At 36.9% G+C, this 57,671-nt stretch carries 47 protein-coding genes, 3 tRNA genes and 1 rRNA gene (1 of these 51 running past the window's edge); 33 read left to right on the top strand and 18 right to left on the bottom strand.

All coding sequences use genetic code 11. The features are described from left to right. Together BHE19_RS10930 and BHE19_RS10940 are read right to left on the bottom strand one after the other, a co-directional pair. Nucleotides 1-197: ribosomal RNA gene (locus tag BHE19_RS10930) — 16S ribosomal RNA — on the bottom strand; the annotation flags it as partial. Nucleotides 198-1,241: 1,044 nt separating this feature from the next. Next, nucleotides 1,242-2,261 carry a hypothetical protein gene (locus BHE19_RS10940; RefSeq protein WP_070907158.1) on the bottom strand — a complete coding sequence of 340 codons (1,020 nt, stop codon included), beginning with the start codon at nt 2,259-2,261 and terminating at the stop codon, nt 1,242-1,244. Nucleotides 2,262-2,461: 200 nt separating this feature from the next. Between BHE19_RS10940 and BHE19_RS10945 the strand changes: the two genes are divergently transcribed. The 9 genes from BHE19_RS10945 (at nt 2,462) to BHE19_RS10985 (ending at nt 10,738) form a co-directional block, all read left to right on the top strand. Continuing rightward, nucleotides 2,462-2,977: an RNA polymerase sigma factor gene (locus tag BHE19_RS10945; RefSeq protein ID WP_070907159.1), complete on the top strand. Its 516-nt coding sequence runs from the start codon at nt 2,462-2,464 to the stop codon at nt 2,975-2,977. 50 nt (nt 2,978-3,027) lie between these two features. After that, nucleotides 3,028-3,927, top strand: coding sequence for a FecR family protein (locus BHE19_RS10950; RefSeq protein ID WP_070907160.1), 900 nt, complete (start codon nt 3,028-3,030; stop codon nt 3,925-3,927). An 84-nt stretch (nt 3,928-4,011) separates the two neighbouring features. Then, nucleotides 4,012-6,462, top strand: a complete 2,451-nt coding sequence (locus BHE19_RS10955) for a TonB-dependent receptor (protein ID WP_233431373.1) — start codon at nt 4,012-4,014, stop codon at nt 6,460-6,462. A gap of 311 nt (nt 6,463-6,773) precedes the next feature. Then, complete coding sequence (locus BHE19_RS10960; protein WP_070907162.1) at nt 6,774-7,649, top strand: COG4315 family predicted lipoprotein; 876 nt, start codon at nt 6,774-6,776, stop codon at nt 7,647-7,649. Nucleotides 7,650-7,923: 274 nt separating this feature from the next. Further along, nucleotides 7,924-8,316 (top strand): OB-fold protein, encoded by a 393-nt coding sequence (locus BHE19_RS10965; protein WP_070907163.1) that lies wholly within the window; start codon nt 7,924-7,926, stop codon nt 8,314-8,316. Between the two features lie 23 nt (nt 8,317-8,339). Then, nucleotides 8,340-9,182 carry a DUF5777 family beta-barrel protein gene (locus BHE19_RS10970; RefSeq protein WP_070907164.1) on the top strand — a complete coding sequence of 281 codons (843 nt, stop codon included), beginning with the start codon at nt 8,340-8,342 and terminating at the stop codon, nt 9,180-9,182. A 20-nt stretch (nt 9,183-9,202) separates the two neighbouring features. Next, the gene (locus BHE19_RS10975; protein WP_070907165.1) at nt 9,203-9,598 is read left to right on the top strand and encodes a c-type cytochrome; all 396 of its coding nucleotides are present in this window, start codon (nt 9,203-9,205) and stop codon (nt 9,596-9,598) included. A gap of 5 nt (nt 9,599-9,603) precedes the next feature. Beyond that, nucleotides 9,604-10,158 carry a YceI family protein gene (locus tag BHE19_RS10980; protein WP_070907538.1) on the top strand — a complete coding sequence of 185 codons (555 nt, stop codon included), beginning with the start codon at nt 9,604-9,606 and terminating at the stop codon, nt 10,156-10,158. A gap of 163 nt (nt 10,159-10,321) precedes the next feature. After that, on the top strand, nt 10,322-10,738 hold the full coding sequence (locus BHE19_RS10985) for a hypothetical protein (protein WP_070907166.1): 417 nt from the start codon (nt 10,322-10,324) through the stop codon (nt 10,736-10,738). An 85-nt stretch (nt 10,739-10,823) separates the two neighbouring features. Here the strand turns inward: BHE19_RS10985 and BHE19_RS10990 are convergent, their stop codons facing one another. From BHE19_RS10990 to BHE19_RS11005, 4 genes are all read right to left on the bottom strand, one after another. After that, entirely contained in the window at nt 10,824-11,264 is a 441-nt protein-coding gene (locus BHE19_RS10990) for a DUF3592 domain-containing protein (protein WP_070907167.1), read from the bottom strand. A gap of 370 nt (nt 11,265-11,634) precedes the next feature. Further along, nucleotides 11,635-11,708, bottom strand: a tRNA-Arg gene (locus BHE19_RS10995). 30 nt (nt 11,709-11,738) lie between these two features. Continuing rightward, a tRNA-Pro gene (locus BHE19_RS11000) sits at nt 11,739-11,813 on the bottom strand. Between the two features lie 14 nt (nt 11,814-11,827). After that, nucleotides 11,828-11,911: transfer RNA gene (locus tag BHE19_RS11005), tRNA-Ser, on the bottom strand. Between the two features lie 239 nt (nt 11,912-12,150). Between BHE19_RS11005 and BHE19_RS11010 the strand changes: the two genes are divergently transcribed. The 4 genes from BHE19_RS11010 to BHE19_RS11025 all read left to right on the top strand — a co-directional run bounded on the left by BHE19_RS11010 (nt 12,151) and on the right by BHE19_RS11025 (nt 15,220). Further along, the gene (locus BHE19_RS11010) at nt 12,151-13,329 is read left to right on the top strand and encodes an acetyl-CoA C-acyltransferase (protein WP_070907168.1); all 1,179 of its coding nucleotides are present in this window, start codon (nt 12,151-12,153) and stop codon (nt 13,327-13,329) included. Between the two features lie 68 nt (nt 13,330-13,397). Beyond that, nucleotides 13,398-14,159 (top strand): C40 family peptidase, encoded by a 762-nt coding sequence (locus BHE19_RS11015; protein ID WP_017495963.1) that lies wholly within the window; start codon nt 13,398-13,400, stop codon nt 14,157-14,159. A 90-nt stretch (nt 14,160-14,249) separates the two neighbouring features. Next, nucleotides 14,250-14,750, top strand: a complete 501-nt coding sequence (parS, locus tag BHE19_RS11020) for a type II RES/Xre toxin-antitoxin system antitoxin (RefSeq protein ID WP_017495965.1) — start codon at nt 14,250-14,252, stop codon at nt 14,748-14,750. Further along, nucleotides 14,750-15,220, top strand: coding sequence for an RES family NAD+ phosphorylase (locus tag BHE19_RS11025; RefSeq protein WP_070907169.1), 471 nt, complete (start codon nt 14,750-14,752; stop codon nt 15,218-15,220). The genes parS and BHE19_RS11025 overlap by 1 nt, the downstream gene beginning before the upstream one ends. Nucleotides 15,221-15,402: 182 nt before the next feature. Here BHE19_RS11025 and BHE19_RS11030 read toward each other — a convergent pair whose 3' ends face one another. Then, on the bottom strand, nt 15,403-16,248 hold the full coding sequence (locus BHE19_RS11030) for an AraC family transcriptional regulator (protein ID WP_017495967.1): 846 nt from the start codon (nt 16,246-16,248) through the stop codon (nt 15,403-15,405). 188 nt (nt 16,249-16,436) lie between these two features. Between BHE19_RS11030 and BHE19_RS11035 the strand changes: the two genes are divergently transcribed. The 3 genes from BHE19_RS11035 to BHE19_RS11045 are packed head-to-tail and all read left to right on the top strand — an operon-like array spanning nt 16,437 to nt 18,316. Next, on the top strand, nt 16,437-17,042 hold the full coding sequence (locus BHE19_RS11035; protein WP_017495968.1) for an NAD(P)H-dependent oxidoreductase: 606 nt from the start codon (nt 16,437-16,439) through the stop codon (nt 17,040-17,042). Nucleotides 17,043-17,044: 2 nt separating this feature from the next. After that, entirely contained in the window at nt 17,045-17,323 is a 279-nt protein-coding gene (locus BHE19_RS11040; RefSeq protein WP_017495969.1) for a putative quinol monooxygenase, read from the top strand. A gap of 12 nt (nt 17,324-17,335) precedes the next feature. Continuing rightward, complete coding sequence (locus BHE19_RS11045) at nt 17,336-18,316, top strand: zinc-dependent alcohol dehydrogenase family protein (protein WP_070907170.1); 981 nt, start codon at nt 17,336-17,338, stop codon at nt 18,314-18,316. Between the two features lie 112 nt (nt 18,317-18,428). Here the strand turns inward: BHE19_RS11045 and BHE19_RS11050 are convergent, their stop codons facing one another. Beyond that, complete coding sequence (locus BHE19_RS11050; protein ID WP_123923542.1) at nt 18,429-22,112, bottom strand: PKD domain-containing protein; 3,684 nt, start codon at nt 22,110-22,112, stop codon at nt 18,429-18,431. A gap of 551 nt (nt 22,113-22,663) precedes the next feature. Here BHE19_RS11050 and BHE19_RS11055 point away from each other — a divergent pair. Continuing rightward, complete coding sequence (locus BHE19_RS11055; RefSeq protein WP_017495971.1) at nt 22,664-23,944, top strand: DUF2130 domain-containing protein; 1,281 nt, start codon at nt 22,664-22,666, stop codon at nt 23,942-23,944. Between the two features lie 268 nt (nt 23,945-24,212). Here the strand turns inward: BHE19_RS11055 and BHE19_RS11060 are convergent, their stop codons facing one another. Then, the gene (locus BHE19_RS11060) at nt 24,213-24,974 is read right to left on the bottom strand and encodes an META domain-containing protein (protein WP_070907539.1); all 762 of its coding nucleotides are present in this window, start codon (nt 24,972-24,974) and stop codon (nt 24,213-24,215) included. 266 nt (nt 24,975-25,240) lie between these two features. Between BHE19_RS11060 and BHE19_RS11065 the strand changes: the two genes are divergently transcribed. The 5 genes from BHE19_RS11065 to BHE19_RS11085 all read left to right on the top strand — a co-directional run bounded on the left by BHE19_RS11065 (nt 25,241) and on the right by BHE19_RS11085 (nt 29,260). Then, nucleotides 25,241-25,825, top strand: coding sequence for a DUF4202 domain-containing protein (locus BHE19_RS11065; RefSeq protein ID WP_070907172.1), 585 nt, complete (start codon nt 25,241-25,243; stop codon nt 25,823-25,825). A 127-nt stretch (nt 25,826-25,952) separates the two neighbouring features. Further along, on the top strand, nt 25,953-26,612 hold the full coding sequence (locus tag BHE19_RS11070) for a response regulator transcription factor (protein ID WP_070907173.1): 660 nt from the start codon (nt 25,953-25,955) through the stop codon (nt 26,610-26,612). Nucleotides 26,613-26,774: 162 nt separating this feature from the next. Continuing rightward, nucleotides 26,775-27,488: an exonuclease/endonuclease/phosphatase family protein gene (locus tag BHE19_RS11075; RefSeq protein ID WP_070907540.1), complete on the top strand. Its 714-nt coding sequence runs from the start codon at nt 26,775-26,777 to the stop codon at nt 27,486-27,488. Between the two features lie 3 nt (nt 27,489-27,491). After that, nucleotides 27,492-28,115: a class I SAM-dependent methyltransferase gene (locus BHE19_RS11080; RefSeq protein ID WP_070907174.1), complete on the top strand. Its 624-nt coding sequence runs from the start codon at nt 27,492-27,494 to the stop codon at nt 28,113-28,115. Between the two features lie 467 nt (nt 28,116-28,582). After that, nucleotides 28,583-29,260 carry a hypothetical protein gene (locus BHE19_RS11085; RefSeq protein ID WP_070907175.1) on the top strand — a complete coding sequence of 226 codons (678 nt, stop codon included), beginning with the start codon at nt 28,583-28,585 and terminating at the stop codon, nt 29,258-29,260. 141 nt (nt 29,261-29,401) lie between these two features. Here BHE19_RS11085 and moaA read toward each other — a convergent pair whose 3' ends face one another. From moaA to BHE19_RS11125, 8 genes are all read right to left on the bottom strand, one after another. Further along, nucleotides 29,402-30,409, bottom strand: a complete 1,008-nt coding sequence (gene moaA / locus BHE19_RS11090) for a GTP 3',8-cyclase MoaA (protein ID WP_070907176.1) — start codon at nt 30,407-30,409, stop codon at nt 29,402-29,404. After that, a complete protein-coding gene (moaCB, locus tag BHE19_RS11095) occupies nt 30,396-31,310 on the bottom strand; it encodes a bifunctional molybdenum cofactor biosynthesis protein MoaC/MoaB (RefSeq protein ID WP_070907177.1) in 915 nt (304 codons plus the stop codon). Before moaCB ends, moaA begins: the two co-directional genes overlap by 14 nt. Nucleotides 31,311-31,319: 9 nt before the next feature. Next, entirely contained in the window at nt 31,320-31,751 is a 432-nt protein-coding gene (locus BHE19_RS11100; RefSeq protein ID WP_070907178.1) for a molybdenum cofactor biosynthesis protein MoaE, read from the bottom strand. 144 nt (nt 31,752-31,895) lie between these two features. Continuing rightward, nucleotides 31,896-32,132, bottom strand: coding sequence for a MoaD/ThiS family protein (locus BHE19_RS11105; RefSeq protein ID WP_070907179.1), 237 nt, complete (start codon nt 32,130-32,132; stop codon nt 31,896-31,898). A 1-nt stretch (nt 32,133) separates the two neighbouring features. After that, entirely contained in the window at nt 32,134-32,922 is a 789-nt protein-coding gene (gene cobA / locus BHE19_RS11110; RefSeq protein WP_070907180.1) for a uroporphyrinogen-III C-methyltransferase, read from the bottom strand. A 6-nt stretch (nt 32,923-32,928) separates the two neighbouring features. Continuing rightward, the gene (locus BHE19_RS11115) at nt 32,929-33,501 is read right to left on the bottom strand and encodes a molybdenum cofactor guanylyltransferase (protein ID WP_070907181.1); all 573 of its coding nucleotides are present in this window, start codon (nt 33,499-33,501) and stop codon (nt 32,929-32,931) included. Between the two features lie 167 nt (nt 33,502-33,668). Continuing rightward, on the bottom strand, nt 33,669-34,415 hold the full coding sequence (locus BHE19_RS11120) for a sulfite exporter TauE/SafE family protein (RefSeq protein ID WP_070907182.1): 747 nt from the start codon (nt 34,413-34,415) through the stop codon (nt 33,669-33,671). 153 nt (nt 34,416-34,568) lie between these two features. Further along, the gene (locus BHE19_RS11125) at nt 34,569-35,741 is read right to left on the bottom strand and encodes a molybdopterin molybdotransferase MoeA (RefSeq protein ID WP_070907183.1); all 1,173 of its coding nucleotides are present in this window, start codon (nt 35,739-35,741) and stop codon (nt 34,569-34,571) included. 1,131 nt (nt 35,742-36,872) lie between these two features. Between BHE19_RS11125 and BHE19_RS11135 the strand changes: the two genes are divergently transcribed. The 11 genes from BHE19_RS11135 (at nt 36,873) to BHE19_RS11185 (ending at nt 56,958) form a co-directional block, all read left to right on the top strand. Then, nucleotides 36,873-40,004, top strand: a complete 3,132-nt coding sequence (locus BHE19_RS11135; protein WP_070907541.1) for a SusC/RagA family TonB-linked outer membrane protein — start codon at nt 36,873-36,875, stop codon at nt 40,002-40,004. A 15-nt stretch (nt 40,005-40,019) separates the two neighbouring features. Continuing rightward, entirely contained in the window at nt 40,020-41,492 is a 1,473-nt protein-coding gene (locus BHE19_RS11140; RefSeq protein WP_070907185.1) for a RagB/SusD family nutrient uptake outer membrane protein, read from the top strand. Between the two features lie 28 nt (nt 41,493-41,520). After that, nucleotides 41,521-43,440 (top strand): arylsulfatase, encoded by a 1,920-nt coding sequence (locus tag BHE19_RS11145; RefSeq protein ID WP_070907186.1) that lies wholly within the window; start codon nt 41,521-41,523, stop codon nt 43,438-43,440. 195 nt (nt 43,441-43,635) lie between these two features. Next, a complete protein-coding gene (locus BHE19_RS11150) occupies nt 43,636-44,706 on the top strand; it encodes a sterol desaturase family protein (RefSeq protein ID WP_070907187.1) in 1,071 nt (356 codons plus the stop codon). Between the two features lie 5 nt (nt 44,707-44,711). Further along, nucleotides 44,712-45,431 (top strand): thioredoxin domain-containing protein, encoded by a 720-nt coding sequence (locus BHE19_RS11155; protein ID WP_070907188.1) that lies wholly within the window; start codon nt 44,712-44,714, stop codon nt 45,429-45,431. Between the two features lie 80 nt (nt 45,432-45,511). Then, complete coding sequence (locus BHE19_RS11160) at nt 45,512-46,774, top strand: YeiH family protein (RefSeq protein ID WP_070907189.1); 1,263 nt, start codon at nt 45,512-45,514, stop codon at nt 46,772-46,774. A 191-nt stretch (nt 46,775-46,965) separates the two neighbouring features. Further along, on the top strand, nt 46,966-48,621 hold the full coding sequence (locus tag BHE19_RS11165) for an arylsulfatase (protein ID WP_070907190.1): 1,656 nt from the start codon (nt 46,966-46,968) through the stop codon (nt 48,619-48,621). A gap of 683 nt (nt 48,622-49,304) precedes the next feature. Then, nucleotides 49,305-50,225, top strand: a complete 921-nt coding sequence (locus tag BHE19_RS11170) for a family 2A encapsulin nanocompartment shell protein (protein ID WP_017496006.1) — start codon at nt 49,305-49,307, stop codon at nt 50,223-50,225. Further along, entirely contained in the window at nt 50,209-52,146 is a 1,938-nt protein-coding gene (locus BHE19_RS11175; protein ID WP_070907191.1) for a family 2A encapsulin nanocompartment cargo protein cysteine desulfurase, read from the top strand. The genes BHE19_RS11170 and BHE19_RS11175 overlap by 17 nt, the downstream gene beginning before the upstream one ends. Before the next feature lie 395 nt (nt 52,147-52,541). Then, nucleotides 52,542-55,550 carry a SusC/RagA family TonB-linked outer membrane protein gene (locus tag BHE19_RS11180; protein ID WP_017496009.1) on the top strand — a complete coding sequence of 1,003 codons (3,009 nt, stop codon included), beginning with the start codon at nt 52,542-52,544 and terminating at the stop codon, nt 55,548-55,550. A gap of 10 nt (nt 55,551-55,560) precedes the next feature. Further along, the gene (locus BHE19_RS11185; protein WP_070907192.1) at nt 55,561-56,958 is read left to right on the top strand and encodes a RagB/SusD family nutrient uptake outer membrane protein; all 1,398 of its coding nucleotides are present in this window, start codon (nt 55,561-55,563) and stop codon (nt 56,956-56,958) included. Nucleotides 56,959-57,200: 242 nt separating this feature from the next. On the opposite strand, the gene rocD is transcribed toward BHE19_RS11185, so the two are convergent. Further along, nucleotides 57,201-57,671, bottom strand: partial view of an ornithine--oxo-acid transaminase gene (gene rocD / locus BHE19_RS11190; RefSeq protein ID WP_017496011.1) — the final stretch only. Its footprint extends 783 nt past the window's final position; only the last 471 of its 1,254 coding nucleotides appear in the window; its start codon lies off the right edge, out of view; it ends in the stop codon at nt 57,201-57,203.

Below are 57,671 nucleotides of genomic sequence, written 5' to 3' on the forward strand. Positions count from 1 at the left end.
GTATCTCGATGCCGAGTCACTATACTATGAGGTATTAATCCAAATTTCTCTGGGCTATCCCTCTGTAAAAGGTAGATTGCATACGCGTTACGCACCCGTGCGCCGGTCTCTATATCCGAAGACATATACCCCTCGACTTGCATGTGTTAAGCCTGCCGCTAGCGTTCATCCTGAGCCAGGATCAAACTCTTCATCGTATATTTTTATATTATATTGCGATGATATCTATCGGTTCTTTTCGAATCTTACGATTCTATTACTCTTATTCTTTTGTTCCGATTTTCATCGAAACGGCTGTCAATTCAATATGTCTACGAACGTATTCTTTTTTCTTAATCTCGCTTGTCTCTCAAAGCGGGTGCAAAAGTAGAAAACTTATTTCTAATCGGCAAGAGTTTTTTGAAGTTTTTTTTTTAGAAAATTTCTTTTCGTTTTCAACTTCTCTCCTTACCAATCTTTCAATGAACTTCCCTTGTTTTGCGGGGTGCAAACTTAAAACTTTCTTTCTTTACTCGCAAGCTTTTTGGGATCTTTTTTTGAAAATTTCTTTCCGTTTTAATTCCTTCGCTTGTCAGTATTTCAGTGAACGTTTATCGCTGTTGCGGGTGCAAAAGTAGTCACTTTATCCGCTTTTACAAGCTTTTTGCAAACTTATTTTTAATCTTTTTCGAAACTTTCTCTTAACACCCTGATAACACCTCTTTTACAAATTAAATTATTTTCAGCTTTGAAAGGTTTTTCTTCGTTCAAATGAAACTACTAGATACAAAGCCCCATTTTTACTGGTTTCTTACTAATCTCGCAAAGACGCAAAGGCGCGAAGTTTTTGTTTTTCTTGCCTTATTTCTTTTGAAAACCCATACCCTAGCCCCGATAGCAGTGGAAATCCTTTTGATTTTTCCTTTAAAAAGCAAAAGATTGCAGCGGATAGCGGGATAAAGCTTCGACTTCGCTCAGCTGGACAGAAAAACTACTCTTATATATAGTATAGAATCTCAAATTGCAAACCTGATGGCTTCGACTTCGCTCAGATGGACAGAAACTGCTTTTCTTGCATTTTCGCTCAGCCGGACAGAATCACTCCTTATATATAGGTAGTAAAAAAAACAAACCCGACAGGTTTTGAAAACCTGTCGGGTTGTATACTATATATAGTATTTAATTTAAACTATCAATAACTTCTTTTACAATACGAGTATATGCGATGATCTGGTTGACACAAAAACATCGTTCTTCAAGTATCATTGTTTTTGTAAATAAAGATAATCCGTAGTAGTACTGATATCACGTAATCGAATTTGAGAATTATTAAACTCAAACAACCTCCAGCTTCGATTCAATTTACTTAGCGGTTCTGAATTAAACTCTATTTTAACTTCTCTAACCCCATTCTGCAAAGTACTTTCCCATTGACCAGTTTGTGAGGTCGCTCCTTTTGTAGCCACTACAGATTTGTCACTTTTAAAAACAAGAGAATAACCTATATAAGTAGACGTCTTTTCTGAGTCATCAAAAAAATAAGGTATCTCCCAAGTCCCCTTTGTTATAGTTTGCGGAAAATCAAGTGTTACAATATTATTTTCAGGACAATTGTCAATCGCATATTTTATCGCATTTTCAAACTCTAAATTATTAGAGATTGACTTTGTCTGATTATTATAATCTGCTATCGAAATTGGATATTTTAATGAAATATACTGACTGCTATTCAAATTTTTTATAAAATTAAAGAAAGTCTGATCACTAACAATCGAAACAGAACTTGCAATTTGATTTGCACTGTTATAAATATTAATCGTTATAGGATAGTTGACCTTTAGTCCATTAATTTTAGACAACAAATCTGGATAAAGATTCCAGTAGTCGATTAAAGCTTTAAAGTCAGATTCAGTCGGAATATTTTTTTCAATATAATTATAATACACCATCATTACAGGAAAATCAATTTTTACAATATCATCATCGTATGCATTTGCATTTATATTGTCTGTGACTTTTTTATAATCGGCAGTGGAGTTTATAGCAATTTTTGCATTGTTAACCGTAACGGTATATGGCAGCCTAATAGTACAATAACTAGATCCGTCGATTACATTATCCTGCACGGTTTGAACCATTGCAACCCTTTGCAGATAAGTAGTAAGCGGCGAAACATTTGTGACTGTTCCTTGTGCCGTATCGTCTTTCTCATCTGTTTCGCTCTGACAAGAAAGCAAAAGCAAGAAAGCCACTATTGATAAATATTTTTTTAAAGGGAACATATTTATATTTTTACAAAGGTAACAAAATTAAAGAAACTGTTTTTTAATAAATCCTCATCAAGGTCTTTCGTTTGATTCTACAAAACATTAATTATCAACCAAAGACAACACTTCCTATTTATATAAAAACAATCAGCTTTGCTTTTACCCTACTTAAACCAAAAACAAATACTTTTGCAAGGTAACAACTGAAAAACGAAATGCCACAAAAAGACCAATCCAATACTTGCGACGAAATAATCTTTTCGACTTTTTTTAAAAGTCAGGTAAAAGCACTTCGTAATTTTCTTTTTTACAAATTTGGCAATCTCAATCAGGCGGAAGATTTAGCCCAGGAGGCATTTGTAAAACTTTGGCAAAACTGTGCTTCTGTACCTTTGGAAAAAGCAAAATCATATCTTTATACTATTGCAAATAACAGTAGTCTCAATGCAATTGCGCATCAAAAAGTTGTTTTGAGATATGAGAAAAACTTCACCGGCTTAGATAAAACAAATGAAAATCCGGAATATATTCTGGAGGAGAAACAATTTCAAGCCAAACTCTTGAAAGCCATTGAAAATTTAAACGAAAAACAACGTATCGCTTTTCTGATGCATCGAATTGACGGAAAAAAATACAGTGAAATTGCCATAGCGTTAGATATTAGCGTAAAGGCAGTTGAAAAACGCATACATCTTGCTTTACTGAGTTTACGCAAAGAAATTGATTTATAGAAGTAGGGTAAATTTAGATTCAATTGTTTTAACAATATAATACCAGTATAATGAAAAAAAATCGCTTATTAGCAAAATGGCTTAACAATGATTTATCTCAGGATGAATTAGCTGAATTTGAAGCAAGTCCCGATTTTGAAAAATACCAAAAAATAAAGAATTATACTGCTCACTTAGAAGTAGGTGATTTGGATGAAAATGCCATGTTATCTAACATCCTGAATCAGAAAACGGTAACTCCAAAAGCAATTCCCTTATACAAAAACTGGATGTTCCGAGCTGCCGCTGTCTTTGTGTTGGTACTCGGAATTACGTTTGTTATGAAACTTTTAGTTCCTCAGACGCAAATCGCAAATTTTGGAGAGAAAACTACGTTTTCCTTACCTGATAATTCTGAAGTGGTCCTAAACTCAGGTTCTGAAATAAGTTACAAAAAATGGAATTGGGTCAACAACAGGCACCTTGAATTAAAGGGAGAGGCTTATTTTAAGGTTGCCAAAGGCCAACGTTTTGAAGTACAGACCAGCCTGGGAAAAGTATCCGTTTTAGGAACTCAATTTAATGTTAAGGTGAGAAAAAACAAGTTTGATGTCGTTTGTTATGAAGGACGTGTAAGAGTGAATTATGCAAACACTCAAATTGTGTTAACTCACGGACAAAGCGTTAATTTTGAAAATGGCAAACAGGTAAACACCACTATAAACTCGTTAAAACCCGAATGGATTGACAATCAAATATTTTTCTACCAAGAAAACATTAGAACGATACTAGACGAAGTTGAAAGACAATACAACATTACAATCGAACTAAACACAAAAGATACCACCTCTCTATTTACCGGAAAATTACCAGCTAAAGATTTAAATACAGCGATACAAATTATTAGTACAACCTATCATTTAGAGGCCAAAAAAGTCTCCAAAAATAAGATAATATTTGACGAGAAATAAATGTCATTCCCCAAACGGTTTCATTTTTTGTTTTTTATATTTTTTCTTGTCCTGAATGTTTGCTCTCAAGATAAGGGAAAAGCTGTGCCTTTTAAAAAAATTATAGCAGCTATTGAAAAACAACATCATGTAAGTTTTAATTATACAGAAGATAATATTACCAATCTACAAATATCTCCACCTAAAAAATCACTTACTTTAGATCAGAAGCTACAATATCTTACAGAAAAAACCAATCTGTCATTTGAAAATATTGAAAACCAATTCATTAATATTTATAAAAATGATAGTGAATCACAAATGATCTGTGGTTATGTTTTCTCTAATGACTATAAAAAACCTATTGAAAACGCTAATGTTAATCTGCTTAACAAAACTCAAGTCACAACCAATTCCAATGGCTATTTTGAGTTTAGAAAAGACAGTAAAAACACCCTTCTGATCAGTCATATTGGCTTTATCACCAAAAAAATTGTAGTTAATAATTCCTCTTCCAAAACTTGCCTGCAAATAACATTAGAGTCTGAAATAACGGAGCTTCAGGAAATTAAAGCCAATGCTATTTTGGCTTCAGGGATTTCAAAAAGCCCGGATGGATCTTTTGAAATTAAACCTAAGAAATTTGGTATTCTACCGGGACTTATAGAACCTGATGCTTTGCAAACCATGCAACAAATTCCTGGTGTCAACAGTCTTGATGAAAGCGTTTCCAGCATCAACGTACGCGGCGGCACTCACGATCAGAATCTATTTTTATGGAATGGAATACGGATGTTCCAAACCGGACATTTTTTTGGTTTAATATCTGTTTTTAATCCCAATTTGGCACATACCATTTCCATTTACAAAAATGGGAGCTCTGCATTTTACGGTGAGAGCGTATCTAGTGTAGTAGCCATTTCTTCTACTCCTGAAACAACTGAAAAGAATACTTTTAGTGCCGGAATCAATATGATAAACGCTGATATTTACGCCAAGTACAATCTTTGCAAAAAGAGTTCTATCGAAATTTCGGCACGCAAATCGATTACCGATTTTGTAGAAACCCCAACCTATAAGGAATATTTTAATAAAGTATTTCAAAACACTACCATCACCGACTTTTCAGAAAAACAAAATATAAATTATCGCAGTGATAAAAAATTTGACTTTTATGATGCTACCTTAAAATATACACGCAAAATAGGCGCTAAAGATCAAATTATACTTGATTTAATCACGATTAAAGATAATCTGGAAGTTTTTCAAAGCGCCACCGTATACGACATAAATAAATCGGAAAACAATGTTTTGCGTCAACAAAATTATGGTGGAAATTTGTCATGGAAAAGAAACTGGAACAACTTTAATACAACCAAAATTAATGTTTACAATTCGGCTTATGAACTTTTGGCCAACCAAAAAACTACTTTTGGAGATCAAATCGTGATTCAGGAGAATACGGTTAATAATAATGGAATTAATATGGAAAACCACCATATTATCAGCTCTAAAATTAGTTTAAGCGATGGCTACCAATTCAATGAAATTGGTATTACTAATTTAGAACAAGTAACTAATCCTGATTTTTATCGTAAAGTAAAAGATGTACTAAAAACTCATGCTCTAATCTTAGAAGGAAAATACAACGACACACTTTCCCGAATCTATTTTAAAGCAGGAACTCGTATTAATTATATTGAAAAATTTAAAAAATACAATATCGAACCTCGCATTCAATTTAATTATGGCATCAACAAGAGTTTAAATTTAGAATTGCTGGCTGAGTTAAAAAGCCAAAATTCACAGCAAATTATTGATTTACAGAAAGATTATTTCGGCATTGAAAAAAGGCGCTGGATCGTGTCCAATAATACAACCATTCCCATTCAAAGGAGCAAACAAATATCTTTAAACTTATTTTACAAAAAGAACAACTGGCTACTGGATATAGAAAATTTTTATAAAAAAGTATCCGGAATCATAACATCCAGTCAGGGCTTTCAAAACCAATTAGAATTTGTCCGAATGACTGGCGACTACGAAGTCCTGGGGACAGAAATGTTGCTTCAGAAAAAAATGAACCACTTTCTCACCTGGTTAAGCTATACCTACAACCATAATAATTACTATTTCTCTAATTTTGAACCTCCAAGTTTTCCCAACAATTTTGAGGTAATGCATACGGTGTCGTGGGCAGGAATTTATGAAAAGAACAATTTCAAAATAGCCCTGGGTACAAAATGGTCTTCCGGCAGACCAAAAACCTCGCCTGATTTTTCGCAAATTAATCTCTCAGATCTTGTATTGGTGTACAACAAACCAAACAATACTAATGTACATATTTTTTCACAAGTCAACATTTCCTCTACTTACAAGTGGGAAACCGCAAATGGAATTCAATACAAACTTGGTTTGTCTATTTTGAATATCCTAAACAGAAAAAATGAAATCAGTGAATATTATAGAGTAAGCTCTTTAACCAATTCTATAGAAGAAGTTGAAACTTTCTCGCTGCAAAGAACTCCAAACATGAGTTTTAGAGTTTCATTTTAGCCTTATTCCACAAGGTTTACCTAAAATTACTTTTCTTTTTTTTAATAAAACAACAATTCTTTGGTAGGGTAACCTTTATCAAAGCTGTTTTACTATTGAATCTTATCCAAATAAAAAGTGACTTTAGTAAACAACTTCATCCAATACCATTTAGCGTATTTTTTCTATGATAGCTCATAGACTTCGAATTCATCGCACGAATTACCTATCAAAAGCAAATACCTCTTGCTGATATCTAGACATTATAATAAAACACTTTACTAAATAGGTAAAGCACATTTCCCATTTCATATAACCTAAATTAAAAAACCATGAAATCAAAACCATTTAAACTAGCTTTTACTGCTCTTGCGGCCATCCTATTTCTTGCCGGCTGTAGCAATGACAAGGATAACACTACCGTTACTCCGGAAGCAAAAAAAGAAATTGCACTTTCAACAAGTACCACATTAGGCTCTTATCTTTCTGATAAAGATGGAAAATCTTTATATTTTTTCGCAACAGATGCAAAGGGTCAAGCCTCATGTACAGGCGGATGCGAAGCTGTTTGGCCTCCATTTTATGTAGATAATTTAACTGCTGAAAAATTAAGTAGCGGATTAACACTCACTGATTTTGCTTCCATAACTACCACATCAGGTAAAAAACAGCTGACCTACAAAGGATGGCCACTGTATTACTATGCGCCAAGTGTAAACGGAACTAATACACCGGAAACTGCTGGACAAACAACAGGAGATGGTGTTGGCGGTGTTTGGTTTATAGCAAAACCAGACTATTCGATTATGTTAGTCAGAAGTCAGCTTCTTGGACATGACGGAAAAAACTACAAATCTGATTACACTGTCGGCGATGGTCTGACCACCTACTTTACAGATGCAAAAGGACTGACACTGTATACTTTTAAGAATGATAATTTCAAGAAAAACAATTTTACAAAAGCAGATTTTTCAAACAATGCCGTTTGGCCTATCTATGAAACAGACAAAATAGTTGTTCCTTCTACTCTTGACAAATCTAAATTTTCTGTAATTACGGTATTTGGTAAATCTCAATTGGTTTACAATGGCTGGCCTTTGTATTATTTTGGACAAGATACCAACGTAAGAGGTGCCAATAAAGGAATTAGTTTTCCGAGTCCTGCTGTTTGGCCAGTACCCGTAAAAGATTCGCCACCGGCAATCTAAAGAGCATAATATTTCTCTCCAATTCATTTATACATTCTCTTAACCTACAATTATTCAAGTTAGTTCTACTTTCAGTTGAACTAACTTGAATTTTCATCTGTTCTCCAACCTTACGACAACTAAAGACCCTAGACCTTAAAACCTCATCCTCATTCTATTAACAACAGAATCTTAATAAATCTCGTACTTTTTTTTTAAAAATATCACTTTTTAAGTAGGGTAATCCGCATTAAAGCTGTTTTACTATTGAACCCTATCAAAAAAAGAATAAAAAATGAACAGAAAAAGAATCGCATTTGCAATTGCAGCCTCGTTAGTATTGATTTCGACAGGCCTCTATTTTTATTACGGTTTTCTCTTTAAGGAAGCACGCAATATAGAATCTGAAATACCTGAGTTTAGCATAACAACAACAAAATTGCTTGATGATTATAACTCAAATACAGAAAAAGCAGATTCATTATATCTCAATAAAACAATAGAAATAACCGGAAAAGTAACCAAAGAAACCGATTCTGTTGTGATACTTGAAAACAACATTTTTTGCTTGTTTACCAAAAAAACAAAAGACAAATTATTGAACAACAAAGTAACCATTAAAGGCAAATGCATTGGTTTTGATGAATTATTTCAAGAAGTCAAACTAGACCAGTGCACCATTAATTAATCAATAAATCAATTCATCCATTTATGAAAAAAATTTTAGTCCCAATCTGCTTTTTCCTGGCTACTATAGCTTATTCGCAAGATGATTTACTAAGCAGCCTTGACTCTACTCAGGTACAGGAAAACTTTCCCACAGCAACTTTTAAAGCCTTACAACTGGTCACCTTACAAACCACAAAAATGCCTGCAAAAAAAGAATTCTATTTTGTAGTCTCTCATCGTTTTGGCAGTGTTAAAGATGGTTTTGACAGTTTTTTTGGCCTTGATAATGCCACTACAAAACTTGGCGGTATTTATGGTGTTACAGACTGGCTATCCGTGAGCCTGTCCCGGCATACCTTAAACAAACTGTATGAAACAGGAGCAAAATACCGAATAATGAGACAAAGCAATAGCTTTCCCGTAGACATTGTTGGTTACAGTGTTGCAGATATCAATACATTTCTGGAAAAACATCAATATCCTGGTTTAGAATTTAAGCATCGCATAACTTTTGTACAACAATTACTACTATCCAGAAAAGTCAATGAAAAACTATCATTAGAACTAGTACCCTCATTTGTGCATAGAAATCTTTACAATCCGGACTTAGAAAGAGACAACCAATTTTCTTTTGGCGGTGGCGGACGTTATAAAATTACCAAAAGATTATCTGTCAATTTAGAATACATGCACAACTTTAATAAACCTAATTTTTATGAAAACCCACTGTCTGTTGGTCTTGATGTCGAAACCGGAGGGCATGTATTTCAATTAATTTTCACCAATTCACAAGCTATGAGTGAAAGCGGATACCTTACCAATGCCGCCGGAAACTGGGGGAAAGGAGATTTCTTTTTCGGATTTAACTTATACAGAGTATTTTAATAACTACAAACAAGCAAACCATGAAAAAAACATTAACATTTACAATTCTAACAGCTGCACTAACACTTACAAGCTGCAGTGATTCTGACACTTACAAAGATATAGAAACTCCTCCAGTTACAGACAATCCTACTCCGGGACCCGAAACACCAACCACTGCAATTAGTTATTCTAAAAATGTAAAAGCAATTATTGACGCCAATTGTGTAGGCTGTCATCAAAGCGGAAGATCCGCTGGTTTCAGACCATTGACCACATATGCCGAGGTAAAAACAGCCACTGAAGGTGCTGGTTTACTGAACCGAATTCAACTACAAAATGGTCAGCAAGGAATTATGCCTCAGGCAGGAAGAATGTCTCAGGCCAATATCGATTTGATTGTGAAATGGAATACAGACGGACTAAAAGAAAACTAATTATTATGAAAAAATCGTTTCTTAATTTCTTTGCAGTGCTCTTACTCATTTTGATACATACCAACGGATATACACAAAAAGTAATCACAAAAACAGGTACTATAAAATTTCAGGCTACTGTGCCTTCCTATGAAGAAGTTGCTGCTGAAAATAAAAGCGTGTCTGCAATTCTGGATCAATCTACAGGAGATTTCGCAGCTCTGGCTCTGATAAAAGGTTTCCGATTTAAGGTTGCTTTAATGGAGGAACATTTCAACGAAAATTATATGGAGTCTGAAAAGTTTTCAAAAGCAACTTTAAAAGGCAAATTAGAAGATTTTGATATTTCTAAAATTACCAATACTCCTAAAAATTTCACTCTAAAAGGCGATCTTACCATTCATGGAAAAACAAAACCTATTATAGTAAACGTCAAAATATCCAAGGCAGCCAATGGTCTTAGTACCGTAGGTTCATTTGAAGTCAAACCTGAAGATTTTGATATCGAAATACCAAGTCTTGTCAGAAAGAAAATTGCTGACAAAATTAAGATTAGTTACAATTTTCTGTTAGTTAAATAATCCATTTTAAAAGATCAGGCTTAACTAGTGAGTAGAATTTCCCAATTCAACATTAACCAGCCTAATAACTTTTTGCTTTAAAAGATTATTAAACATGACTATTGGTTAGAGGTCAGTTTCATACTTAGCTGGCCTCTTCTTCTATTAACCTAAAAAATTTCAAATGATCTGCAAAAATTATATTGTTACAGGTGAGGACGTAAACGATCTCATGGTCATGGAGAAGACCACATACAACTCCTATACACTACGATTACTATACCGTTTTTTATTTCAAAATGGATTTTCAAGAGAAAGACTAAATTCTTTACAACTCGATTTACAAGAAGGAAAATATGCACTGGTCTGCTATAAAAACCTAATGTTTACGGAACATTTTTTTGTTGAGATGAAATATTGCTTAATAAATGACAAAATCAATATTAAAAGTTGCTTTTTTAATTCCAAAAATGAATGCTGTGCTGAGCTCAGTAAAGAAGTAGAATGGTTTGATTCTATTCGTAAAGAAGTCATCACTGCACCTAAGAAGATTCTAAAGCATTTTAATACCAGTAACCCGGTAAAATTCCGGAATCCATAAAAATCCAGCTCATTACTTCTGAGTCGCTATTATTCTGCTTTTAATATTATGTAAATTCAAAAGTTAAAGACTTGAAAACTCAATATCAATCCTTTTTCCTACTTTTTTGATACTCGTTTAAAATAACACCTAAACCCATTAAAAGGAAAAATACGCCAAAACTACCCAAAAGCATTGGGTCTACAATATAAGCGTAAATCCCGTCAATCTCCGCTTTATTCGGATTAGTTGGATCATATAAAACCTTAACGGGACTTCCTGCAATGTAAGTCGGAAGAGAAGCCCCCACATTAGAAGTAAAATCTATTGGCTTACCTGATTTCGTAATAAATGAAACATGAGGATAATAAAGCGATCCATTCTTATTGCCCGCAAGAGGTATCGACTCGATAACTGTACCGTAAACAATACTTGCCTTTTCAATAAAATTTAATTTCTGTTGAAAAAAATAAAATGCCCCCACTAATAGAGTCAAACCAGGTATAAAACAAACATAAATAGCCGCAAGAATTTGTCTTTTATTCATAATTTATTTTATTACTAAAAATAATGCTTGTCCCGCATTGCCCTGCAGGTTATTACTAATTGCTTTATCAAAAATGACTATACATTCACTCTCTCTAATTCAACCTGTTATTTGCGAACCATCAACGCACCTTTGATAATGAAAAGTTTCATCATTTTTAGATTACCCATTGATCCGATGCAGATCAAGAAAAAAACCAATCTAACACATCATAAAAAAAGTCACTCAATTGGATCGCTTTTCGTGAACACAGAAAGATTCAAACCTTCGACCGTCCCGATAAAAATCGGTATACCTATCCAACTGCGCTTGCAACCAAATCTCAATTTATTACAAAACAAAAAAGCCACTCGATTGGAGTGGCTTTTTGTGAACGCAGAAGGATTCGAACCTTCGACCGCCTGCTTAGAAGGCAGGTGCTCTATCCAGCTGAGCTATGCGTCCATTTTCATTAAACTTCCGACAAAGTTCTTGTCGGGGTGGCAGGATTCGAACCTGCGGCCTCCTGCTCCCAAAGCAGGCGCGATAACCGGGCTACGCTACACCCCGAGGCAAAATCTAAGCGGAGAGACAGGGACTCGAACCCTGGCGACGGTTACCCGTCGACAGATTAGCAATCTGCTCCATTACCGCTCTGGCACCTCTCCAAGCTCAAGAAACGTGTTCTGTTTTGCGGTTGCAAATGTAAGACAACATTCCATATCTCACAACTATTTCGGAGCTTTTTTTTAAGTTTTTTTAATCTTTTTTTCAAAACGCTTCACAATCAAATAAATAGAATTAACTAAAAATTCACATTAAATTTAAAATTCAATCGAATTGACACAAAATTTGAATTTATTTAAATAAAGAGTAAATTTGCTTGATTAACTAATATTAACAGAAAATGAACAAAAGAGTTGTTATCGTTTCTGCCGTTAGAACGCCTATCGGAAGTTTCATGGGAGGTTTATCTACTGTACCTGCCCCTAAGTTAGGTGCTGCCGCAATAAAAGGCGCACTTCAAAAAATTAACCTTGACCCAAAATTAGTTGATGAAGTATTTATGGGTAATGTGGTACAGGCCGGAGTTGGCCAGGCACCAGCACGTCAGGCTGCGCTTTTTGCCGGTTTATCTGAAGAAGTTGCTGCTACAACCGTAAACAAAGTTTGTGCTTCAGGAATGAAAGCTGTTATGTTCGCCGCACAGGCTATTGCTTGTGGTGATGCTGAAATTGTAGTAGCCGGAGGAATGGAAAACATGAGCTTGATCCCACATTATGTACAAATGCGTAACGGAACTAAATTTGGTCCGGCTTCTATGCTTGACGGAATGCAGAAAGATGGTTTGACAGATGCTTACGATAACAACGCAATGGGAGTTTGCGCTGATTTATGTGCGTCTGAATACAACATCAGCCGTGAAGAACAGGATAACTTTGCTATTCAATCTTATGAAAGAAGTGCAAAAGCCTGGGATGCCGGAAAATTTGATAATGAAATTGTTCCTGTAGAGGTTCCACAAAGACGTGGCGAACCAATCATCGTTTCAAAAGACGAAGAATATACCAATGTAAAATTAGACAAAATCCCTACACTAGGAGCCGTTTTCACTAAAGACGGGACAGTTACTGCTGCCAATGCTTCTACGATAAACGACGGAGCCGCTGCTTTGATTCTAATGTCTGAAGAAAAAGCAACTTCCTTAGGATTAAAACCTCTTGCTTACATTAAAGGTTATGCAGATGCTGCTCAGGAGCCAAAATGGTTTACAACAAGCCCGGCAAAAGCATTACCAAAAGCTTTAAACAAAGCAGGAATTTCAATAAGTGATGTTGATTATTTCGAATTCAACGAAGCATTCGCGGTAGTTGGATTAGCCAATTCAAAAATCCTTAGTCTTGATAACGACAAAGTAAACGTAAATGGTGGAGCTGTATCATTAGGACATCCTCTAGGATGCTCAGGAGCAAGAATCATCGTAACTTTACTAAGTGTTTTAGAACAAAACAATGCTAAAACCGGAGCTGCAGCAATTTGCAACGGCGGTGGCGGTGCTTCGGCAATTGTTATCGAGAGAGCCTAAATACTATTCTGTTAGGAGTTATTTGTTTTCCAGATAACTCCTAATTTTTAACTTATAAACTACCCTAAATGTTCGGAATTTGCAATCTAGCCATAGTACCCGTACGAGCTGAGCCAAGTGACAGAAGTGAAATCGTTACTCAACTTTTGTTTGGTGAACATATCGAGATTTTGGAACGTCAAAATCAATGGGCCCGAATAAGAATTCAATACGACGACTATGAAGGCTGGGTAGATTCAAAACAATACCAGATTATCTCTGAAGCAAATTTCAATCAATTAAGCAGTGAAGCTATTATCCTAAATGCCGACTTGATTGACTACATCACTTCTTCAAATAATTTGTTACTGCCAATTCCCCTTGGCGCTTCTTTGTCTTTTTTAAATAACAGTGAAATCAATATCTCAAATTTTGATTTTGAAGGCACCAAAACCAGCGGCATCAAGCCTAAGAGTGCTATCATAAGTACTGCTTTTATGTATCTTAACGCACCTTACCTTTGGGGAGGTAAAACTCCTTTTGGAATTGACTGTTCAGGTTTCACTCAAATGGTTTACAAGTTAAACGGCTATAAAATTCATCGTGACGCCTCACAACAGGCTCTTGACGGAGAACCCTTGAGCTTTATCGAAGAAAGCGAAGCCGGCGACTTAGCCTTTTTTGATAACGACGAAGGAAATATTACGCATGTTGGTATTATTATGGACAATAATTACATCATTCATGCCAGCGGTAAAGTTCGTATTGATCGTTTGGATCACTTAGGAATCTACAATCCCGAAACAAACAAACACACTCACAAATTGCGTGTAATTAAGAAGATCATTTAACTCTATCCTTGTAAATCGAAAATATTTTTTTCTCCAAACTTTGACATGAACAACAGAATTATTGTATCTTTATAACAAAATAGTTGTATCATGGAAAAGATAAAACAAAATACAGAACCTTTTGATACTAAGAGAAGCATTCGAAATGCTTCCGGGAAAGTAATTTCTATTAAAAGATCAACTCTAAGTTCTGACGGGAAAGAATACAGCTGGAGCAACAAAATGGAACGTGTTGGGGTTATCCGATCCGGTATTCCTTATGATTCAATTGAAGTCATCAGCAGGCGATTAAACAACCCTGTAAAATCTATGCTGGCAATTGTGGGAATTCCTCAAACCACTTACAACAAGAAAAAAAGCGAGCATTTACTTTTAGACAGCAGAGACAGTGAATTGGTTATTTTAATCAATGAACTGATCGATTACGGCCTGGAAGTTTTCAATAATGAAGAAGAAAAATTTCAAAGGTGGCTTAAAAAGCCTAATTTATCTATTGGCGGAAGTACTCCTGAAAACATGCTGGACACCGTAACAGGAATTAACGAGGTGAAATTTAGCTTAAACCGATTAGAGTACGGAAACTTAGCTTAATGAAGGTTTTTAGAATCGAAAGAGAAAAATACCTGTCCACTACTTTAGCAGGAATCGGAGCCTCGATGTCTGAAGGTTTCCGATGGAACAGTCTCAACACCCGTATGGTTTACACAGCTGAAAGCAGAGCGCTCGCCACACTTGAAGTATCTGTTCATTTAGATTTAAGTGAAGATTTACCTCTGGATCGGTTTTATGTCGAAATCGAAATCCCGGATGAAATCACCATTCAGGAAGTTCGTCTGGAAGATTTACCGGAAGACTGGAATTCCAAACCACCAATCCTGATAACACAAACCATTGGCGATGATTTTATTGATTACAATGAAGCTGCTATTTTAAAAGTTCCCAGTTGCATTGTACCGCAGGAATTCAATTACCTCATAAATCCCGCTCATCCGGACAGTAAGAAAATTAAGGTTGTCAGCACTACCCGAATGAATTTTGATTCCAGATTTAAAACATCTTAGACCAAACACTAATTTCACGAATTAACACAAATTAAAAATCTATTTAATCCTTTTCACTGCTTGGCGAAAAAATTAGTGCAGATCAGTGTAATCCGTGTTTATACACTAATTTCACGAATTCACACGAATTAAAATCTTTCTAATCCATCTAATCTGTGGCAAAAAATTAGTGAAATCCGTGTTTAAGCACTGATCCTGATTGTTTTTCTAAACTCGGAAGGACTATTTCCTTTTTGTTTCTTAAAGAATTTATTAAAATGACTTTCATCTGTAAAACCAAATTCATAAGCTATTTCATTGATTCGTTTATCACTGAATTGCAAACGATGTTCAATCAATTTTGTTTTATAATTACTGATGTACTGCTGCATGGTTTCGTTTGCATGCTTCTTGAAATAACGTCCTAAATAGGTACTTGAAATTCCGAAAAAGTCACTAATCGATTCTGCTTTGATTTTCTCAGGATAATAAATATTGTTTTGAATGTATTGCAAAATATCCATTGCTTTTGCCTCACAGCCGATATTTACCTGTTCCGGCAAGTACTTTGCAATATTTCTTGCTACCACGATAATTAGGGTGTTGACCAATTGCTGAATCAATTCTTTGTTATAAACATCCTTATCTTCATACTCCCGAATAATAGCTTCCACCATAACTTTTACGAGGCATTTATCGGCAACATTTTTTAAAATACAGCCCGGTTGATGATTTGCGTTTTGTAGAATATACTCTAAACGTTGAATGTTTTCATTTTGAAGACTTGAATTTTTCAGATAAATATCATTAAATCTCAAAAAGAAAAAATTTGTTTTGGTCTCAATGGTAAAATTATGACAGTCTTCAGGTGTAAGCAAAAACAAATGTCCCGCATCGTATTCAAAAACATTTTTATTAATACACTGCAAACCCGTTCCTTTCAAAACATAAACCAATTCAAAAAAGTTATGACGATCTCCTACATCCGGATATTCCTCTAAAGTCTCAAAAGAAACACTGAACGGTTCATATAAATTTTCTTTTTTCATACTGCCTATTATTTATTACCGTTGCAAATATACCTAAAAAACACAAATATATACCATTCGATATCATTAAACATGGTATAATTTTGCCAAATAATTCTTTAACGTCTTTTTTGAAACGTTAAAAAAATCATGCCTTAATCTATTACAATAATTTATACGCAAACAAAATTTACAAGAACATTCACAAAATGAAGAAAATATTTATTATCAACGGCGGGCAAAACTTTGCTCATTCAGGTGGAAAATTCAATCAAACCGTTACAGATTGGACAATAGAATACTTAACAAAGAGCAAGCAATTTGAAATTAAAACAACTGATATAAAACAAGAATTCGATTTAGACGAAGAAGTCGAAAAATTCGTTTGGGCAGATGTAGTCGTTTATCACACACCTGTTTGGTGGTTTCAATTACCAAATCTTTTTAAAAAATATATTGATGACGTTTTTACTGCCGGGCATCAAAAAGGAATTTACAAAAACGACGGCAGAACAAGGACAAATCCGGATATCAATTACGGTACAGGCGGACTTTTGCACGGACGAAAATACATGCTTACCACAAGCTGGAATGCCCCTGCAACGGCTTTCACGCTTCCGGGAGAATTTTTTGAAGAAACAACTGTAGATGAAGGGGTTATGTTTGGTTTCCATAAAATGAATAAATTTGTAGGAATGGAGAAATTAGACGGTTTCCATTTTCATGATGTAGAAAAGGGGGCAACTGAAGAAAATATTGGTATCTTTAAGGTAAACTATACCAACCATTTAGAACAAATCTTTAAAACTTTATAACTATGATCTCAATTACCGCTATTTTAAAAAGTAAACCGGAAAATACAGCGCAAATCAAAAACATGTTAAACCATTTGGTTACTGAAACCAGAAAAGAAGAGGCTTGTATTCGATATGATCTGCATCACAGCGAAAATATTTTTATTATTTGGGAAGAATGGAAAGACCAACCAGGCCTTGATATTCACAACAATCAACAGTATCTGCAGGATTTTATTAAACAAAGTGAAGGTTTAATCTCCTCGCCCATTCAGGTTTACAAAACAGCACAAATATTATAATCAAAGTTAGCAATGAGAGCACTTTTAACGACTACTTACGAATCTGATTTTGTAAGTACTGAAATAGAAAAACCGACTCCAAAAGAAGGAGAGGTTTTAATCAAAATTCACGCAAGTGGTGTTAATCCTATCGATAACAAAATTCGTATTGGGGTTTCACCCTATGCCTCGCCCGTTTTACCAGCAATATTAGGAACTGATCTTGCCGGTGTTGTTGAAGCAGTTGGAAAAAACGTTACCGATTTTAAAGTTGGTGATGAAGTTTACGGGCTCGCCGGAGGTGTTTTGGGACTTCAGGGAACATTAGCAGAGTACACTGCTGTTGACGCCGATTTACTCGCTGTAAAACCAAAGAATTTAAGTATGAAAGAGGCTGCAGCCGTTCCGCTTGTATTGCTAACAGCCTGGGAGGGTCTAATTGACAGGGCAAAAGTAAAAAAAGGCGATCAGGTTTTGGTTCATGCCGGAGCCGGAGGTGTTGGACACATGGTCGTACAGTTGGCCCGCATTTTTGGTGCTGATGTTTATGCGACTGTTTCTCCTCAAAAAGCCGCCATCGTTGAATCATATGGAGCAACTCCAATTGATTATAAGACAGCAAAAGTTGAAGATTATGTAAAACAATTTACAGGCGGAAAAGGTTTTGACATTATTTACGATACGGTTGGAGGTCAATCTTTGGATGATTCTTTTGCTGCTATCCGTCATTATGGTCAGATTGCCAGTTGCTATGCTTTTGGAACGCATGCATTGGCGACGGGATCACTTCGATCTGCAAGTTTACATGGTGTTTTTGTTTTACACCCGATGATTAGTGGTGAGGGCAGAAAACATCATGGAGATATTTTAAAAGAAGCTGCAAAATTTATAGAAGAAGGGAAATTAAACCCCCTTATTGATCCCAGAAACTTTACTTTAGATACTGCTATGGACGCTCATAAAGCGGTTAGTGATAGTTCTTCTGTTGGAAAAATTGTTGTGGATATCGTTTAATTTCAAAATTTGATCCTTTTTTTGTGGAGGGTCAATTTTCTGATAAATCATTACATAAAAAAGAGACTGTATCCCAACGGACACAGTCTCTCTCTTTTTATAACAGCCTAAATTACTGCTTTATGATTTTCTGAGTGAAAGTTTTCTTCGCTGAAGAAGTTACATTAAGAAAATATACCCCTCTTGTTTTCCCCGATAAATTAATTGATTTTTCTGTGTTATTCCCTCCGGAAAAAGTTTCGGTATGAATCATTTTTCCTTCTGCACTATGCACTGTAACGGTATAACTATCCGCCGATGATGGCGTTACTACATGAAAAACATTAGCAGACGGATTTGGATAAACCTGAACTCCTTTCAGGTTGTTTATTTCTCTTGGTTTCGTTACCGCCAAATTAGGACCGTTGTCTACTTTTAAATTATCAAACCAGATTCTGGTTCCAAAGCCTGAAGTGCTTTTAAATTTAATTAAAACATTTTTCTGTTGCTTTACAATACCTAAATCGATCTTTTCGGCTCTCCAGTCAGAATCTTTGGTTGGAGTCCAATCGTTTGTTTCGTTTGATGTAGTGGTTGCAGGATCATCCTGAATTGGAGGTGAAACAGTCTGCAGCTGTATTTGATTTTTAGAATACACATTCGTCCAGGTCACACCACAATCTGAAGATACGAGAATATCAATCTTATCGGGAGCTGGTTCAGGATCAAAAACGCTTAAATATTGAGTATAAGCCAGATCAAAATACAAATAAGGTGTTGCAGCAGAAGAAAGATCAACTGCCTTTAAAATTAGTTCATCAACCTTAGCGGTTGGGTTGTCGGCATTATTGATTACCAGACAGGATAAGTCTCCTTTACCAACATCCGAACGCTTTTCCCATGTAATAGCATCTTCACCCGGATTAATGATTTGCCAATCCTGAACAGGAAAACTTCCTTCAAAATTTTCTAAAAACGGAAGGCTGTTTTTACTTTTCACGACCACCACACCGTTTTTTGTCATCACAGTTCCTGCTCCATAAACATTAGAAGCAGTTAAAGTTACATTATAAGTTCCCGCGCTATCATAAACCACGGTAGGTTCTTTGCTTGTTGAAGAAGACGGTGTACCTCCCGGAAATGACCATACCCATGCCGTAGGTTCTCCTGTTGAATTATCTTTGAATGCAATTGGAAGATCACTACACAATTTATCGCTCTTCAAAACAAATTCTGAGAATGGAGTTTCTTTGCTATCAAAATTAAATTTCAAATTGTCAATCCATATTCTTGCGCCAAATCCAGAAGTGTTTTTGAATTTAAATAAAACGTTCGGTTCTCCTTTAAATCTGGACAAAGTAACTCTCTCAGTTCTCCAGTGCGAGTCTAAAGACGGAATCCAATTGTTGGCATCGGCGCTTTCAAATGTTTCCAGTTCCATATGCGTTTTTTTATAAATGCTTTCCCAGGTCAGTCCGCAATCTTTTGAAACAAGAATTTCCAGAGCATCCGGGCTCACGGCATCAAATTTAGCATAGGCAACATCGAATGAAAAATCGGTTACTCCAACTGATAAATCAGCTGGTCTCAGAATAATTTCATCTACCTCACCCACCTTATCGTTGTCGGCATTATTCATAACCATACAAGAGGAGGAGTTACGCCCTACTCCAATGCGTTGTTCCCAGGCTAATTTATTGTCCGGATTAATAATTTCCCAGTCTGTTGGTGGAAAAGAACCTTCAAAGCCTTCGGTAAAAGAAGTTTTATAAGGATCAACAATGGTTATAAAATTGTTTTTAGTCGTTATTGTTCCGCTACCATTGGCATTTTTAGTAGCTAGTGTTACGGTATAAGATCCCGGTACCTCATAGATTACTGTTGGGTTCTGATCTGTAGAACTTGACGGTGTTCCTCCAGGAAACGACCAGTTCCAGGACGTTGGATTTCCTGTTGAAACATCTACAAATGGAGCCGTAAGACTTGTACAACGCGTATCTCTCATGCTGGATGCAAAATCAGAAACCGGAGTAGCAGCCTGTGTAACCGCAACGTTTACATTATCAATCCAAATTCGCGTTCCATAGCCCGATACGTTTACAAAACGAATAGAGACATTGCTGTTCCCGATATAAGCAGTAAGATCGACTACTTCTTTTCGCCAATTGGCATCTGTAACCGGTATCCAATTATTGGCCTGAGCAGTAGGAACAGCTGTGGTTTGTAAAACCGTGTGCGTTTTCGAATAAACATCATTCCAGGTCTGTCCGCAATCAGTCGAGACCTGTACTTTTAAAACATCAGGGCTTACATCATCAAACTTGGTATATGCTACGTCAAAATACATTTGACTGTTTTGTCCGGCCGTAAAATCGAAATAAGGCAATCTGATATAATCCAAAGCTCCCAATACCGAATTATCAGCATTGTTCATAATCATACACGAACTGTCATTATGCCCCACTCCTTTTCGCTTTTCCCAGCCAAGACCTTTGTCCGGATTCATCACTTCCCATCCTCTCGGAGGAAAAACACCTGTAAAACTTTCCGTATAATTTGCATTTGATTTTTGATCTACTTCGATATAATTGGCTACTTCTTTCGTATTTGTTCCCTGTGAGTTGGTTACTTTTAAAGTTACTTTATACTTTCCTGATGTGTTATATGTCACCGTCGGATTTTGATCTGTAGAGGTTGCCGGAGTTCCTCCTTCAAATGTCCATACCCTTGAATTAGGCAATCCTAAAGAAACGTCTTTAAAAGCTATTGCTTTTCCGGAACAAATAGCGGTTGTACTGCTGCTAAAATTAGCCGTTGGATCGCTTTCAATAACCCCTACTGCACTAAGATTAGCCGGATCCCATAATACCCCTCTTGGATATTTGGCAACCGTTTTATCTTCCAGCCAATAGGTCATTGCATTTGTCTGATCGCGGGTATACATATTCTGACATTCCGTATTGTAATCCATGTGATTTTCGGCATTGGCATAAACTCCACAGCTGTTTAGCACATTTCTGGTACAGCCTTCAGCAACTTTGGTAGGAGGGGTATCAGCCATCCCGTCGTTTACCGGATCACAATCATCCTGAAAAGTGTGTTTTAATCCAAAATAATGACCAAACTCATGTGTCATTACCTTTGCAAAAGTAGCACTTGCATGTGATCCGCAGGTACTCCCAATGTACCTGTGATTGAAAGCCACGCGCGGTATTGCATCCTGAATGGGTAAAAATGCATGTCCTGAACCGGTAGGCCCCTGTCCTGTATTGGGTTCATCAACCACCAAAACATCCAGATAATATCTGCTGTTTTTACCGTACCAGATGTAGTCATAAATTTTAGCATCATAGCCGTCTGCAACGTGTGCCTCGGGATGCCAGTCTAAACCCGGAATTTCTAAAGGATTGCCCTCCGGATCTACAGTCGCCAAGACAAACTGAATGTTCAGTTTACTTTTAACAGCGTCAAAACGAGGATCGGTCATAGCATACCCCGGAAACAAACCATTAAAATCCTTGTTCACCGTTAGCAGCGCATCGTCGATTCGGCATTTCATCTGCTCTTTGGTAAAAACATTATTAATATTCGTTCCGTCGGCCAAAATGTGAAACACGACCGGAATAATATAAGGAACAGTAGCAGCTTTCTTTGTATTTCCTTTTTTCCAGGTTTTAATTTTAGAAAGCGATTTCACAAATGCAGTCTCTTCCTTTTGAGATAATTGAGTTCCACAACCAATTGGATTCTGTTTTTGTCCAAAGGAAATGCAACATTGAAGCAGAAAAACTGCAGCAATAAAGTAGTTTTTTTTCAAAATAATGGTCTTTTTGTTAATTGTTATTTCAAACACAAAATCAACAAGAAATCTGTTAAAAAGATAAACTTTTAAAACAAATCAATCTTCAATTATTTATATTTGATAGTTTTTTTTATAAAAATATTTAATTAACAACTGGAAAAAAGATATTATCTTATTGTAAAATAATTGTATGTTATCTAGTTTTTATTGTTTTGACTAATCCAAAAAAGAAAAAATATCATTCTAAAAATGTGTTTTTTACACAATTCGGAACTGTTTTGAAAAAGAAGTAAAAGAACTCTTTCAGCAACCGAATACATTATTTTAAAAACTAAGAAAAAAACTACTATTGCACTAGTGGATTTAGAATCGTCTGAATGAATCAGATTTATGCTACTTTAGACGCAAAATCACTCCAATCTCCAAAACAAAGATTACTATATCTTAATTTCTTTGTTTTTCAAAAATATTTTCTTCCTGAAAATTCATAAAATTTAGTAGCAAAAAAAACCTGCTTTTTAAATATCTTAGCAGAATATTACCATCCTAAATAAAATCAACAAAAAATGGCTGAGCAATCTTCAATCCAGTGCCCAAATTGTGGCACACCAATCGATGTAAATGATGTTTTGAAACATCAATTGGAAGATAGTATCCGTAAAGAATTTCAACAAAAAGCCAGCGCTCAGTCCAAAGAACTGGAACTTAAAAACGAGCAATTCGAAAAAGCAAAAGCTGAATTTGAAGCCAAGAAAAAACAGGAAAACGAACTTTTTGCCGAAAGACTGGAACGCGAAAGAAAAATAGCCGAAAAAGAAATTTCTCAGAAATTAAAAACCAAACTCGAAGAAGAAAACAAAGATCGCTTGCTTCTAATGGAAAAAGAACTTTCGGAGAAATCAGAGAAACTTCGTGAACTTAATAAAATGGAAGGTGAAATTGCGAAACTTCAACGTGAAAAACTCGAAATGAAAGAGGCTATCGAAACGGAAGCTCAAAAACAGCTTAACGCTACTTTGATTCTGGAACGCGACAAAATCCGAAAGCAGGAAGAGGAAAAAAACGAACTAAAAATAAAAGAATACCAAAAACAATCTGATGATCAGAAAAAGCTGATTGAGGAAATGAAACGCAAGCAGGAACAAGGCTCCATGCAATTGCAGGGTGAAGTCATGGAACTCGCAATTGAGGAATGGCTGGCCAGTAATTTTCCGTTAGACACTATTGATGAAGTAAAAAAGGGAGCTAATGGAGCCGACTGTCTTCAGGTTGTAAATACCCGAGAGGTACAAAATTGTGGTTCTATATATTATGAAAGTAAGCGTACCAAAGCTTTCCAGCCTGCATGGATTGAGAAATTCAAGAATGACATCCGAACCAAAAAGGCCAATATTGGGGTTTTAGTGACTGAGGTGATGCCTGCCGGAATGGATCGTATGGGAATGCGCGACGGGATCTGGATTTGTACTTATGAAGAATTTAAAGGATTAAGTGCTGTTTTACGTCAATCTTTAATACAAGTTAGCCAGGCCGTTCAGGCACAGGAGAACAAAGGAGATAAGATGTCGATGCTCTATGATTTTTTAACCAGCAATGAATTCCGCTTACAGGTAGAAGGAATTGTCGAGGGTTTTACGCAAATGCAAAGTGATTTGGAATCTGAAAAAAGAGCCATGCAGCGTATCTGGAAACAACGCGAAAAGCAAATTGAAAAAGTAGTGCACAATACTCTGGGAATGTACGGCTCGATTCGTGGTATTGCCGGAAATGCAGTTCAGACCGTAAGAGCCTTAGAACTTGATTTTATTGAAGACGAAGAAGAACCGAAAACAAAAGAACTGGAATAATATCGATTGTATCTTCAATATAGTCCAATTGCATTGTACTATTTTCATACTACATCGCCATTATATCAGAAAAAATCAGCCCGAAAAATAAGTAAAATAGATCTAATTACGCAAGTTGTGTATTTTTTACCCTTCGGATTATTATCCAAAAACAATTTGCCATTCCAATCAGCGAATTTTCCTGACCAATACTGTTTTTTCAGCATTAATCTTTAGAAATTTATCGCAATCGGAATGGCAAATTTTATTTTTATTTATAAAACGGGAATTAGTCTACTTTTCTAAAAACTAATAATTTCCCATCAGGATTAGAAAGTGTCAATCTTAAATTCTCGATTGAATAAGTAGTTGTTTTTTGCAATGTTTCTACAAATTCACCTTCTTTATTCGCCGGCATGCAAGCCATCAAAGTCGAAATTACATCCGAAAATCTCAACAATCCTTTTTCGAAGAAAATTTTCCCTCCGATATTATTACAGCCTCCAAATCCTGAAAATGTATTCTCAGCAGCATTAATTTCGATACGTGGCATTTCTTTTTGAAAGTCAGAAGAAGTTAGTTTTCTTCCATTCAACTCCTCTAAAACCCATATATCATGCAAACGATAATCCGTAATATACTTACCACAACCGTTTAAAGTTTTACCGTTCATTTCTACTTTAACCGTATAAGGTGAAACGTCACCTGACATTGAATCCGTGCATTCGAATTGCTGAACGGTAATAGTAGCCTCTGTTTTTCCGCTTTTTACTCTATACATTTTTACATTAGCATCCATTGCTCTGATGGGTTCAACGGCATCAAAACTAATAGACTCCATTCCTTCGATCAATGATGTAAAAACAATTTTATCTTTTCCAAATTTCAATCCCCAAAATGGTTCATTTCCAGTAGCTTTAAAATAAACATTTAGATCTTCTTCTGAAGTTGTTTGAGAAGTTGTTTCTTTCGTGTTTGTTTTTTTAACTGCAACCGACTTACAACTTAAGATCACAGACATTAGGGCGCATAGTAAAAGTACTTTTTTCATATCATTAAATTTTTTCATTATGCCTTCACACTAGAAAAAACCGAGCCAAAAATCAATACTGCCCGTTTTTTATGATTTTTTTAAGTAGAACCTAGTATTAAAATTAAGAAAAATAACACAATTGCTAAAATAAACTTAATACCTAAAAAATACTGCCAGACACTACCTTTTTATAATGCGGAGTAAAACAAATCCCTTCTCCTTGTGGAAAAAATTTACGAAACAACTAATTTCTGTATCTTTGAACTCTATTATTTTACTAAAAAATGAATACACCTTTTCAAAAAGCCAGCCAGTTGATTGATGCTGAGAATGCTCAGGATCCTAATATCGAAATCGCTCAAAATACGGAGTACCCAAAAGAATTATTGTATTCTGATCGAATGTACAAACGATTGATGCAATTTGAGCCTGAAGCTTCAGAAGCTATTCAGATTGCCTCAAAAGCACAACACATCTGTCGATGGAAGGTGGCACGTGAATCGTATCCAATGGATCGTGTTGGATATTTGAGATGGCGAGAAGAACTTAAAAAATTTCACGCAAAAACTACAGCCGAAATTCTGAAAAAAGCAGGCTATGCTTCTGAATTTATCGATCGGGTTTCCTTTTTAATTGAAAAGAAGCTTCTAAAAAAAGATGCCGAAACACAACTGTTGGAAGATGTAATTTGTTTGGTTTTCTTAGAATATTATCTGGATCCGTTTGTGCACAAACACGATGAAGAGAAACTCAAAAACATCATTAAGAAGACTTGGGATAAAATGTCTGACAAAGGGCATCAGGAAGCCTTAAAGATTAATTATACTGAAGAAAACTTAAATCTGATAAAAGCCTCTTTAGGTCTTTAACTTAATTTTAAATTAAGGTTAATTCCTTTCGGTATCTTCTGTGTAATTCTTCATTCCTATTACGTATATTTGCGTAGACAATTTAGACCAATATACGTAGGGTCTTGAAGTAACAATTAAATAAATAATGAGTAAAACGATTCGGGTAGTCCTCGCGGATAATCATGTTTTTGTAAGGGATGGAATAAAATCTTTGTTGGAAAACGAAGTAAACATAGAAGTTGTAGGCGAAGCTACAGATGGAATCGATACACTCGAAGCTGTTGCTTCAAGTGAGCCGGACTTACTAATACTAGACATACGTATGCCGCATTTAACCGGTATTGAAGTAGTAGAAAAACTTAGAAGTGAAAATAATAAGGTTAAGATTATTATACTCACCACACATGAATCTGAAGAATATGTATTAGGTGCATTGAAAGCAGGTGCCGAAGGGTATTTACTAAAAGATTCCAGCAAAGAAGAATTTTTAAAAGCTTTACATACCGTTCTAAACGGAGGAAAATATTACAGCGGCGATGTTTCGGGAATTTTGATTCATCACTTTGTTCATTGTACTGTTTCATTAGGACGTAAACAAGCTTTAGCCGAAGAAATCACGATTACCAAGAGAGAAAAAGAAATTCTGTCTCTTTTATTATCCGGAAAAGGGAATAAGGAAATTGGAGAAACCCTTAAAATCAGTAAGCGTACTGCCGAAGTTCATCGCTTTAACTTAATGAAAAAACTAAAAGTAAAAAACCTGATGGAACTTTCAAACAAAGCAACTGAGTATTCTTTGTTGTAAAAATTACGTACAATTACGTAATCTTTTTACTAAAAATCACAATATGCGATCTGCCCTTTTCGATTTCTGAAAAGGGCATTTTTTTGTTCAGCAAATTCCCTGATAAAACTCATTAATTTGGTATATTTAAGAGGATCTTTTCTCAGACAGGAAAATCAGCTTATGAAAATTATAGCATGGAATTGTAATATGGCATTCAGAAAAAAAGCAACATTTCTTGACGCTTATAATGCTGATATTGCCGTAATTTCAGAATGTGAAAATCCTGAAAATTTAAAATTTCAAACCGATGCAAAACTGCCAAACGACATTCTTTGGTACGGAACCAATCCGCACAAAGGACTTGGCGTTTTCTCCTATAGCAATTATAGATTTGAATTACTGGATTGTCATAATCCACTTTTCAAAAACATTTTACCCATAGCGGTTACAGGCGGAGATGTTGATTTTACTTTATTTGCCATTTGGGCCAATAATCCCCAGGATAAAGATGGGCAATACGTAACTCAAGTCTGGAAAGCGATCAATTATTATGAAGATCTGATAAAGGAAAACAAAACCATTTTAATTGGAGATTTCAACAGCAACACGATTTGGGACAAACCCCGAAGAGAAGGAAATCACACAACCGTTGTAAACAAACTGGGCGAAAAAAAGATTTTCAGTACGTATCATAAATATTTCAAGCAGGAACAGGGCAAAGAAGAACATCCTACTTTATATCTTTACCGCCATGAAAACAAACCCTATCATTTGGATTACTGCTTTGCCTCACAAGATTTTATGAACGTTTTAGAGCGTGTAGAAGTTGGTACTTATCAAGACTGGACAATGCTAAGCGATCACAAACCTTTAATAATTAATTTCAATATCTAAATCATGACCAACTCCTGGACCGAACGGTGGAACGACCGTTACAGCGCCGAAGAATTTGCTTACGGCACCGCACCCAACAATTATTTAAAAGAATCATTAGAAAAACAAGACATCGGGACTATTCTTTTTCCCGCTGAAGGTGAAGGCCGAAATGCCGTTTTTGCTGCTAAACTAGGCTGGAAAGTTTCGGCATTTGATATTAGTTCAGAAGGGAAAAACAAAGCCCTTAAACTTGCCGAATCCGAAAATGTCATTCTGGACTATCAGATTGGAGAACTAGAAACCTTACACTATCAACCGGAGCAATTTGATGCCATCGCTTTAATTTATGCACACTTTCCGGCAGAAATTAAATCAGCAATACACAAAACACTGGATCAATACCTGCGCAAAGGCGGCTGTATCATTTTTGAAGCATTCAGCAAAAAGCATTTAGACTACCTCGCCATAAATGATAAAGTTGGCGGACCTAAAGATATTGCTTCTTTGTTTTCCATTGAAGAAATCAAATCTGACTTTCCAAATTATGAGATCATCACACTGGAAGAAAAAGAAATTGAACTCAATGAAGGTCTTTTCCACAACGGAAAAGGTTCCGTAATCCGATTTATTGGAAAGAAAAAATAATTCATTTTGCAAACATTTGTAGAGGCGCTACAATGCGTCTCTACACCGCACCTCTCCCCTCTCAAACAATTGTGTTCACTATCTCCGATCACAACTGAAAAATATCCAAAACAATATTCCCAATAAGAAGCTGTTTCCAGCTGTCCGTTGTATCTTTTGTCCCGAACCCCGGTACAAAAGGATGTCACTCCCATCTGGGCTAATGAGCTCAGTGTACAGTTTGCAGTACACAGTTTGCATTTCACAATTAACAATCAACTCCTCCCATTTTCCATGTAGAATTGTTAAGAGATTTCGGTTTTATATTTCGGCTAAAAAAACAAATAATTCACTTTCAAACACTTAACCTTAAATTTTATAAGAAAACTTAACATTGAATACCATGTTTTATAATTATCTTTACTTAACTATGAGTTAACAATTTAGTTACATTGCTGACGATAACCTTACCTAAAAGCACATAAAATATGGAAAACAAACCCGAAGAAAGCGCACCGGACAAAATCGATTCTGTAAAACCTGAAGTTGTTCAGCCAGCTACAGAAAATGTAAAACCTGCCAACGCTCCTGTTAAAAAAGCACCCGTTCGTAAAACGGCACCCGTTAAAACAACAGCGGCAGCAAAACCAACAGCAGCAAAACCAGTAGCCCCTAAAGCTCCAGCTGCTTCTGTTACAAAAGCCGCAACAACTACAACAAAAACACCTGCTAAGGCGGTCGTAAAAACCGCAGCAGCGACTCCAACTACAACAAAACCAGCAGTAGCAAAAGCACCGATAAAAAAAACAGTAACACCCCCTGCTAAACCAGCAGAAAAAACAGTTACTCAACCAGCTGTTGCTAAATCAAAAGAAGAAAATACTAATCAGGCAGTTGAAATCGAAGAAGCTAAAAAAGATAAAGCTGCTAAAAAAGCCAAAAAAGTGAAAGACAAAGAGAAAGACAAAGCCAAAAAGAAACTGGCTAAGAAAAAAGAGAAAGCTAAAAATGATAAGAAGAAAGAAAAAGCTAAAAAAGCAAAACTAAAAGCTGCAGCTAAGAAAAAAGAAAAAGCTAAAAAAGCGAAGGATAAAGCTAAAGCTAAAAAAATTGCAAAAAAGAAAGCAAAAGCTCAAAAAAAGGCAAAAGCCAAAAAGAAAAAATAATATTTAAGAAAGGTTTGACTTTATACAAGTTGAACCTTTTTTTTGCACTTAAAAGGCTTTGACTTCGCACAGCCCAACAAACCGAATATCTCCCTGAGCGATCCCAGATTTCAAGAGAAAGGCTTTTTCATAATTAACAATTTACCCCCCGATCGCAATCATACTTCGGTTATCAAAATGTTTTGCAGGATCATTCATTTCATCAATCGTTACCATTCCGGCACGGACTTTCTTTTTACTTTGAACAGCTGCTGAAATTAAGTTAGTTATCGATTCTCCCTTTCTAAAAGGCGTTAAAAGATCGGTTTCTGAATTAGAGAAAAGACAGTTTTTTATTTTTCCATCGGCAGTTAAGCGAATTCGGTTACAGCTGTCACAAAACGGATTTGTAATTGAACTTATAATTCCGAAATCTCCCTGAAAGTTTTTTATTTTATAACTTCTTGCTGTGAAGTTATCTTCGTCTTTAAGCTTGATAATTTCCTGCTGTGAAAAACGGTTTCCTACCAAAGAAAGAATCTCCTTTTGCGAAATCATCTTACTCCGGTCCCAGTCGTTTCCCGCAAAAGGCATAAACTCAATAAATCGAACCGAAATAGGCAAAAACCGGGTTAGTTTAACAAAATCAACAATTTCGTTATCGTTAAAACCTTTTATTAAAACGACATTTACTTTTACCTGAAAATCATGATTCAAAAGTAAATGCAAATTATCGACAACTTTATCAAACTGATTTCTAAGCGTTATCGAACTAAATTTTGACGAAACCAGCGTATCCAGACTTAAGTTGATTTTCTTAATTTTAAACTTCTTTAAAACATCAATATGACGATCGATCAAAATTCCGTTTGTAGTAATCGAAACTGAAATATCCAGAGCGGACAGTTTTGAAATTATTTCCGGAAAATCTTTTCGTAAAAGTGGTTCACCGCCAGTTAATCTTATTTTATCAACACCATATTGCACGAAAGTCTGAGCGATACTAAAAACCTCATCGGCAGTCATTAAACTGGCTTTTGGAGAAAGCGCGATTCCATCCGCCGGCATGCAATACGTACAACGCAGATTGCATTTTTCCAACAGCGAAATGCGCAGATAATTGTGTCTGCGTCCAAAACCATCTGTCAAACTAGTGTTAAAGGCTGTCATGATTTTTACCTTTTAAAACATGAAAAACATGCATCACATGCGGAAAAACCGCATCCATAGACTCTCTTGCTCCGTTTGTCGAACCCGGCAAAGCCAAAACTAAACTCTTACCCAAAGTTCCGGCTACGCTTCTGGACAACATCGCATAAGGCATTCTTTGCTGTCCATAGTCCCGAATTGCTTCTTCAATCCCGGGAATCCTGCTTTCCAAAATTGGCGATAAAGCTTCCGGTGTAACATCTCTTGGAGACAAGCCTGTACCTCCAGTAAAAATCACCAATTGATGTTCCTTGGCAAATGCTTTTGTTCTGTCCTGAATACTATCAAGTTCATCAGGTATAATTTCATAATGTGACACCTCAACACCGTATGAACTTAATTTTTCGACTATAATTTTTCCCGAACGATCTTCTTTGTCGCCCGCAAAAATAGAATCGGAACAAACAAAAACAGCTGCTTTTATTGTATTCGGGAATCTATTCTTAAAAGACGACTTCCCGCCTTCTTTCTGAATTAATTTTATAGTCGAAATTTCGATTTCTTTATCAATCGGTTTCAGCATATCGTACATGGTAAGGGCTACGATTGATGCTCCATGCATCGCCTCTACCTCAACTCCGGTTTTATAAACGGTTTTTACCGTAAAGATGATATGAATTTCCAAACCTTTAATTTCGTATTCCACCGAAGTAAATTCAATCGGAATAGGATGACAATCGGGAATCGATAAATGCGTGTTTTTTACCGCAAACAATCCCGCTGTTTTTGCCATTTCGAGTACGTTTCCTTTGGGCACTAAATTATTTTCCACCGCGTCAATTGTTTCTTGCTTGCTTACTTTTACAATTGCGGTTGCGGTTGCTTTTCTTAAAGTACTTATTTTATGCGTAATATCTACCATTGTGTCTTATTAGGAATTCTGTTTCCAGGTGAAGGTATCGTTTTCAAACATTTCTTTACCAAAAATGGGTACATCGGTTTTAATCCAGTTTACGATGGCTTCTGTTGCTTCATAAACTTGTTTGCGCCGCGGTGCCGAGACAAAGACAAACAGACAAATTTCGCCCGCTTTTACAACGCCCAAACTGTGATAGATGTGCATACAGGTCAAATCAAATTTAGCAAACGCTCGTTCGCGAATGGTGTGCAAAGCTTCGTTGGCCATATCCGTGTAAGCCGAATAATCTATAGCTACAACGGTATTGTCATGAATCACATCGGCACGAACTTGTCCTAAAAAAATATTGTGCGCCCCAATCGTGTGTTTGGATTGGTGCTTTGCGATCGACTCGGCTATAAATTCAGGACTGATTGGCCCTTCTACAAATACATTTTTACTCATTACTTCTATTTTTTTTGCTACAGATTAAAAGTTTTTTTTAGCCACGAATTCACGAATTATTATTTTGAATTAGAAAAATTCATGAATTCGGCCCCCATAAATCTGTATGTTTTTTCACTTCTTTACAGACGCTCTACTTTTTGATTACCCTCCTGCAAATGGCGGCAATAAGGCAACCACATCATTCGTCTGCAAAGTACAATCTACTGTTTTTGAAACTATCTTTTGATTTACTGCTACGCTGAAAACAAGCGAATCAAATTGGTATTTCTGGTCTAAATCGCGTAATAATTCCTGCAGTGACACTTCAGAAAAAGGTACTTTTTCAAGTTCACATTGGGTTCTTTCGGCAACAGCTCCAAAATATTTAATCTCAATCATTTTATAAATTTAAATTCTGAAAAATAAACTCATCATCAAAATGTTCCTGAAAATAAGAAATCCAGCTTGATGTATTTTTCACTACTTCGCCGATGACAATAATAGCCGGCGATGTTATATTTTTTTCAGCAACCAATTTAGCAATTGAACCAATAGTTCCAATCACTTTTTGCTCTGTTTTTTTCGTTCCGTTTTGAATAATGGCGATGGGAAGATTGTCGGTTCTGTTCTGCTGATAAATAGCAATGATCTCCTCTAATTTATGCATTCCCATCAAAATAATTACAGTCGCATCCGATTTAGAAGCCAAATGAATATCCTTCGATAGTTTATGATCTGAGGTTGTTCCGGTAATGACCCAAAAGCTTTCGGCCACTTTGCGCTGTGTAACACTAATTCCGGCCGAGGCAGGAACTCCCAACGCAGATGAAATTCCGGGAACAATTGCCGTTTCGATTCCAAATTGTTCTGCAAATTCAATTTCTTCACTCCCTCTTCCAAAAACAAACGGATCGCCTCCTTTTAAGCGAACCACATGCCCGTGGCGCTTTGCCATTGACACAATCAGTTCGTTAATCTGATCCTGCGTGTAAGCATGACAGCCCAATCGTTTTCCCACAAAAATAATTTCTGCATTTGGTGCATACGCTAACAACTCTTCATTGACCAAAGCGTCATACAAAACCACATCGGCCTGCTCTAAAACCTTTATAGCTTTCATCGTTATCAGTTCAGCATCACCCGGTCCTGCGCCTACAATCGTTAGTTTTGGTATTTTCAAGCTTTGCATACTCTTTTAACTTAAATTGGCATTCAAATCATTTAATTCGTCAGCCGAATTAATATTGGTCAAAGGGAAAATTTCACTTTCATCCAGATTAATAATCTGATGCGGTATTCGGGCCAATAAATCCATCATTTTTAGTGCATCCGTATCAATAGCCTTTTTGATAAAAGGGATCATCTTTTTGGAATAAATTCCAATCAGTGGATGCATTCGGCTCTCGGAAGCAAAAACGGTAATTCCGGCTTCTTCCGTATGTTTTGAGAGTAACTCCTGTAACAATTCGGTTGAAATTAACGGAATATCACAGCTCAAAATCAGGTTAAATTCGGTTTCAGAATGCAACAAAGCAGTATAAATACCACCTAATGGCCCTTTATCTGCAATAACATCCGGTATTTTTTGATACGGGAGGTAATCATATTCTTTTGAAGCAGTAATTAATTTAATTTCTGCCGTAATAGGTAAAATAGCCTTGATTATATGCTCTATAAAAGGCTTTCCCCGAAACAAAACCAATCCTTTCTCCGACTGCATCCGGGAACTTTTTCCTCCACAAAGAATAAATGCTGTTAGTGTTTCCATTGTTTTTAGTTTTTGCTTCAGGTTTTCTTTGTTTCAAGTTTTTCTTTGTTTCAAGTTTCAAGTTTTCTTTGTTTCAAGTTTTCTTTGTTTCAGGTTTCACGTTGAAAGGAGAGAAAGTTTAACATTAAAAGATAAAGATTACATTCTATCTTTTTATTATTCCATTATTAAGGAAAAATCAATTTGACGCTTGCCATTAAAATTACGGTTCCTAAAACTACTTTTAAAGTTTTGTTTGAGAAATAACCGCTTCCATAAAATCCTCCCAATACTCCTCCTACAACTGCAATCGGAACTAGATAAAAACTTTCGACAGGGATTGTTTTTCCGCCCATAAAAAAACCTAACATTCCCGCAAAAGAATTCACAAATATGAATAAACTCGAAATGGCCGCTGATTCTTTTACAGACGCCCATCCCAAAAACAATAAAATAGGACTTAAAATTATACCGCCCCCTATTCCCAACATTCCCGATAATAATCCGATTGCAAAACCAATTGTTAAGGCAAACGGCAGGTTAATTTTAACAGCCTCTTTTTCTTTAAAATTAAAAACTCCAAACAGCCTTAACGCTGCAAAAACCAGGACTACTCCTAAAATTACTTTATAAATACCGTTATCTAATGTGACAAAACCGCCTATAAATGCTGCCGGAATTGACGCGATTGCAAAGGGATAAAACAGTTTTGGCCTGAAATAATTCATCCGATAATAAAAGAAAAACGAAATACTGGATACAAACAAATTCAACAACAAAGCTGAAGGTTTCATCACCGCTACCGGAAAAGCAAAAATGGTCATCAAAGCCAAATACCCCGATGCTCCTCCATGCCCCACACTAGAATATAAAAATGCAATAACAATTAATGCAAAACTAAATAGTAATAGGTTTTCGGAACTTAATAGGGTCATTTTTTTATTGTTTAATCGTTTATCTGCTTCAAGTTTCAGGTTTCAAGTTTCAGGTTTCAGGTTTGCTCCTCTTATAGGTCTTTGTTTACATCCCCCTTTTCTTGGTTCTAGCCTCTTTGTTCTACAATCTAAAATCTGCAATCTAAAATTCTTCTAATCTATCGGCAATACAGTCACCAAAGTCCCTTTTTCATAGGCTTCCACATCCTCGGGAACGATTAGCAAACCGTTGGCAACGGCAAATGTATTGAGCATTGCGGAGCTTTGCCCGTCCAGTACGGTAACATTTGTTTCGTCGTATCTTGCCTTTAAAAATAATGTTTTTCCTGTATCATTTTTAACATCCGAATTTAGCGTTCGGACTATTTTTGCTCTGTGAATTTCAGAAAGCCCAATTCTGTTTCTGATGGCCGGATAAACATAAATATAAAAATTGGTCAGTGATGAAGCCGGGTTTCCGGGTAGAGCAAAAACTAAGGTTCCATTTTTTGACCCAAAAAACATCGGTTTCCCCGGCTTTTGGTTGATTTTATAAAAATGCTCTTCTACATCATTCTGTAATAAAGCTTCTTTAACGAAATCATAATCTCCTACTGAAATTCCGCCGGACACCAAAACCATATCATACTTTTTTAAAATATCTTTTAATGCCTTTTTTGTAGCTTTCAAATTGTCTTTTACACGATAGACTTTTGTTTTACTTATTCCTGCCGTTTCAAGAGCGGCCTGAAGCATAACGGAATTACTTTCGTAAATTTTTCCTTTTTTTAGTTTTTCACCAGGTTTTACCAATTCATTTCCTGTTACCAAAATGGCCACTTTCGGCTTTTTGTACACTTCAATTTCTGTGATTCCTAAACTGGCTAAAAAACCAATTGCGGCAGGAGTTATTAAAGTTCCTGCTTCAAAAACAACATGATCTTTCGCAATTTGTTCTCCTTTTAAGCGAACATTAGTGCCTTTTGTAGGCATAACGGCAATCAAAATAGAATCTTTATTGGCGATCACATGCTCCTGCATTACTACCGTATCTGCATGATCCGGTACAAAAGCACCTGTAAATATGCGAACTGTTTCATTTGCCTTTAATTTCAAATTGGAATGATCACCCGCCTGAAAAGTACTTACAATATCATATTGGTGTTTTATACTATGAATAAAAGCATAACCGTCCATCGACGATTGACGAAACGGAGGCATATTGATTGGCGAAATCACCTTTTCGGCCAAAATATACCCCAATGCTTTATTTACCGCTATTTGCTTCGTGGGCATTTTTATACAGTTCGCTTCAATTCTTTGTAATGCTTCTTCAACTTTAATCATAACGGTCGTTTTTTAAGCAAAAAATACTTTTTGTAAAAACATCAATTTTTACTTTTCTAAAGTCTCTCTTATCACTTTTTTAGAATATAAATTTAGCCTAATTCTTTGGATTACTCCCCGAAAAAATCAAATAGCTTTTTAGGATTAGAGGTTTTGACTCCTTGTATTCCGGAAATTTCCTTTCGGATGCCCCTACAACCTATAAAATTACGCACAACTTGACACACAAACAACTAATTCACAACACTTTAATCAACTTATCTATTTCATTATCCCACCTCAATCCAAAAATGCATTTGCCATCCATCATTCTTATAATAAAGTCGTAGCTATAAAAGTTACGTTTTAAAAAAAAATCTTCTTTTGAAGACTCTAACAACTTTTAGCTGACGTTTTTTCTTTATTTTAAAATGAGATAAGACCTTAAAAATTAGAAAATTAAGTATAAAGTACTACATTTTTTAATGGTAAAAATATAAGCATCTACTTTTTTACAACATCTTACAAAAAACAATAAATCACTAATTAACAACAAGTTACACTCAATTGCTAAATAAAAAACACTAAATACTTCTATCTTTTTCAAAAAAAAATAAACAAATTTTTGGTTTTTATTATATTAAAATTAACTTTGTCTATAGGATTAGTAGAGTTTAAAATAATATTTGAAACCAAAAAAATCATATTTTGAAAACAACCGAAAGCAGATCGTATTACATTCTTCCTAAAAAATATACTTATAACACTTTTTGTTATATGTGCTTCTGTTGCTAAAACTCTGTCCTTTTTTTCGTTTGCCTTCGATTTCTCTTTTACATCGAATCGTTTTAAAAACGAATTTTTAAATACACACAAGATTCCATATTGAAATTTCAAAGTCTATTTGACACATTCGTTTGTATCAAAAAGAGCACTGAAACTATACCTATATCTTAAAAAAAATGACTAACCATTAAAAAAAACAAAATGAAAAACATGCATAGCTGTTGCTGTAAATAAAAAAAGCCATTTCTGCGGCAACAGAAATGGCAAGGCTTAAAGAATATTTATCACTAAACCAAGAATACGATCAGAGAGTTGAAAATTCAACTTTCAGGGCTTCTTGTTAATTACTTAAACCAGTACAAAGAAATGAAAAAAAAATTAAAAATATACTCATTCCTATTTCTCCTGCTCCTATCGGCGGGAATTAATGCCCAAAATACAACGCCTCTTATTCAATCGAAACTCGACGGAACGGTCGTAGATGATATCACCAACCAGCCTATTATTGGTGCTTCGGTAGTGATTAAAGGAACTACACACGGCGTTCAGACGGATGCCGAAGGAAAATTTTATTTTCAAACGGGACAGAAATTCCCTTACACCTTAATTGTAACCTACATTGGATACAAAAAATCAGAGATTATCGTCGAAAAGAATCCTATTACTATTCATTTAAAAGAAGAACGTCAGGAACTGGATGAACTGGTCGTTGTTGGGTACGGATCTCAAAAACGAAAAGACATTACAGGTTCTGTAGCTTCAGTTCCAAAAGCCAATTTAAGCCAGGTGACCTCATCGGCAGATAACTTACTTCGGGGGGCAATACCGGGAGTGGTAGTTACACAAAGTTCGGGTCGTCCCGGTGCTTCCTCCAGTGTTCGAATTAGGGGTGGAAACTCAATTACGGCCGGTAACGAACCGCTTTATGTGGTGGATGGAATTTTAATCTATAATGACAATAACAACAGTACGGCCGGAGTTGCCAATGCAGGAGCTACTGTCAATGTCCTGTCGACGATTAATCCCGGTGATATTGAATCTATTGAAGTACTAAAAGATGCTTCTGCAACTGCTATTTATGGATCACGCGGGGCAAACGGTGTGGTGATTATCACTACTAAGAAGGGAACAAAAGGTCAGGATAACATTTCCTATCAGGGCTATATTGGATTTCAGAATGTGTCAAAAAAACTGAACTTAATGAATGCCAGCCAATGGGCTAGCTTACGCAATGATGTTCAGGCCAGTATAGGTCAGGCGCCTTCTTTTTCTGCTGCCCAGATCGAAGCTTTAAAAACTTCAGGAGGATACGACTGGCAATCGGCAGCTTTTAGAACTGCCGCACCGATTCAAAATCATCAATTGTCGTTTTCGGGAGGGGATGATCGTTCAAGATATGCGATTTCGGCGGGGTATTTTCAACAGGACGGAATTGTAATTGCCTCTGATTTTAAGCGTATTTCGTTACGTGTCAACTACGAAAGAAACTATTCTCCCAATTTTAAATTTGGTGTGAATGCCAACTACAGCAATTCGGTTGCCAATGGTATTGGTACAAATGGCGGTTCTTCTGCCGGAAGACAGCCTAATCCGTTAGTGGTTGCTTTGTATCAGCCACCTGTAGTTCCGATCAAAAATCCTGACGGAAGCTATAACCTGACCAATAATCCTTATGCAACGGCTGTTAACGGAATAATTGCCAATCCGATAAATGATCTGGTGAGCACCACCAACGAAACTAAAATCAACAGGATTCTGACCAGTTTATTCGGTGAATATAAAATCACCAAAAAACTTACTGCAAAAGTTGCTGTCAGCGGTGATGTCATGAATACCAAGCAAAATTACTACGCTCCGGCAACCACCACTACCGGTGCAGGAACAAAAGGCTTTGGTTCTGTTGGAGACCGATTGGTGAGCTCTGTACTGAATGAAAACACTTTAAACTATAACACTAATTTTGGCGATAATCATAAATTTTCAGCCTTAGGCGGGTATACGCTTCAGTACACACAAGGGGAAGTGGTGAATGCAGGAGCTCAATTCTTTGTAAACGATGCCAATACGTACAATGCTTTACAAGACGGTGTTCCGGTAAAACCTTCTACAGATGCTTTCGAAAGTGTCTTAAAATCCTGGCTGACCAGGGTGAATTATTCGTACAAAGGAAAATACAACTTTACGCTTTCCGGCCGTGCAGACGGATCTTCAAGATTTGGTTCAAAATCGCTTTGGGGTTATTTCCCATCAGCTGGATTTTCCTGGAATATCACAGAGGAATCTTTCGCAAACCATATTAAAGGCTTAACGGAAGCAAAACTAAGAATAACTGCCGGAACTACCGGTAATCAGGAAATTGGAAATTACCTTTCTCTGGCTCAGATGGGTTCTGTAAATTATGCTTTCGGAGGAACACTGCAAACCGGTTTAGCTCCTACCCGACTGGCCAATTCAGATTTGAAATGGGAGAAAACAAATCAATATAATGTGGGATTGGATTTGTCTTTATTAGATCGAAAAATCAATTTTGTATTTGATGTATATTACAAAAAAACAAACGATTTACTGATCAATGTACCTGTTCCGCTGATTTCAGGATATGCAACTGTACTTCAAAACATTGGCGGTGTTGAAAATAAAGGTATCGAGATTGGTCTGATCACAGAAAATCTAAAAACAGAAAACTTTTCATGGAATTCTAACTTTGTTTTCTCTGCCAATAAAAACAAAGTAGTGGCTATCGGAAACGGAGTGGATCAATTTTTTCCTGTAGTACCAAACGGATCTTTATTACAGCAGCAACCCGTAACTGTAAAAGTAGGATTGCCTCTGGGAACTTTCTGGGGATACAAAACCAATGGCATTTTCCAGACGCAGGAAGAAGTCAATACTCAGCCTAAAATCAACAGTTTAGCCAATACAAAAGTTGGAGACCGAAGATATGTAGATACTAACGGAGATGGTGTAATTACAGCTCTTGACAAAGGAAATCTTGGAAGTTCACAACCAAAATTTGTCGCAAGCTTTAGCAATACGATTTCCTATCATGACTTTGATCTTAACTTTTCTTTTCAGGGATCTTATGGTGGTAAAGTCTTCAACGCTTTAAATCAGCAATTGGAAATTTCTACTTTGGGTACCAATGCGAATGTAACTTTAGACGACCGTTGGACACCAACAAATCCGAGCAACGAAGTTCCAAGAGCCACCAGTTCACCATTGGGGATTGTTTCAGAACGTTATATTGAAGATGCTTCTTTCTTAAGATTAAAACTAATCACTCTGGGGTATACTTTACCGAAAAGCCTTTCCAAAAGACTGGGTGCTAAGAGCGTTAAATTTTATGTCTCTGCCGAAAACTTAATTACATGGACCAAATACACAGGATACGATCCTGAAGTAAGCTCCTACGAACAAAACAACTTATACCCAGGAATTGATTTTGGTGCTTATCCCAATTCAAAAACATTCATCTCGGGCCTGAACGTAACTTTTTAAGTAAAAAAATATAAAATGAAAAAGATTTTTATAACATTCCTATTGAGTGCCGGACTATTGGTATCGTGCACCGATTTAGAGGTCACACCAACCTCATTTGTAACCGAAGACAACTACTTTAAAACTCAGGACGATGCCATTGCAAGTGTGACTGCTGTTTATGCTTCATTGAGCCTTGATCCGGGAGAACAGAGTTTATTTGGCCGAAATTTATATTTCCTAACCGACATGGCATCTGATTATGCTGCAGCGGGAGTTTCTGCCACCAATCCGCAGGTGAGAGCTTTAAGCAGCCTGACGCATGATGCAACTTCTGATCGTGTTCAGGTGGCGTGGCGTCAAATCTATGCCGGAATAAACAGAGCCAATGTTGCTATCGATAATATACCAAAAGTAGCCGGTTCAGACGCTGTTAAAAACAGATTGATTCTCGAGGCTAAATTCATCCGGGGCTTATTGTATTTTCAGGCAGTACGTCTTTGGGGAGGAGTTCCAATTGTGTTGCACGAGCCTACTTCTATTCAATTGGAAAGTTTAAAATCGAAAAGAGCCACTGTAGCGGAAGTTTATACCCAGATTATTTCAGATTTAAAAGATGCTGAAGCTTTACCATCCACTTATCCTGCAACAGATACCGGACGTGCTACATCGGGAGCGGCAAAAGCCATTCTGACAAAGGTTTACCTTACCAGAAAAGACTATCCGAATGCTATTTTAAAAGCCAGAGAAGTCATCAATGGCGGTTATGGATATGCGCTTTTTGAAAATTTTCAGGATATTTTTACTAAAACCAAAAAGAACGGGAAAGAACACATTTTCTCCGTTCAGTTTGAACCCAACCAAGCTGGAAACGGCTCCAGTGGAAGTACTTTTCAAGCCACTTCTTTTACCGGATTCACGGCTACGGAACCTGCCGATATTATTTCGGATGTTGCTTTGTTTTATGATATTTATGCTGCCGGGGATACCAGAAGGGATGTAAGTTATGCCAAACAATTACCAATTCCCGGTACCGCAAACGTTTATACGTTTCCGAAACCGATCTTCAAAAAGTATCTGGATTTAACGAATCTGGCCACACCTTCCAACGTAGCCATCAATTTTCCTATAATCCGTTATGCCGACATTTTATTGTCTTTAGCGGAAGCCATAAACGAACAGGGGGCACCAACTCCCGAGGCCTACGAGTTAATCAATCAAGTACGAAGAAGAGCTTTCGGAAAACCAATTAACACTCCAGATGTTACGGTTGACTTAACCGGATTGACGCAAACGTCTTTCAGGGCTGCCCTACAGGAAGAGCGCAAAAAAGAATTTGTTCAGGAAGGACAACGCTGGTTTGATTTGGTTCGCTGGGGAACTTTGGTTACCGAAGTCAAAAAAGTACTGGCTAAAAATTCTGTTTCCGAACGAAATAATTTATACCCGATTCCACAAAGCGAAAGAAACATCGACCCAATCGGATTACCACAAAACCCCGGATATTAATTAACACAACCCTAAAAACTAATAGATTATGAAAAATTTCAAACCCAATAGTAAAATTAAAAGTCCGCAAAAAGGGCTTTTATTTAGTGCGTTGCTTGCAGCACAATTTAGTTTTGCGCAAAACAATCCGAATGCTGATTTTAAAGGTGTTATAGGAAAAACTTTAGCCGATTCGAAAGAATATTGGCCTGAGCCTGTAAAAGCACCGACAGGTGCTCCGAATATTGTCTGGATCTTACTGGATGATGTTGGATTTGGTGCCTCTAGTGCTTTTGGAGGCCTTATTCAAACGCCCACTTTTGACAATCTGGCCAATAATGGTTTACGCTACACGAATTTTCACACTACAGCCATTTGTGCTCCTACCCGTTCTGCTATTTTAACCGGAAGAAATTCGGGAAAAGTACACGTAAGCGGGTTCTCTCACACCGTTTTATCGGCCGGTTTCCCTGGTTGGGACGGAAGAATTCCATCTGATAAAGGTACGATTGCCGAAATCCTGAGAGACAAAGGATACAATACTTTTGCCGTAGGAAAATACGGTTTGACCCCTGATGAAGAAGCGACTGATGCCGGACCATTTGACAGATGGCCTACCGGAAAAGGCTTCGAACACTTCTTTGGTTTCTTAGGATCACAAACCGATCAGTACAAACCGGATTTGGTGGAAGACAACGCACATGTTACTCCTGACGGAAGACATTTAACCGATCAGATTACAGACAAAGCCATTAGCTATATCACCAAACAGCATAAGGCCGCACCAGACAAACCTTTCTTTTTGTACTATGCGCCAGGCGCTGTTCACGCACCTCATCAGGTGGCAGAATCCTGGATCGAACCTTACAAAGGAAAATTTGATGAAGGCTGGGATGCTTATCGCGAAAAAGTACTGGCCAACCAGAAAAAATTAGGTGTAGTTCCTGCTAACGCTGTATTGCCAGAGCGTAACCCATTGATTACCGACTGGAAAAAACTAACACCCGATCAAAAGAAAGTATACGCGCGATTCATGGAAGTCTATGCCGGATATCTTACCTATACCGATCATGAAATTGGACGTATCGTCGAGCATTTAAAACAAAGCAATCAACTCGATAATACTTTAATTTTTGTGGCAATTGGTGACAATGGTGCCAGCAAAGAAGGTACTACACAAGGTACAATCAACCAAAGTCTGTTTGCTCAGGGCGGATCTGATGAAGAAAATCTTCAGAAAAACTTAAACAACATTGGTGAAATCGGAACGGCAAAAGGACTCAATACCAATTATCCGTTGGGATGGGCTCAGGCCACCAATGTTCCGTTTAAAAACTGGAAACAAGATGCACAATCGGAAGGGGGAACGCGTAACCCGTTGATCGTTTTTTATCCAAAAGGAATTAAAGACAAAGGCGGAATCAGAAATCAATACAGCCACGTAACCGATCTGCTGCCGACAACTTTAGACATTGCCGGAATTAAAGCTCCGGAATATATCAGAGAAATAAAACAAGATGCGATTCAGGGGTCTACCTTTTATGCTTCGCTAAACGATGCCAAAGCACCTTCATTGCACACTGTTCAGTACTACTATATTTTCGGAAACAGAGCCATCTACAAAGATGGCTGGAAAGCGGGAGCAGCTCACCTGCCGGATTCTTTTGCGGTAAAAAAATCGTTAGGTAAAAACGAAAAACCGGCTGAAAGTAATTTTGACGCAGACGTATGGGAATTGTACAACCTGAACGAAGATTTCAACGAACGTAACGATCTGGCTAAAAAATATCCTGAAAAATTAGCCGAACTTAAAAAACTGTTTGATGAACAAGCCAAAGAAAACAATGTTTACCCATTGATTGACTGGCAGGATGTGTACAACAGAAGAATACACAACACCACAGCCGACAAAGGAAAAACATTACAGGATCTCATCCAACAAGCTACCAGACCCGGAAATTCAAAATAATTAACCCAATAAAGATTCAGGTCTTTTGTCAATCTATTAAAGACCTGAATCTCTTTTAATTCCAATCCACATGAAAAAAGTAGATTATGAAATTATAGGAAAAAAAATACTCGTGGGAGCGATTGTTTTTTTAGTCCCGCTACTCATACTGGCTGGAGGTTTAACTTTAATTAGCAACTTTTTAAAATAAAAATCATGGCAGCAACAGCTTATAATTCAAAAAGTAAACTAACCAGAGATTTAAGTATTAGTCTCTTCATTTATGCACTGCCTGTCCTGGCGATCTTTCTGTATTTCAAATTAACAAATGGTGCGATCGCACAATCACACATTGCCTTACCATCATTTTTAGAATTTATCAAACCGGCTTTCGAAAACATCAGAACCTGGGGATTAACCGCTTTTATGGTGATTCTGGGCATTATCGAATTTACGGCAGGTTTGTACGATGATCAATGGACGGGTCAGGAACGCAAAGTAGATATCATTTGTTTTCTGGCTCCTAAATTGCTTTTGCCTCCGGTAATTGCTTTTTTCAGTCTTACTGCATTGCCGTATTTAATTCCCAACCTTGCCAACTCGCTTTCATGGGTTCCGTTCTGGGGAGGTTTTTTCCTGATCGCAGTAGCCGATGATTTAACACAGTATTGGTACCACCGCTTACACCATCAGGTTCCTTTTTTATGGCGTTTTCACCGAACGCACCACTCCGCTCCGTACATGGGCATGGCGATGGCTTCAAGACAAAACTTTATTTACACCGTTTTCTTTTCGCAGATTTACCTAACGGCAACTTTAACTTTTTTAGGTTTAGGATTACCCGCTTTATTTGTATTGGTCATCAAAAGTTTTATCACTTTAGGCGCTCACTCCAGTATTGCCTGGGACAAACCCTTTTACAAATACAAAGTTTTACATCCGATTGCGTGGGTTTTAGAGCGTCTTATTTCGACTCCTGCAACTCATCACGCACATCATGCAGATACCAGCGGTGATGGTGTAGGACATTTTAAAGGGAACTTTGGTAATATGTTTTTTATTTGGGATATCATTTTCGGAACAGGTTTAATCACCAGAAAATTTCCAAAATCGTACGGAATGAAGTCCTACAAACAAGAAGAATGGTACGCACAGTTTCTTTGGCCCATCTTCAAATCCAAAAAAGAAGGAAGTGCTTTGGCTGAGGGGGTATTAGCAGTTCCAATACGCCAAAAAGTAGAAAAAACAGTACCCAATCAGCCTTATTATGAGCAGGTTCAATCTTAAAAATCATGATAAAAAATAAAACAATCCAAAACAGTATCACCATTGTGATACTGTTTTTATCCGGAATTAGTTTTGCACAGCAAAAAGCATCCAACACCGTCTCATTAGACGTTTTTTACGCTAAAATTCAAAGTGAAAAAAAACCACAGATCATTGATGCACGCGGTCCTGAAGAATTTGCTCTTAATCATATCAATGGAGCACAAAATTTTAATTTGGAATCGAAAGACTATGCCAAACGCATTGCTGCCTTAGATAAAACAAGACCGGTTTTTACCTACTCCATTGGTGCAGGCCGAAGTGTCTGGCTTGCAGACGAATTGCTGAAAAACGGTTTCAAAGAAGCTTATAGTTTAGAAGGCGGAATTGCCAACTGGATTGGAAACGGAAAACCTTTTTACTCCAATTCAAAAAGTAAACTAACCTTAGTCGAATACAACAAAATCATTTCAGAAAATAATGATGTGCTAGTTGATATTGGTTCTGTTTACTGCGGTGCCTGTAAAAAGGTAAAACCTGTTTTAGAAACCATCAGAACACAATACGGAGCCAATTTAAAAATCGTGGAAATTGATTTGGAAGACAGCCCTCAGGTAATCGCCGACTTAAAAACAGTAAAAGTGTTCCCTACTTTGATCTTATACAAAAAAGGCAAAATTATTTTCAAAAAAGAAGGTCTCGGAGATTTAAAAAATGATGTAGATGTCGCTTTGGCTTCCAAATAAAAACCGCTAAATAATTGCATACAAACCCGACAGATTTCAAAAACCTGTCGGGTTTAATCCAGTAAAAACAACCCTTAAAAATGTCAACCCAAACCAAACAATTTACCCTCCACGAAGACTGGACTGTCGTCGTTCTTGGTTTTATCATCATCGGAATTTCCCTTTTTATTTTTCTGCCTGAGATTCCAACTTTCAAATGGTCAACCGGAACAGATTTAGTAGTAGACGTGTTTAATTTCGGAAACCTGAAAATCATTGGCTTACAATTTATATATCTGACTGCGATTGGAACTCTTGGTGCTTTTTTAATTGGAAAATCAGTCAAAAACTTTCTACTGGGTTTTCCCATCGTTTATCTGTTAACCATCTTTGCCCTGGTGATCTCCGGAAATACGACCATCAAAGGTCTAAATCTCGAAGCAGTGATTTTTAGTTTAATCATAGGTCTCTGTCTGGGTAATTTTTTCATCCTTCCAAGGTGGTTTCGTTCCTCTCTTTCAACAGAGGTATTTGTCAAAATTGGCTTGGTATTACTGGGAACCACTGTTATTTTCTCAGACATTCTAAAAGCCGGTTCACTTGGGCTTATTCAGGCATTAGTGGTTGTACTGTCCGTTTGGTACTTTGCCTTCTGGCTGTGCAAAAAATTAAAAGTTGACGATGAATTAACAATGATGATTTCCAGCGCGGTTTCGATTTGCGGAGTTTCCGCGGCAATTGCGACTTCGGGTGCCATCAAAGGCGACTCAAAAAAACTGTCTTACGTGATTTCAATTGTTTTGGTCACCGCAATACCCATGATGATTTTCATGCCTGTAATTGCTAAACATTTCAACTTTCCTGAAGAAGTAACCGGAGCCTGGCTGGGCGGCAGTATTGATACTTCGGGAGCCGTTGTCGCTTCAGGCTCCTTGGTAGGCGAAACCGCTTTAAAAATTAGTACAATTGTCAAATTCTCTCAAAATGTACTCTTAGGACTAGCTGCTTTTGCCATATCCGTTTACTGGACTTACACTCAGAACAAATCGGAAGAAGCTGTTGCTGCAAAACCAACCCTAGCTGTTATATGGGAACGTTTTCCAAAATTCGTCATTGGATTTATTGCCGCTTCACTCCTCTTTTCATTTCTTTTGACTGCCGAAGTGAGAGACGAAGTAAAAGACAGCTTAAAAAACCTGCAAGGCATTTGGTTTGCCCTTGCTTTTACCAGTATCGGACTGGAAACCAAATTTAAAGATTTACTGGGCAATACCAGCCGAAAACCTTTATATGCCTTTTTAATAGCACAATTGTTCAATATCATTGTCACGCTGATCATTGCTTTTTTACTTTTTAAAAAATAATAATCTAAATCATTTTTCGAACACTTTAAAACGTAACTTATTGTATCTAAAACACATTTCATTAAAAATAAATCGCAGAGTTGTTCTAAAAAACCATAATTTACTCTACTTTTTTAAAGCTATGTTTATATGTCTTAAACCGATTCAACAAAAGATAAAACCAGTTTCAGCAACTCACAACATGAATTAAAATGAAAAAAACACTCCTAACACTCCACCTCTTATTTTCGACAGTACTTTTCGTTTCCGCACAAAACAAAACCACTACCCCTTCTTCAAAACCAAACATCATCCTGATTCTGGTGGATGATATGGGCTATTCTGATTTAGGTAATTATGGTTCCGAAATAAAAACACCCAATCTTGATCAGCTAGCCAGTGAAGGTTTACGTCTTCGCGAATTCTACAACAACTCGATTTGCGCTCCAACCAGAGCCTCATTGTTAACAGGACAATACCAGCACAAAGCCGGAATGGGCTTTTTTGATATCAATCTGGGCCTGCCTGCTTATCAGGGATACCTCAACAAAGAATCTTTGACATTGGGAGAAGTTTTTCGTTCCGGAGGTTACAGTACTTTACTTTCGGGAAAATGGCACGTGGGTTCCGAAGATCAGTCGCAATGGCCTAACCAGAGAGGCTTTGATAAATTTTATGGCATCTTAAAAGGAGCTTCCAGTTATTTCGACAGCAAGCCTTTGCCTTTCGGAAAAACACCTTATCCTGTAAAATTACTTCGAAACAATGAAGAACTCCATCCTAAAGACGATTCTTATTATTTTACCGATGAAATCGGAAACAACGCGGTGACTTTTCTCGACGAACAAAACAAAGAAAATAAGCCGTTCTTTCTGTATTTAGCTTTTACCGCTCCACACTGGCCGCTACAGGCAAAACCGGTAGACATTGCCAAATACAAAGGAAAATTTGACGAAGGCTGGGATGTTTTAAGAGAAAAAAGGATCGAAAAGCTAAAAGCAAATGGCATTTTATCCGCCAATCAAACCGTATCACCAAGAGATCCGGAAGTACCGGAATGGAATAAACTTACCTATGACGAAAAACAATTCTGGAAAGCCAAAATGGAAGTTTATGCCGCAATGGTAGACAATATGGATCAGAATGTGGGTAAGGTTTTGAATAAATTAAAAGCACTAAAAAAAGATAAAAACACCCTCATTATATTTATCTCAGACAATGGTGCGCAGGGCGGTTTCAATACCTACAATCCGTTAGGCAGAGGTTTAGTCCGAAATGATGGTCCGATTGGAACTTCAGGTTCCTTCGATTATCAGGAACAAAACTGGGCCTATTTATCAAATACTCCCTTACAACAATACAAAAACAATATGCACGAAGGCGGCTTCAGTTCTCCATTTATTGCCTGGTTTCCTTCAAAAATAAAAGGAGGCCGCATCGATAAAGGTACCGGACACATTATTGACCTTGCCCCTACTTTTTATGAATTGGCCGGAATTGAATATCCAAAAGAATACAACGGTGCCAAATCGAACCCATTGCCAGGAAAAAGTCTTCTGCCGGTTTTATTCGACAATGCTTCCGAGGTCAACAGAGGAGCTCCGTTATTTTGGGAAAGAGCCGGAAACAGAGCGGTACGGGATGGAAAATGGAAACTGGTATCGATTTACCCCTCTTACGAGTGGGAACTCTATGATATCGAAACTGATCGCGGTGAAACCAATAATGTAGCCAAACAGAATCCCGGTATTGTCAATAAACTATCGGCTGCCTATTTTGATTGGGCCGATCAGACAGGAGTTGTAGAATACAGTAAATTCAAGCTAAAACAGGAAGTTATGCCTGGTGGCGCTGCCTTAAAAAAGTAATTGAAGCTTCTTTTTACATTTTATAAAGCATTTAAAAAGACAGAAAAAGAAGTAAAAAACAACTCTTACTTCTTTTTCTGTCTTTTTTTATATTCTAAAACTAATAGAACCAAATAACTATAAATCAGTACTTTAAAACAAAACCTCTCCTATACTTTACCTGTTTTCTTGTACTCATCTGAATAAATTTTAAAAAACTTTTGGATTTTATTATTTTAAATTTAACTTTGTCTATAGAATTAGTAGAGATTAAATTTTAAAAAACTACATTTTGAAAACAACTGCAAGTACATCGAATTATATACTTCCCAAAAAATATACCTATAACACTTTTTGTTATATGTGCTTCTGCCGTTAATTCTTCCATTATTTCGTTTTGACTCGATTTCATTCCTAAAACCGAAATTCATCCCCAAGCACAAACAGATCCTCTCTTTGGTAACGGGCACGAAACCGGATCACCCTATCAAGCAAAAATATCATTCGCTTAAAAGCAGGTTATGCCTTGATAAACCTTATGATTCAACAATTTAGATATTATTATACTGTAAATTAAACGGTTTTTATTTCGGGGGTTTTTAGTTTTAAACTAAATTTACTAGTGCGATAAAATTGTTTTTTTACGAATGAAAGTTCTTAAAATACTACAGCAAAAAATAAATTAACCATTAAACCATTAAGCCATGGCTGAAACAAAACAACAACAAACAGCATTAGGAGATGTTGCAGCAAGACAATTAGCAATTGCAACACGTACCGTTCCACAAATTGGAACAATTACACCACGTTGGTTAACGCATCTTTTGCATTGGACACCAGTCGAATCGGGTGTATTTCGTTTGAATAAAGTAAAAGACGGAAGCCATATCGAAGTAGATTGTTCAGCAAGAGACGAAAGAGTTTTACCCAATACTTTTGTCGATTATATCGATAATCCGAGAGAATATAATCTGGCTGCAGTTCAAACGATTGTTGAAGTACATACAAGAGTTTCAGATTTGTACAGTAAACCGTACAATCAGATTTCTGAACAACTTAGATTGGCGATCGAAACCATTAAAGAGCGTCAGGAAAGCGAATTAATCAACAATAAAGATTATGGTTTGCTCAGCAATGTTGCGCCTTCGCAAATTATTAAAACCAGAACCGGTGCACCAACGCCAGATGATTTAGACGAACTACTAACAAAAGTGTGGAAAGAACCGGGATTCTTTTTACTACATCCTTTGGCAATTGCAGCTTTTGGCCGTGAATGTACACGTCGTGGTGTTCCTCCTCCTACTATCTCTTTGTTTGGATCTCAATTTTTAACGTGGAGAGGAATTCCGCTTATTCCATCCGACAAATTGCCTATCAAAGACGGAAAATCAAAAATCATTTTATTACGTACAGGAGAAAGCCGTCAGGGTGTTATCGGATTAATTCAGCCAGGATTACAAGGCGAACAATCACCGGGATTATCAGTTCGTTTTATGGGAATAAATGAAAAAGCAATTGCATCTTATCTGGTATCACTATATTGCTCACTGGCAGTATTGGTAGACGATGCCATTGCCGTTCTTGAAGATGTAGAAATTGGAAAGTACCATGAGTATAAATACTAACAACAACGGTTTACCCAACATTGAGGATTTGCAGCTTTTGGCTAACGAATTGTTCAATACATTACCTAACGAATTTCCCAAAGAGATTTCGTTAAGTCCTGATCGTAATGAACATCCCCGTGCCACAAAAGTTGCAGAAACCTTCCTGAATACGGGAAACTTCAGTGGCCACAACCCGGCAGCCCTGCCCTTGCAGGACGCGCCAGCTTCACCAACTGCTTTACCAGCATTTAGCGGATTTGGAGCAGCACCAACTGTTGCTAATTATGGCTCAGGAGCTTCGGCTTTATATCCAAATGCCGGAGCCGGATTTGATCCTCAAAGTGAAACTTCTCCATTGGGAATTTCACACGGAAATAATGTAAATGTCAACAATCCCCAAACCGGTTTTTATGACGAAAATTTTGGAAATAACGGAGCCGCTCAGCTAAATGAAGAAAGTTTTTTTTCGAAATTGTTTTTAAATAATGAATATCTGCCTTTTCAATCCCAAGGTTCTTCGTTTGAAACAGAATTAAAAGCAGCATTGGCTTTTGTGGATACAAAATTTACAAAACGTACCAACCTTCCGTTAAACGGAAATGAGATATCAAATTCGTACTACTTTTTAGAGCAAAATCCGTTTGCCTTTGATCAGAGAAATTCGAATTTAATCGTTGGAAATACTTTTGAAAAACAAGATTTTGGTGGTATTTCCGGTTCTCATTTTGATGCTAACCGCATCAAAAAAGATTTTCCTATTCTAAGAGAAACCGTAAACGGAAAACCTTTGGTTTGGTTTGATAATGCTGCTACGACGCAAAAACCGCAGTCGGTTATTGATCGTATTGCCTATTTCTACGAACATGAAAATTCGAATATCCATCGTGCTGCTCACGAATTGGCTGCCCGCGCATCGGATGCTTATGAAGCTGCCCGCGAAAAAGTAAAAACGTTCCTGAATGCCAGCTCCGTAAACGAAATTGTATTTGTTCGTGGTGCTACTGAAGGTATTAACCTTGTGGCACAAAGTTGGGGCGATTATAATTTAGTTGCGGGTGATGAAATCATTGTCAGTAATTTAGAACATCACGCGAATATTGTTCCGTGGAAACGCTTAGCAGATAAAAAAGGATTAAAACTTCGTGTAATTCCGGTTGACGATGATGGTCAACTTTTACTGGATGAATATGCAAAATTGCTGAATTCAAAAACACGTCTGGTTGCTTTTACTCAGGTATCAAATGCACTAGGAACTGTAACCCCGGCCAAAAAGATTGTCGAAATGGCTCATGCCGTTGGAGCAAAAGTTCTAATTGATGGCGCACAATCGGTTTCACACATGAAAGTTGATGTTCAGAATTTAAATCCGGACTGGCTGGTTTTCTCCGGACACAAACTTTTTGGCCCAACCGGAATTGGCGCTTTATACGGAAAGGAAGAATTACTAAATGAAATGCATCCTTACCAATCTGGTGGGAACATGATTCAGGATGTCACTTTTGAGGAAATAAAATACCACAAAGCACCCAATCGCTTCGAAGCCGGAACGGGAAATATTGCCGATGCAATTGGCCTTGGAGCAGCAATAGATTATGTGACAAAACTAGGAATAGATGCGATCGGTCAGTACGAACATCAATTGTTAGACTATGCGACAAAACTGCTAAAAGAAATCCCGGGCGTTCGATTGATCGGTACAGCAGCAAACAAGGCAAGTGTTCTTTCTTTTAATCTGCAAGGTTACACAAACGATCAGGTGGGACAAGCCTTAAATAAAGAAGGTGTTGCAGTACGAACCGGACATCATTGTGCGCAGCCTATTTTGCGAAGAATGGGAGTCGAAACTACTGTTCGTCCGTCTCTGGCTTTTTACAATACCACTGAGGATGTTGATACTTTTATCAAAACCTTATGGGAACTTAAAAAAGTTAAATTTTAAAAAAAACAACACCGAGAAATAACAAGTTAGATCTCTTTAAAAAAAATAATTACTTTTTTTAATATTTTGAGTAGTTATTTCCAAAAGCGATTGTTTCAACACAATCGCTTTTTTTGTTTGAAAAAGTAAACTTTTAAAAATAATCAAACAAAAGATTAAATATCAAACATAAAATTACAATTTTAGCTAAATATTAAGATTTAAAACATCATAAAAGTAATTTAATTACACAATAAACAATAAAGTGTTTTATTTTTCTCTAAAAATAGTAAATTAAAACCATTTTGTTATAAATATCACAAAAACAATTGTTTTAGTGATATTAAATGTTAAATAAAGACTACTTATTAACAGAAAATTAAGACATTTGAGAAACTAACCAAAAATATTTACAAATGAAAATCAACTTTAAGTTTTTTTTGGGGCTATTGATCACATTATTTATGCAAATAGCCAATGCGCAGGAAGGATCTATTACAGGGAAAGTTACTGACTCAAAACGAGTTCCGCTTCCGGGAGTTAACATTCTTGTAAAAGGAACAAAAGTCAGTACTCAAACTGATTTTGACGGAAATTTTAAAATAACAGCAAAAAAAGGAGACGTACTAACAGTAAGTTATGTCAGTTTTGCAACTGTACACGTCCCTGCCTCCAATTTAATGACCGTTCAACTGGTCGAAACACAAAATGAACTGGAAGCCGTTTTGGTCGTTGGTTACGGAACACAGACCAAAAAGAATTTAACGGACAACATTGCCCGCGTTACGGCAAAAGATATCCAGCAAATACCTGTTTCAAACGTTCAAAATGCGCTAGTGGGTAAACTTGCCGGTGTACAAATCACTCAGACAAATGGTAAAGTTGAAGGTGGTATAAATGTTAGAGTTCGTGGTGCTGCCAGTATTAGTGCGGGAACACAGCCTTTATATGTTTTAGATGGAATTCCCTTGATTACAGACAACGAATCCAGCAACGGAGCGCCAACAAATCCATTATTGACTTTGAGCCCTAATGAAATCGAGTCTATTGACGTCTTAAAAGATGCTTCTTCTGCAGCGATTTATGGTGCTCGTGGTGCTAATGGAGTAGTAATCATCACTACCAAAAAAGGAAAGGACGGAAAAGGAACTTTCTCTCTTAATTTCTCGCAAGGTGTTAGTGAAGCTACTCACAAGAGAAAGTGGCTTAATGCAAAACAATATGTTGAATTAATACGCGAAGCCGGAAAAAATGTTGACGATTTGGCCTCGGTAGAAGAAGAACTAGATCGTCTGGCTCAGGGAACTGACTGGAGAAATGGAGAAATTGATACGGACTGGCAGGATATCGCCTTTCAAACGGGATATACAACCGATGCTGATTTTTCGGTTTCCGGCGGAGACGACAAAACCAGATACTTCTTTTCAGGAGCTTACAACAACACTACCGGAATTATCGACAGTAACAGTCTGGAGAGAATAACCGGAAGATCTAACTTATCTCACAAACTATCAGATCGTTTTACTGTGGGAATGAACATTGGTTTTTCAAGAGCCATCATCAACAGAGTGCAGGATGATAACTCTTTTACATCACCTTTACAATCCGTAGCGCAGGCTCCAATATCACAGGCAAGACTGGCAGACGGAACGGCAAACCCAAATACAGAATATGCTAACTATTTATTGGCAAAAGACAATACTTTCTGGAAAACCATCATGCGCAGACTTACCGGAAAAGTTTTTGGCGAACTTAAAATAGTAAAAGGTCTGAAGTTCAATTCTGATTTTTCTTATGACTACATGACTCAGACAGAAGACTACTGGCAGGGGAAAAATGCTCCTTTTATGGCAACTGACGGTGCTGTATTTGCAACCTCAGTAAATACCGAAAATTATATTTTCAGTAACTACTTTACCTACGACAAAACATTTGCAGAAAAACACGCTCTGAATCTTGTTGCCGGTATGGAACTTAACAAGTACAACAATAGATATCAGGATGTAAATAGCATCTACTTCCCTAACGACGGTTTTCAGACAATCGACGGAGGAGCCGAAATTAATGAAGGGCATGGTAGGGAAATCGATTATGCATTTGTATCTCAATTTGGAAGATTAAGCTATGCTTTTGATGGCAAATACCTGTTTAAAGCCAGTATTCGTCGTGACGGTTCTTCCCGTTTTGGAAAAAACGAACGCTATGGTGTTTTCCCTGCACTTTCTGCCGGTTGGGTAATATCAAAGGAAAATTTCCTGAAAGAAAATCCGGTTTTAACGTATTTGAAAATAAAAGGAAGCTGGGGTAAATTAGGAAATGCCGAAATTGGAAACTTTGCTTCACGCCAGTTGTATCAGACAAATCCCTATAATTTAAAATCAGGACTTACCTTTGATCAGCCAGGAAATGATAATTTAACCTGGGAGAAATCGACTCAAATTGATTTTGGTGCCGAACTGGGCTTTTTAGATAAAATTACTTTCGAGGCCGATTACTACCAAAAAGACACAGACGGATTGCTTTTTGATGTTCCGCTTCCTAAAAGTGCCGGTGGTGGCGATTTAGGAACCATTAGCAAAAATATCGGAAAAATCAGAAGTAGTGGTTTCGAATTCACTTTAAACACCAAAAATATCACAACCGAAAATTTTACCTGGACAACAAGTTTCAATTTAACGACCAATCAATCTAAGGTAAAATCGTTACCCAACAACAATGCTGATGTAATAAGCAGTTATACCATTAATAGAGTTGGTGAAAACATTTCGTCTTTCTATTTGGTAGAATACGCAGGGGTTGATCCCGCAAACGGAGATGCACTTTTTGTAAAAAACACAAAAAATGCCGATGGAAGCATTGACAGAAGTACCACTAATGACTATAGTGAAGCACAGAGAACCATTCTTGGGAATCCGTTTCCAACCTTAATGTCAGGACTTACCAATACGATCCTGTACAAAGGAGTTGATTTTTCATTTACTTTCCAGGGAGAATGGGGTGCCAGTATTTACAACACTGCAGGAATTTATCAGTCTACAGCAGCCGATTATTTTGACAACCAGACTCTGGATCAGTTAGACCGTTGGCAAAAACCGGGAGACATTACCAATGTTCCTCAGGCGAGATTTGGCGGTACAAACGGTACCCAAAATTCGAGCCGCTATCTGGGCAAATCAGATTTCATACGTTTAAGAAACCTGACTTTAGGATATTCGTTACCTAAAAAGACAGTAAGCGACATGGGAATGAGCAATTTAAGAGTATACATGACCGCTGTAAATTTATTGACTTTTACCAATTATAAAGGTTCTGATCCTGAGTCACGAAGAGACGATATCACAAGAGCAAATCCTAATATTGGACAGGAATTTTATTCGGCTCCGCCAGCGAGAACAATTGCGATGGGAGTAAATATCAATTTTTAAATCGATCAAGATGAAATCAAACACTATACTATTATTTATGTTTTTTGCAGTCTTTTTTACAAGCTGTCAAGATGAATTAAACATAGAACCAAAGCAAAGAGAAGACGCTTCTGTAACGTTAAGTACAGAAGAAGGGGTTACCAATGTACTCACCGGAACTTATGCTCTTGCTGCAAGAGGAAATGCTTACGGAGGAAGAATCTTAGTTTACGCCGATTTACTGGGAGCAACAGGTGCAACTGCCACTACTGAATTTAGATTCAGAGGAAGTTTTGGCGAATTAAGACAAATGTATATCAAACAAATGCTTGCTGATAACGTAATCATCACCGGAACTTACTCCAGATGTTACGAAATCGTAAACGCTACCAATACCGTTATCGACAATATCAGCAAAGTAAAAGATCCGGCCAAACAAGCCCGAATGATTGGTGAAGCTAATTTTTTAAGATCACTTGCTTATTTTGATTTAGTGCGCTTTTTTGCAAAACCATACGTTAGCGGTCAGGCCAATAATCAATTAGGAATTGTAATAAGAGACAAAGCTATTTATGATTTCAACGCCGATTTATCAAAAGAAAGAAGTACGGTTGCCGAAGTATACAAAGTAATCATTGACGGATTAAATCTTGCTTACACCAATCTTCCAAAAGACAATAGTTTTTATGCTGATAAATATGCTGCAAAAGCCCTATTAGCGAGAGTATATCTACAACAAGGCAATTACGCTTTGGCAAGAGACGCTGCCGATGATGTCATCAAAAACAGCGGACACTCATTGTCTACAAAATATGCAGATGCCTTTAATCATGATACCGATCAGGCTGAAGATGTATTTGCTATCCAAATTACAAAACAAACCGGAGTAAACGACGCCAATACCTTTTATTCAGCTGAGAATAATGGAGGACGCGGAGGTGACATTGCGATCAGAGATCCTTATCTGGAAAAATTTACAGATCCTAACGACGATCGTGCAAAATTCAATTATGTAAACCCTGTAAATGACAGAATACTAACCCTGAAATTTACCGATCAGTTTGCTAATGTGGGGATTATTCGTCTGGCTGAAATGTACCTCATCAGAGCCGAAGCCAACTTTCGCGCCGGAACAGTGGTAGGCAACACTCCGATTGACGATATCAACATCATCAGAACAAGAGCCAACGCACAAAAACTAACCGCAGTAACACTTGATGCCATTTTATTAGAACGCCAATTCGAATTAGCGATGGAAGGCTTTTCCATTCACGATATCCGAAGAACAAAAGGCTCCATTGATGTAAGTGTCGACGGTGACGGATCTGAATTATTATCTTATGATGCGGATGTACTGGTATTTCCTATTCCGATCTTGGAAATGGATGCCAACAAAAAAATCACCCAGAACCCGGGTTACAGTAAATAAAATTACTTAGATTCTCAGGGACTAAGATGCTGAGAATCTAAGATTTTTTTTCCCGGAGTGCTTTAAAAAGTTCCTTAAAAATAAAAGGTGCAAAGTTTTATAATGAAACTTTGCACCTTTGTTGCTTTGTGTTTTTCGTCAAAATTTAAAACTTTGACAAAATTTGAAAGTTCTAAAGTTCTATAAAAAAACCTAAAAACCTTAGTATCTCAGCACCTTAGTACCTCAGAACTTAAAAAAAACTAATTCTTGAAAGCATCCAGTGATTTCTCGATAATTTCAAGACACTCCTGAATTTGAGATTCGGTCATCACCAAAGGCGGTGCCAGTCTAATTTTATTTCCATGAGTTGGCTTAGCCAATAATCCGTTATCTCTGAATTTCAAACAAATTTCCCACGCCAAATCTGAATCTTCACCACAATTAATCACAATTGCATTTAATAATCCTTTACCACGAACGAGTGTGATCAGGTTATTGCGTTCTGCAATTTCATTTAGCCCTTTTCTTAAAATAATTCCCAGACGTTCTGCATTTTCGGCAAGATTTTCTTCTTTGATTACTTCAAGAGCAGCTATCGCAACCGCAGCTGCAACCGGATTTCCTCCAAAAGTAGATCCATGTTGTCCCGGTTTGATTACATTCATAATTTCATCATTACACAAAACTGCTGATACCGGATACACCCCGCCTGAAATTGCTTTTCCTAAAAT

Origin of the sequence: Flavobacterium tructae (genome assembly GCF_001853485.1) — a bacterium.
Classification (GTDB): domain Bacteria; phylum Bacteroidota; class Bacteroidia; order Flavobacteriales; family Flavobacteriaceae; genus Flavobacterium; species Flavobacterium tructae.

What these genes read in the sequence shown, in the direction of transcription:
- BHE19_RS11115 (WP_070907181.1), bottom strand. Translation starts at nt 33,501, where the DNA reads ATGGAAACACTAACAGCATTTATTCTTTGTGGAGGAAAAAGTTCCCGG.
- BHE19_RS10975 (WP_070907165.1), top strand. Translation starts at nt 9,203, where the DNA reads ATGAAAAAAACATTAACATTTACAATTCTAACAGCTGCACTAACACTT.
- BHE19_RS11030 (WP_017495967.1), bottom strand. Translation starts at nt 16,248, where the DNA reads ATGAAAAAAGAAAATTTATATGAACCGTTCAGTGTTTCTTTTGAGACT.
- BHE19_RS11065 (WP_070907172.1), top strand. Translation starts at nt 25,241, where the DNA reads ATGAATACACCTTTTCAAAAAGCCAGCCAGTTGATTGATGCTGAGAAT.
- BHE19_RS10985 (WP_070907166.1), top strand. Translation starts at nt 10,322, where the DNA reads ATGATCTGCAAAAATTATATTGTTACAGGTGAGGACGTAAACGATCTC.
- BHE19_RS11175 (WP_070907191.1), top strand. Translation starts at nt 50,209, where the DNA reads ATGAGTATAAATACTAACAACAACGGTTTACCCAACATTGAGGATTTG.
- BHE19_RS11045 (WP_070907170.1), top strand. Translation starts at nt 17,336, where the DNA reads ATGAGAGCACTTTTAACGACTACTTACGAATCTGATTTTGTAAGTACT.
- BHE19_RS11075 (WP_070907540.1), top strand. Translation starts at nt 26,775, where the DNA reads ATGAAAATTATAGCATGGAATTGTAATATGGCATTCAGAAAAAAAGCA.
- BHE19_RS11035 (WP_017495968.1), top strand. Translation starts at nt 16,437, where the DNA reads ATGAAGAAAATATTTATTATCAACGGCGGGCAAAACTTTGCTCATTCA.
- BHE19_RS11170 (WP_017496006.1), top strand. Translation starts at nt 49,305, where the DNA reads ATGGCTGAAACAAAACAACAACAAACAGCATTAGGAGATGTTGCAGCA.
- BHE19_RS10980 (WP_070907538.1), top strand. Translation starts at nt 9,604, where the DNA reads ATGAAAAAATCGTTTCTTAATTTCTTTGCAGTGCTCTTACTCATTTTG.
- BHE19_RS11165 (WP_070907190.1), top strand. Translation starts at nt 46,966, where the DNA reads ATGAAAAAAACACTCCTAACACTCCACCTCTTATTTTCGACAGTACTT.
- BHE19_RS10960 (WP_070907162.1), top strand. Translation starts at nt 6,774, where the DNA reads ATGAAATCAAAACCATTTAAACTAGCTTTTACTGCTCTTGCGGCCATC.
- BHE19_RS10965 (WP_070907163.1), top strand. Translation starts at nt 7,924, where the DNA reads ATGAACAGAAAAAGAATCGCATTTGCAATTGCAGCCTCGTTAGTATTG.
- BHE19_RS11055 (WP_017495971.1), top strand. Translation starts at nt 22,664, where the DNA reads ATGGCTGAGCAATCTTCAATCCAGTGCCCAAATTGTGGCACACCAATC.
- BHE19_RS11125 (WP_070907183.1), bottom strand. Translation starts at nt 35,741, where the DNA reads ATGATTAAAGTTGAAGAAGCATTACAAAGAATTGAAGCGAACTGTATA.
- BHE19_RS11160 (WP_070907189.1), top strand. Translation starts at nt 45,512, where the DNA reads ATGTCAACCCAAACCAAACAATTTACCCTCCACGAAGACTGGACTGTC.
- BHE19_RS11185 (WP_070907192.1), top strand. Translation starts at nt 55,561, where the DNA reads ATGAAATCAAACACTATACTATTATTTATGTTTTTTGCAGTCTTTTTT.
- BHE19_RS10990 (WP_070907167.1), bottom strand. Translation starts at nt 11,264, where the DNA reads ATGAATAAAAGACAAATTCTTGCGGCTATTTATGTTTGTTTTATACCT.
- BHE19_RS11040 (WP_017495969.1), top strand. Translation starts at nt 17,045, where the DNA reads ATGATCTCAATTACCGCTATTTTAAAAAGTAAACCGGAAAATACAGCG.
- BHE19_RS11025 (WP_070907169.1), top strand. Translation starts at nt 14,750, where the DNA reads ATGAAGGTTTTTAGAATCGAAAGAGAAAAATACCTGTCCACTACTTTA.
- BHE19_RS11100 (WP_070907178.1), bottom strand. Translation starts at nt 31,751, where the DNA reads ATGAGTAAAAATGTATTTGTAGAAGGGCCAATCAGTCCTGAATTTATA.
- BHE19_RS10970 (WP_070907164.1), top strand. Translation starts at nt 8,340, where the DNA reads ATGAAAAAAATTTTAGTCCCAATCTGCTTTTTCCTGGCTACTATAGCT.
- moaCB (WP_070907177.1), bottom strand. Translation starts at nt 31,310, where the DNA reads ATGGTAGATATTACGCATAAAATAAGTACTTTAAGAAAAGCAACCGCA.
- BHE19_RS11010 (WP_070907168.1), top strand. Translation starts at nt 12,151, where the DNA reads ATGAACAAAAGAGTTGTTATCGTTTCTGCCGTTAGAACGCCTATCGGA.
- BHE19_RS11080 (WP_070907174.1), top strand. Translation starts at nt 27,492, where the DNA reads ATGACCAACTCCTGGACCGAACGGTGGAACGACCGTTACAGCGCCGAA.
- parS (WP_017495965.1), top strand. Translation starts at nt 14,250, where the DNA reads ATGGAAAAGATAAAACAAAATACAGAACCTTTTGATACTAAGAGAAGC.
- BHE19_RS11120 (WP_070907182.1), bottom strand. Translation starts at nt 34,415, where the DNA reads ATGACCCTATTAAGTTCCGAAAACCTATTACTATTTAGTTTTGCATTA.
- BHE19_RS11060 (WP_070907539.1), bottom strand. Translation starts at nt 24,974, where the DNA reads ATGAAAAAAGTACTTTTACTATGCGCCCTAATGTCTGTGATCTTAAGT.
- BHE19_RS11105 (WP_070907179.1), bottom strand. Translation starts at nt 32,132, where the DNA reads ATGATTGAGATTAAATATTTTGGAGCTGTTGCCGAAAGAACCCAATGT.
- BHE19_RS11070 (WP_070907173.1), top strand. Translation starts at nt 25,953, where the DNA reads ATGAGTAAAACGATTCGGGTAGTCCTCGCGGATAATCATGTTTTTGTA.
- BHE19_RS11140 (WP_070907185.1), top strand. Translation starts at nt 40,020, where the DNA reads ATGAAAAAGATTTTTATAACATTCCTATTGAGTGCCGGACTATTGGTA.
- BHE19_RS11155 (WP_070907188.1), top strand. Translation starts at nt 44,712, where the DNA reads ATGATAAAAAATAAAACAATCCAAAACAGTATCACCATTGTGATACTG.
- BHE19_RS11145 (WP_070907186.1), top strand. Translation starts at nt 41,521, where the DNA reads ATGAAAAATTTCAAACCCAATAGTAAAATTAAAAGTCCGCAAAAAGGG.
- BHE19_RS11150 (WP_070907187.1), top strand. Translation starts at nt 43,636, where the DNA reads ATGGCAGCAACAGCTTATAATTCAAAAAGTAAACTAACCAGAGATTTA.
- BHE19_RS11015 (WP_017495963.1), top strand. Translation starts at nt 13,398, where the DNA reads ATGTTCGGAATTTGCAATCTAGCCATAGTACCCGTACGAGCTGAGCCA.
- BHE19_RS10945 (WP_070907159.1), top strand. Translation starts at nt 2,462, where the DNA reads ATGCCACAAAAAGACCAATCCAATACTTGCGACGAAATAATCTTTTCG.
- BHE19_RS11180 (WP_017496009.1), top strand. Translation starts at nt 52,542, where the DNA reads ATGAAAATCAACTTTAAGTTTTTTTTGGGGCTATTGATCACATTATTT.
- BHE19_RS11135 (WP_070907541.1), top strand. Translation starts at nt 36,873, where the DNA reads ATGAAAAAAAAATTAAAAATATACTCATTCCTATTTCTCCTGCTCCTA.
- BHE19_RS11085 (WP_070907175.1), top strand. Translation starts at nt 28,583, where the DNA reads ATGGAAAACAAACCCGAAGAAAGCGCACCGGACAAAATCGATTCTGTA.
- BHE19_RS10940 (WP_070907158.1), bottom strand. Translation starts at nt 2,261, where the DNA reads ATGTTCCCTTTAAAAAAATATTTATCAATAGTGGCTTTCTTGCTTTTG.
- cobA (WP_070907180.1), bottom strand. Translation starts at nt 32,922, where the DNA reads ATGCAAAGCTTGAAAATACCAAAACTAACGATTGTAGGCGCAGGACCG.
- moaA (WP_070907176.1), bottom strand. Translation starts at nt 30,409, where the DNA reads ATGACAGCCTTTAACACTAGTTTGACAGATGGTTTTGGACGCAGACAC.
- BHE19_RS10950 (WP_070907160.1), top strand. Translation starts at nt 3,028, where the DNA reads ATGAAAAAAAATCGCTTATTAGCAAAATGGCTTAACAATGATTTATCT.